Below are 55795 nucleotides of genomic sequence, written 5' to 3'. Positions count from 1 at the left end.
GCGAGGACGAGCAGCGGTCCGCAGCGGTGGTCAACCACGGCACGCTGGGCCGCGTCCAGACGAGGGGGATCCGCAGCGGCGGGAGGGGTACGGACCAGCCGGTAAGCGCCACGGCTCCCCTGCCGCACCTGGGGGTGCGGCAGGCGTCCGGTGGAGGAAGAGGAGCTCACGTGGCTGGCCGGTCCTGGTGGTCGTGCTGATGGGCGGGCGGTCACGCGCGCGAGGCGGCGACCACGGTGTGCGGGGGACGGGTACAGCCGACGCTACGCCGCCACGCCGGACGGAAGCAGGGCTTCCGCTTCATCCCTCGCGGCGCTCGCGCCACGCGCGTCCCACACCTCACGAACGTACGTCATGCCACGGACGTCCCCCCTGTCCCCCGTACGGGCCACAGGCTCTCCCCTGGGGCGTCCGATGGCGGAAGCTGTCAGGTGTGACCCTCAGCGTCCGCCCCGCCGTCCCACCGGGCCCGCCGCATGTCGAGCCGCGGCAGATGCCCCTCGGTGCTTCTGCCCGCCTCTCTCAGCGGCGTGCCCTCCGCGCGGTAGTGGCCGAGGGCACGCAGCTCGTGTCCCGGCAGCAGCACGCCGTCGGCACGGACGACGCGCCACCACGGCACCGCGCCTCCGTAGAGGGACATCACCCGGCCGACCTGGCGCGGTCCTCCCTCCTCGAGCCACTCGGCGACATCGCCGTACGTCATCACGCGGCCCGGCGGGATCCGCTCGGCGACCTCAAGGACCCGCTCGGCGTACTCCGGCAGTGCGTCCGCGTACCCCTCGCGGGTGTCCTCGGCAGGGCTCTGCTCGCTCATTCGCCCCATCCTGCCGCACTGCACCGACAGCGCGGCGCGGACGGCGGGAACGGCCCTCTCGCCCCTGGACGGCGCTTCGGGCAGACTGTGCGCCCGCGCATCCGCACCCTGATGCCCCCGCGGGTCGGTGGGGCATGCCACCATCGTGCGGGCGGTGACCGGTGATACGAGACCAAGAAGAGACCATGAAACAGCAGGGCGTGCACCCCGAAGGCGGGGCGGGCACCCCTGACGCCGCCGCGCGCCCAGGCGCCGCCGGCGCGGGCAAGAGCGACGGCACACACCAGGAAGACACCGGTCCACGCACGGACGACGCCACGCGTGCGCGTGGGAAGGACGCCGCGGCCCGAAAGGGCGACGGCACGCAGGCGCGCGGAGACGACCATCACGACAGCGAGGGGGCGCACGTCCTGGAGAACACGCCCCCCGACCACGGTCCGGGCGCCGACGGCGAACAGCACGCCGACGAGGTGGAGGGTGACGAACCGCTGCTCCCCGCGCGCGTGCACCGCCCGTCCGACCTCATGCGGCTGCTGGTCGGCGTGCTGGCCATCGCGGTGCTGCTCGCGATCGCCGCGTTCGCGCACGGCACCACCTCGGGCCTCGAACAGGACATCAACAAGGGCACCGGGCAGGCTCCCGACCTGCTGATCAGGTTCGCGGGGCTGGCGTCCAGCATCGCGATCCTGCTGGTCCCGGTCGCCTTCGCGATCGAGCGGCTGATCAAACGCGACGGACTGCGCATCGCCGACGGCGTCCTCGCCGCCGTCCTCGCCCACGGAGTGACCCTCGCGACCGACCTGTGGGTCGCGAGAGGCGCCCCGAACTCGATCCAGGAGGCGCTCACCCAGCCCTCGCCGGGCGATCTGCACGTCCTGACCGACCCCGTGCACGGCTATCTGGCACCCGTCATCGCCTACATGACGGCCGTCGGCATGTCCCGCAGACCCCGATGGCGCTCGGTGCTGTGGATCGTCCTGCTGCTCGACGCGTTCTCGATGCTGGTCACCGGCTACACGACACCGTTCTCGATCATCCTGACGGTGCTGATCGGCTGGACCGTCGCCTACGGCACGCTCTACGCGGTCGGCTCCCCCAACGTCCGCCCCACCGGCCAGACCCTGATGGCGGGCCTGAGGCACGTCGGCTTCCACCCCGTCGCCGCGGCCCGCGAGGAGGCCGTGGAGAGCGAGAACGGCGACCGCGGCCGGCGCTACTTCGTCACCCTGGAGGACGGCCCGCCGCTGGACGTCACGGTCGTCGACCGGGAACAGCAGGCCCAGGGCTTCTTCTACCGGGTGTGGCGCAATCTGACCCTGCGCGGTTTCGCCACCCGTTCCAGCCTCCAGTCACTGCGGCAGGCGCTGGAGCAGGAGGCCCTGCTGGCGTACGCGGCGATCGCGGCCGGCGCCAACGCGCCCAAGCTGATCGCCACCTCCGAACTCGGCCCCGACGCCGTCATGCTCGTCTACGAGCACACCGGCGGGCGCACACTCGACTCGCTGACCGACGCGGAGATCACCGACGACCTGCTGCGCCACACCTGGCACCAGGTGCAGGCGCTGCAGTCCCGGCGCATCGCGCACCGCAGGCTCGCAGGTGACGCGGTTCTGGTGGATCGTTCCGGCACGGTGATCCTCACCGAACTGCGCGGCGGCGAGATCGCGGCCGGCGAACTGCTCCTGCGCATGGACGTGGCCCAGCTGGTCACCACCCTCGCTCTGCGGGCCGGCGCCGAGCGGGCGGTGGCCTCGGCGGTCGGGGTGCTCGGCCCGGACGCGGTCGCCGACTGCCTGCCCCTGCTCCAGCCGATCGCCCTGACGCGCTCCACGCGCGCGACGCTGCGCAAACTGGCCCGGGAGCGCGCCCAGCGCGAGCGCGACGCCGTGCTGGAGGCATCCCGGCAGACCAGGCAGGCCCGGCCGGAGGAAGCCGGGGAAGACGGCACCAAGGCCCTCGAAAAGGCCGACAAGAAGGCCGCACGCGCGCAGGCGCGGGCCGAGAAGCGGGCCATCGACGAGGCGCTCGAAGAAGCGCGTGAAGAGGATCTGCTCACGCAGATCCGTCACGAGGTGCTGCGGATCAGGCCGCAGGCACCGGTGGAGCCGGCCCGGCTGGAGCGGGTGCGGCCGCGCACCCTGATCAGTTTCATCGCGGGCGCCATCGGCGCGTACTTCCTGCTGACGCAGCTCACACACATCGAGTTCGGGCCGCTCGTCGCGGGCGCCCAGTGGGGCTGGGTCGCGGCGGCCGTGCTGTTCGCGGCGCTCAGTTACGTCGCGGCGGCGATGCAGTTGCTCGGGTTCGTGCCGGAGCGTGTGCCCTTCCTGCGAGCCGTGGCGGCCCAGGTGGCCGGCTCCTTCGTGAAGATCGTGGCACCGGCGGCGGTCGGCGGTGTGGCCCTCAACACGCGCTATCTCCAGCGCGCGGGGATCCGGCCGGGGCTCGCGGTGGCGAGCGTGGGCGCGTCGCAGCTGGCCGGGCTCGGCGCCCACATCCTGATGCTGCTGTCCTTCGGCTATCTCACCGGCACCGAGAAGACGCCGTCCCTGTCGCCGTCCCGCACGGTCATCGCGGGGCTGCTGACGGTGGCGGTGCTGGTACTGGTGGTGACGTCGGTGCCGTTCCTGCGGAAATTCGTCGTCACGCGCGTGAGGTCGCTGTTCGCGGGCGTCGTGCCCCGCATGCTCGACGTGCTCCAGCGGCCGCAGAAGCTGATCACCGGCATCGGCGGCATCCTGCTGCTGACGTTCTGCTTCGTGATGTGCCTGGACGCCTCCATCCGGGCGTTCGGCGGCAGTACGGCCTCGCTCAGCATCGCCAGCGTCGCCGTGGTCTTCCTCGCCGGCAACGCGCTCGGTTCCGCCGCGCCCACCCCGGGCGGCGTGGGCGCCGTGGAGGCGACCCTCACGGTCGGTCTGATCGCCGTCGGACTGCCCAAGGAGGTCGCCGCCCCGGCGGTCCTGCTGTACCGCCTGCTGACGCTGTGGCTGCCGGTGCTGCCGGGCTGGCTGGCGTTCAACCACCTGAGCCGCAAGGGATCCTTGTAAGAGAGCGGGGTGCGGGTACCTCGTACGGCCCGCGTCCCGCGCGCATGGGCGTACCCGCCCCCAGGATGGGTACATGGCGAACCCCTCCCGGCTGCGCTGCGCCGCCCTGACCACCACCGCCGTGTTGCTGGCCGCATCGCTGGCAGGATGCGGCGACGGCGCCGAGGACGGGGATCTCACGGCGCAGAAGCTGCACTGGAAGGACTGCCCGGCTCCGTCCGAGGCCGAGGGCGGCGGCAGCGCCCCGTCCCCACTGCCGAGCGGCGCCACATGGCAGTGCGCCACCATGCGGGCGCCCCTGGACTGGGGCAAGCCGAAGGGCGACACGATCAGCATCGCCCTGATCCGCGCCAGGGCGAGCGGCCCGGAGAGCAAGCGGATCGGCTCGCTCGTGTTCAACTTCGGCGGCCCCGGCGGCAGCGGGGTCAGCACGCTGCCCGCGTTCGGCTCGGACTACGACGTCCTGCGCACCCGCTACGACCTGGTGAGCTTCGACCCGCGCGGGGTCGGCCGCAGCGCGCCGGTGAAGTGCGAGAGCAACGCCCAGCTGGACGTGTTCTTCCAGCAGGACTCGACGCCCGACAACAGCGCCGAGCGCGCCCAGTTGGTGAACCGCACCAAGCAGTTCAACGCGGAATGCGAGAAGAACTCCAGGAAGGTCCTGCCGCACGTGGCGACCACCGACGCGGCCCGCGACATGGACCTGATGCGCCAGGTCCTCGGCGACGACAAGCTGCACTACTTCGGCATCTCCTACGGCACCGAACTCGGCGGCGTGTACGCCCACTTGTTCCCCAGGAACGTCGGCCGGGCCGTCTTCGACGGCGTCGTCGACCCCACGCAGAACCCCGAACAGAGCGCGCTAGGACAGGCCGAGGGCTTCCAGCTCGCGCTCGACAACTTCGCCGAGGACTGCACGTCGAAGTCCACGCAGTGCCCGATCGGCGACACCCCGGAGGACGTGAAGAACCGCATCGCGAAGCTCCTCAACGACCTGGAGAAGAACCCGATCTCCGGCGACCCGCCGCGCCGGCTCACCCAGACCGCCGCGACGAACGGCATCGCACAGTCCCTGTACTCCAAGGACTTCTGGGAGTACCTGACCGAGGGCCTGGAGGCGGCCTACGAGGGGGACGGCAGGATCCTCATGCTGCTGTCCGACTCGATGAACGGCCGCAGTGAGAACGGCGAGTACAGCAACATCACCGCGGCCAACACCGCGATCAACTGCGCCGACGAGAAGCCGCGGTACAGCGCGGACTTCGTCCAGCAGAGGCTGCCCGAATTCCGCGCCGCCTCCCCGCTGTTCGGGGACTTCCTGGCCTGGGGCATGATCAGCTGCACCGACTGGGCCGTGCCCGGCGCCGCCGACCATCCCGACGTCAGCGCGCACGGGTCGGCGCCCATCCTCGTCGTCGGCAACACCGGCGACCCGGCCACCCCGTACGAGGGCGCCAGGAAGATGGCCGAGGCGCTCGGCAGTGGCGTCGCCGTCGAGCTGACGTACAAGGGCCAGGGGCACGGTGCGTACGACAGCAAGGACAAGTGTGTGCAGAGCAAGGTGAACGACTACCTGCTGAACGGGACGGTGCCGAAGGCCGGGGCGGTCTGCTCCTGACGTTTCCGGCTGCTCCGTCACTTCTCGGCCCGCTGGGTGATGGCCGCCTCGGTGCGGTCTCCCAGGAACTCGTACCAACGGCGTTCGAGGCAGACGTAGCGCACGTCCGCTTCGACGAGGCTGAGGAAACCCGACACCGTCTCGGTGAGGCGTTGTTGCAGCCCCGGGTCGGCCAGCGTTCCGTCTTCGGCGAAGGCCTGGTAGCTGTTGGCCAGGCTGAACATGTCCGGGTAGACGCGGGTGCCCAGGTGCTCCAGCGGAACCCTCAGGGCCCACAGCCCGCGGTTGCCGCCGACCAGCGACGGCGAGGCGGAGACGAGCAGCGCGTGCTTGGTCTTGAACGGCTGCGGCCGGACACGCGAGACCCAGTCGATCGCGTTCTTCAGCACTCCCGGCACGGACGCGTTGTACTCCGGCGAGGAGATGACGAAGGCGTCGCTCTGTTCGAGCCGGTCGCGCAGGGCGAGGGCGCCGTGCGGCAGCCCCTCACCGGCCTCCGTGTCGCCGTCGTACAGGGGCATGTCGAAGTCGTGCATGGCGGCGAGGTCGACGGCGGCACCGGTGTCGGAGAGGAGCCGGGCCACGAGGGAGGCGAGGCGGGCGTTGGTCGAATCGCCCCGCAGAGCCGCGCCGAAGACCAGGATGCGCAGCGGGCCGGGAAGCGTGTCCGTGGGCATGGGTCCGTCCTTCCGTCGCGGGCAAGCGCCTCCAGGCGAGCGCCCCACCGACCAGTGTGGTTCCCCGGCCGACGTCACGCGACAGGGCCGGGAACCGACGGGCCCGAGCCGGCCGGGACGATGGCCGACGCCGACCGGCAACGACGGAAGCCCACGGCATCCGAGCTGGTCAGAGCCGTGGGCTTCGTCCGTCCCACCGGTCAGCGGGGCTGTCGGTCAGTAGACCGGCTTGTTCGGTTCGATCTGGTTGACCCAGCCGATGACGCCGCCGCCCACGTGGACGGCGTCGGCGAAGCCCGCGGACTTCAGCACGGCGAGGACTTCCGCACTGCGGACACCCGTCTTGCAGTGCAGGACGATCTTCTTGTCCTGCGGGAGATCCTGCAGGGCGGCGCCCATGAGGAACTCGTTCTTGGGGATCAGCTTGGCGCCCGGGATGGAGACGATCTCGTACTCGTTCGGCTCGCGGACGTCGATGATCTCGATGTTCTCGCCGTCGTCGATCCACTCCTTGAGCTGCTTCGGAGTGATCGTCGAGCCGGCGGCCGCCTCCTGGGCCTCCTCGGACACGACACCGCAGAAGGCCTCGTAGTCGATGAGCTCGGTGACGGTCGGGTTCTCGCCGCAGACCGCGCAGTTCGGGTCCTTGCGGACCTTGACCTGACGGTACGTCATCTCCAGGGCGTCGTAGATCATCAGGCGGCCGACCAGGGGCTCGCCGATGCCCGCGAGGAGCTTGATGGCCTCGTTGACCTGGATGGAGCCGATGGACGCGCACAGCACGCCCAGGACGCCGCCCTCGGCGCAGGAGGGGACCATGCCGGGGGGCGGGGGCTCCGGGTAGAGGCAGCGGTAGCAGGGGCCGTGCTCGGACCAGAAGACGGAGGCCTGACCGTCGAAGCGGTAGATCGAGCCCCACACGTACGGCTTGTTCAGCAGTACGCACGCGTCGTTGACGAGGTAGCGGGTCGCGAAGTTGTCCGTGCCGTCGACGATCAGGTCGTACTGGCTGAAGATGTCCATCACGTTCTCGGCTTCGAGCCGCTCTTCGTGAAGGATCACGTTCACGTACGGGTTGATGCCCTTGACGCTGTCACGGGCGGACTCGGCCTTGGAGCGGCCGATGTCGGACTGGCTGTGGATGATCTGGCGCTGCAGGTTCGACTCGTCGACCTCGTCGAACTCCACGATGCCCAAGGTGCCCACACCCGCGGCGGCCAGGTACATCAGCGCGGGCGAGCCCAGGCCGCCGGCGCCGACACACAGCACCTTGGCGTTCTTCAGCCGCTTCTGCCCGTCCATGCCCACGTCGGGGATGATCAGGTGGCGGGAGTACCGGCGGACCTCGTCTACGGTGAGCTCAGCGGCTGGCTCAACCAGGGGTGGCAACGACACGGGGACTCCGTTGGTCGGTCAAACAGTACGGTTGTTCTCCCCGTAACACTGCCACGGCCTTTTTCATTCCGAGACACCTGTTCCGATACGCGAGACGATGTCGTCCCAGTAGCCGGGCATCGCCTCCCACGGATCGGTGCGGCCGCCGCGGTCCGTGCGGTCGGTGAAGTAGATCGTCGCGGCCCCCTGCCAGCGGGCGATGCGCAGCGCCTCGTCCAGGTGGCCCAGGGGGACGCTGTGCACGAAGTGGCAGAAGCGGTCCGGCGGATAGTCGGCGGTCCACTCGGCGGCCTGCGACCAGCGGTAGTCGGACCAGGGGCCGGAGAAGGTCACCAACTGGTCGGCGTTCTCCGCGTAGCCGGGGTACGGGTGGCGGCGGTGACCGAGGACGATGTGGGCGGTGTCACTGATCGCCCGCAGCGTGGTGACCGCCCGTCGGACCTCGGGGAGCGCCGCGCGCTCGCTGGGGCAGCGGTCGAGCAGGAAGCCGTCGACGCGGTACCAGTCGAGGTGGCGGTGCGCGTCGCCGAGCAGGTCGGCGAACGAACGGGTGCCGTAGGTGAGGTCCAGATGGCCGAGGACGCGGACCCCGGCGCCCCGGAGCCGGCCCGCGGCTTCCAGGCAGTGCGGGTCGGGGCGGGTACCCGGCCCCGCGGAGACGTTGAGGACCACCCAGTCCAGCGGGATGCCCGGCCGGGCGAGCTCGGCCCACTGGGCGGGAGCGACCAGCGGATGGGCGTACCCCGGCACGCCGAGGGCGGTGCGCACGCCGGTGCTCGCGGCGCCCGCCGCGGTCGTGGTCAGATGCGGCATGCCGCCTCCATCCAGATGTCGGCCAGGGATTCTTCGAGATTGATGCGGGGGCGCCAGCCGAGCCGGTCCCGCGCGGTGCGCACGTCGGCCTGCTGCCAGCTGCCGCAGCCGTCCGGGTACGGGTAGGCGACCGGAGCCGCGTGGTCGGAGTCGGCACGGGGATGGCCGATGGGACCGCGCAACGGGCCGGGCGGGGCGTCGAGTTCGTGCAGCGCACCGCCGTACCCCGCGACCCGGGCGAGGACCCCGGCGGCGTCGCGGAGGCGGATGGCGCGCCCGGAGCCGATGTTGATGACGCCCTGCGCGGCGGAGAGCGAGGCGGCGTGCACGGCGCGCGCGACGTCGCGGACGTCGACGAAGTCGCGCTGGACGCCGAGCCCGCCGAGTTTGAGCTCGCCGTCTCCGGACTGCATGGCGCGGCGCATGGCCTCGGCGAGCCGGCCCAGCGGGGAGCCGGCCGGGGTGCCGGGGCCGGCCGGGGAGAAGACGCGCAGTACGACGGCGTCCAGGCCCGAGCCGAGGACCAGTTCGGTCGCGGCGAGCTTGCTGACGCCGTACGGGCCGCCGGGGCGGGGTACGGCGTCCTCGGCCGTGGAGGAGCCGGGCTGGCTGGGGCCGTACTCCGAGCCGCAGCCGATCTGCACCAGCCGGGCGCCGCACCCGCTGCGCCGCAGGGCCTCGCAGACGGTGGCGACGGCGACGGTGTTGTGCCGGGTGAGTTCGCGGGCGCCGCCGCGGGTGGCGCCGGCGCAGTTGACGACGACACCGGGGTGGACCGCGTCGAGGAAGCGGGTGAGCGCGCCCGGGCTGCCGGTGGCGAGGTCGAAGCGGACGTCGGCGTCGTCGCCGCGGCCGAGCGCGGTGAGCTGGACGGCCGGGTCGGCGAGCAGGCGGTCGGCGACGAAGCGGCCGATGTAGCCGTTGGCTCCGATCAGCAGGACCCTCATCGGGCGCCTCCCGGGGTGTGCGCGCCGGTGGTACCGGCCGTGGCGATGGCACCGGTCGCCGCGGGCGCTCCGGCGGTTCCGGGGGCCCCGGACGCTCCGGACGCTCCGGGTCGGGAGGTGGTCATCTGGTCTTCTCCTTCGAAGGGGTGGCGCGGGTGCCCGCGGCGGTGGGCCGTGGCGGAAGGTGCAGTCGGGGGCTCACTCGGGAGCCCCCGTGGGCGCGTGGGCCGAGGCCCGTGTGAGGGTGCGGCCGGCGTGGAACAGCAGGGCCAGGGCCGCGGCGCCGCAGGCGAGGGCCGGGACGGCGGCCGGGCCGCAGGCGTTCACGAGGGCCCGGACCGGGGCCGCCAGGACGGCGCAGCCGGGCAGCCGGCCGGCCAGCGGCAGGGCGAGGGCCGCTGCCTCGGCCGCGGCGGCGACGCCCAGCGCGAGGGCCGGGGCGCGTCGGTGACGGTGTACGGCGAGCAGGCGGGCGAGCAGCAGCAGGGCGCCCAGGGTGAGGGCCTGCGCGTAGGCCGCGGGCTGGCGCAGGACCGTGCCGCACAGCAGGAGCAGCGCGGTGAGCACGCCGAGGAAGAGCGTGAACGTGCCGAACAGCAGGGGCCGGGCGGTGGCCGTGAAGTCCTCCAGGCCCCGGCTGCCGGCCAGCCTGCGGCGGGCGCCCGCGCCGAGCAGGTGGGCGCACCAGGCCGCCGGGGCGCACGCCAGCGTGAGGGCCAGGGCGGGTGCCACGGCCGTGGGCCAGGGGGCGTCCGGGGCGCCGGCCGGGAGGGTGTCGGGGCCGCCGGTCAGGACGGCGCCCAGCAGCCCGTCGCCGAAGAGGACGTACCCGAGCAGCCAGACGGTCCACGCGCGCGTGGCGCTCGTCGTGTGCCACGCGCGTGTGCCGGGCGGCCCCGCGAGCGGGCCGCGGCGCAGTACGGCGCGCGCGGCGAGGCAGAGGGCGAGGAGCCCGGCGACGGCGACGAGGAGACGCGGGTGCCCGTGGGTGAGGCGCAGTCCGGCCGTGGTGGCCGCGCCCAGGGCGCCCGGAAGCAGGGTGAGCAGCACCCAGTCGGCGCGGACGCGGGGTACGGGCAGGGGTGCGGCTCCGGGTGCCGCCTCGCCGCTGCTGCGCGGCACGCGTGCGTACAGTTCCTCGGCCAGCGAGAAGACGTCTCGGTGCCGGAAGCGGGCGGCGGTCCGGTCGGTGATGCCGTGTGCCTCCAGCCCGGCGGCGATCTCCAGCGGGTCCACGGCCCGCTCGCACAGCTCACGGTGCCGGTGCAGCAGGGCCTTCACCGGGTCGGCGGCGCCGCGCCGGGGCGCCGGGCGCACCGTCGAGGCGGCGGATGCGCTCGCGGAGGACGCGGGCACGGGCACGGGGGGCACGGGCGCACGCGTGGGCTCCGACGTCGTGGGCACGCGCGTGGAGGCCGGCGGCTCCTCCGGTGACGTCCTCGCGCTCCCGGGCCACTCCCCCGCCCCCGAGTCCCATGGTTCCGCGCCGCTCGGCATGCCGGGCAGGTCCGTGCCGCTCGGCCCCTCGCCACTCGGCCCGCCCCCGCCGCCGTAGCCGTAGCCGTCGTCCTGTAGGTCGATCACGCCCATCCCGCCCCCTCCGCAGCCGCCAGTGGTGTCGCGCGTACCGGCGCGGTCGTGGCCCAGCCGGGGGTGGTCCGGGGCAGGACGCGGGCGGTGGGGCCGGTCCAGCGGCCGGGGACGTGGGACTCGGCGGGGGCGGCGAACGGCAGTGGCTCGCCGGACGCGTCGAGGACGACCCGGCGCACCGGGCAGTGCGAAACGATCTGCAGGTAAATGCCGCGAAATGCCGCGATGTTCTGCTCGACGGTGAACAGTTCGAGCGCGCGGGCGCGCGCGGCGGCGCCGAGGCGCACACGGCGTTCGGGGTCGTGCAGCAGTGCCACGCACGCTTCGGCGAGCGCCCGCGGATTGCGCGGGGGCACGACGAGCCCCGTGCCGCCGATGACCTCGACCACCGCGCCGACGTCCGTGGACACCGTGGCCCGGGCGCAGAGCATGGCCTCCACGAGGCTGATGGGGAAGCCCTCGACCACGCTGGACAGCACGACGACCGCGCCGGCGGCGTACGCGTCGGGCAGGGTCGGGGCCTCGGGACCGCCGATCTCCTCGAAGGAGACCGGGTTGTCGCCGACGGCGTGCGCGCCCTCGGCCTCGTCCGGGAAGAGCTGGGCGGCGAGCGCCCGGCAGTGCCCGAGGTAGGCCGCGCCCTCGGGCCCGCAGGGCGCCCCGACGATCCTGAGCCGCGCCTTGGGCTCCTCCTTGCGGACCTCGGCGAAGGCGTGCAGCAGCGAGATCAGGTCCTTGGCCGGTTCGACGCGCCCGACCCAGACCAGGGTGTCCGGATCGGCGCGGTCGGCGGCCTCGCCGACCTCCGCGAAGCGGGTGGCGTCCATGCCGGGGTGGACCGTGCGGATCCTGGCCCGGTCGGCGCCGCACCGTTCCTGCCAGCGGCGGGCGTGGGCGTTGCCGGGGGTGAGGATCTCGGCGCGCCGGTAGACCTCGGCGGCGAGCCGGCCGTGGAAGGCGCCGAGGAGCGCGCGTACGGCGGGGGCGGCGGCGTCGGGGCCGAGGCCGAGGTAGTGCGAGCGGAGCTGCACGCCGTACTCCGTGACGAGCAGCGGTACGCCGCAGAAGTGCCGGGCGAGCAGGCCGGGCAGGGCGGCGGGGCCGCCGGCGGTGGCGTGGCAGAGGTCGGCCGCGCCGAGACCGTCGTCGCCGTACCAGTCGAGGGTGAGGGGGCGCAGGGCGCGTTCGAGGTGCGCGGTGACGGTGAGCAGATCGGGAACGCGCGCCTCGCGCGCCGTGCGCAGGGCGCCGGGGGCGCGGCAGGCGCGTTCCAGGGCGCGTACGGCGGTGTCGGAGCGCAGGGCCCCGACCAGGCCGCCCTCCTCGCGGGCGAGTTCGGCGAGCCCGTACAGCGCGCTGCCGAAACGGTCCGCCAGATCGGCGGACGTGTCCGCGGATTCACCGGACCCGGCCCCGGACGGGCCGTCGGGTCCCGGGGCGGCTCCGGCGCACACGGCGCCGACCAGTTCCCCGTAGCACTCGGCGAAGCGCCGACGCGCGCGCCGCCCGTGGGTGGCCCCGTCGTCGGCCGTCCACAGCGGCGCCGTACGCACCCGGCTCACCTGCGGCGGGAGCGGGACCCAGCCCTCGTCCTCCTGCTGCCGGCTGCGGCTGAGCGCGTAGAGGTCGAACTCGTGCTGTTCGAGCCCGCGTACGAGCCGGTCGCACCAGAGTCCGGCGTCACCGCTCACATACGGATAGCCACCCTCCGTAACCAGTCCGATGCGCACGTGTGCACCCCCGATCTCCCGTCTCGGGAGCCGCCGTTGTCCCGGCGGCTCGCAGCGGGACGAACGTAAGCGGACAAGGCGGTGGCGCGACGGACGGTTGTCCATCGCGCCACCAAAAGGGGTGAACGGTCGTAACTTTCGCGTGCGGGTAGCGTTCTGTCGCGCTAAGGACTCAGTGCGTCATCACCCGTGCACAAAACGTTACGCCACGGCCGGTTCGCGGCGGGCCGCGCGCCGCTGGGCCGCCAGTTCCGGGTCGAGCGCGGGTACGGCCGCCAGGAGCTGCCGGGTGTACGGCTCGCGCGGGTTGTCGTACACCTCGTCGGCGGGCCCGTACTCGACGACCCTGCCGCGGCGCATGACCGCGACCCGGTCGCTGACCTGCCGTACGACGGCGAGGTCGTGCGCGATGAAGACCAGCGCGAGGCCGAGTTCCCGCTGCAACGCGCCGAGCAGCTCGACCACCTGGGCCTGCGTGGTCACGTCGAGCGCGGAGACGGGCTCGTCGCAGACGATGACGCGCGGGTCGGCGGCGAGCGCCCGGGCGATGCCGATGCGCTGACGCTGGCCGCCGCTGAACTCGTGCGGGTAGCGGTCGTAGTGCGCCCTTTCGAGCCCCACGCGCTCCAGCAGTTCCGCCACGCGCCCCCGGATGCGCTCCTCATCCCTCCCCCGCTCTCGGCTTCGCTCGAACGGGGGGACCCCCACGCCACGCGCGCGGAGCGGGTCGGCGATGGACTCGCCCACGCTGCGGCGGGGGTTGAGCGAGGAGACCGGATCCTGGAAGACCATCTGGACGGCCGGGTTCACCGTGGTGTGCGGGCGGCCCTCGTAGCGGATCGCGCCGGCGGTCGGCTCCAGCAGCCCGACCAGCATCCGGCCGAGCGTCGTCTTGCCGCTGCCGCTCTCGCCGACCACGCCGAGGGTCTCGCCGCGGCGCACCGTGACCGAGACGTCGTCCACGGCCGCCTGTGCCCGCTTGCCACGCCCGAACTCGCGCCGCAGCCCGGTGGCCTCCAGCACGACCTCGTCGGTGGCCTCGGAGCCGGTGCGGCGCGCGCCCACGCGCGGGACGGCGTCGAGCAGTTCGCGCGTGTACGCCTGGGCGGGCGCCGCGAGGACGGTGCCGACGGGACCGTGCTCGACGGCCCGGCCGCGGCGCATGACGAGGATGTCGTCCACGCTCTCGGCGGCGACGCCCACGTCGTGCGTGACGAGCAGCAGGCCCATGCCGGTCTCCTCGCGCAGCGTGTGCAGCAGGTCGAGGATCTGGGCCTGGACGGTGACGTCGAGGGCCGTGGTCGGCTCGTCGGCGATCAGCAGGTCCGGCTCGCAGGCGAGGGCCATGGCGATCAGGGCGCGCTGGCGCATGCCGCCGCTGAACTCGTGCGGACGGGACCGGGACCGGCGTGCCGCGTCCGGAATTCCCACCCGCTCCAGCACCTCGACGGCACGCGCGCGTGCGGCGCGTCGCGACACGCGCGTGTGCACGCGGTAAACCTCGGCGATCTGGTCGCCGATGGCGTAGTACGGGTCGAGCGAGGACAGCGGGTCCTGGAAGACCATGGCGGCCTTCGCCCCGCGCAGCCGCCGCAACTCCTCGTCCGTGGCCTCCTGTACGTCCGTGCCGGCCACGCGGACCGACCCCGCGACCCGCGCCCCGGTGCCCCGGTGCAGGCCCAGCAGGGCGCCCGCGACCGTGGACTTGCCGGAGCCGGACTCGCCGACGAGGGCCAGCGCGGCGCCCTTCGCCAGGCTGAAGGAGAGCCCGTCCACGGCCCGCAGCGAGCCGAACTCGACGGTCAGGTCCGTCACTTCCACCAGGCTCATGCGAGCACCACCCGTCGGTCGGCCACCGCGTACAGGACGTCCGCGACGGCATTGGCGAGCACCACGAAGAAACCGACGACCAGGACCATGCCGACGACCACCGGCAGGTCCACGACCTTCACCGCGTGCACCAGTTCCTGGCCGATGCCGGGCAGGCCGAACAGGGTCTCGGTGAGGACGGCGCCGCCGACGGCCGAGCCGAACGTCACCGCGTTGAGCGCGATGACGGACGCGGTCGCGCCGCGCAGCGCGTGCCGGGCGATCACCGACCGCTCGCCGACGCCGTACGCACGAAACGTGCGGATGTGGTCCTCGGCCAGCGTCTCCAGCATCGCCGCCCGGGTCAGCCGGGCGAATCCCGCCGCCTCGATGAGGGCGAGGGAGAGCCAGGGCAGCACCAGGTTCCACGCCCACTGCTCCGGGTCGTCGGTGAAGTTCACGTACTCCGGGAAGGGCAGCAGCTGGAGCTGGCCGCAGACGACGACCATCAGCACCAGGCCGATGACGAACACGGGCGTGGCCGTGCCCGCCAGCGTGAGCGCGGTCAGGACGCGCTCGCTGAGCCGGCCGCGCCGCCAGGCGGAGAGCACGCCGGTGCCGACGCCGAGCAGCAGCCAGATCACCATCGCGCCGAGCACCAGCGAGAAGCTGACCGGCAGCCTGGTCAGGATGATGTCGGTGACCTGCTGGTCGTTCTGGTACGACTCCCCGAGGCAGGGCGCCGCGCAGTGCTCCACGCCCGTGCCGGTCGAGAAGTCCTGGCCCGCGAGGATGCCCTGGAGGAAGTGCCAGTAGCGCACGTACAGCGGGTCGTCGAGGCGCAGTTGCTGGGCCACCTGGTGGACCTGCTCCGGGGAGCAGCGCGGGCCGCAGGTGATCTGGGCGACGTTGCCGGGGGTGACGTAGAAGACGACGTAGATGATCACCGAGAGCGCGAACAGGGTGACCACGGCGCCGATGACGCGGCGCAGGACGAATCCGGTGAGGCCGTTCATGCCCGGTCCTCCTTCTGCGCGGCGGCCGCGTTCGCCGTGTCCGGCGCCGGTACGGCCTTGTCCGCGCGGGCCTCCCGCTTGCGGCCGGTGCCGATGCTCAGGCGCGAGGCCGCACGCGGGTCGAGGGCGACGCGCACGCCGTCGCCGAGGGCGGTCAGCGCGACCACGGTCACGAACAGGGCGGCGGCGGGCAGCAGCAGGTACTGCGGCGCGGCCTGGTACCAGACGTCGGCGGAGGTGAGCATCTGTCCCCAGGACGGCGTCGGCGGCTTCACGCCGACACCGAGGAAGGACAGGGCCGCCTCGGCGCCGATGTTCAGCGGGATCAGCAGCGCGGCGTACGTGATGACGGGCGCGGCGAGCCCCGGGAGGAGTTCGCGCACGGCCGTGCGCCGGGTGCTCCAGCCGCTGAGCCGGGACGCGGCGACGTAGTCGAGGTTCTTCAGGGTGAGGGTCTGGGCACGCACCATCTTCGCCGTGGTGCTCCAGCCGGAGACCAGGGAGATGACCAGCGCGACGAGGACGGGCCGCGGGAAGCCGTTCGGGACGATGGCGAGCAGCGCGAGCGCCATGATCATCAGCGGCATCGATACGAAGATGTCGGTGATCCGGCTCAGGACCAGGTCGACCCAGCGGTTGCCGAGGCCGGAGGCCACCCCCATGGCGACGCCGAGGACGACCTGGAGCACCGTGGCGGCCAGCGCGACGCCGAGGGACACCTGCGCCCCGTAGACGAGCCGGGCGAACATGTCGCGTCCGGTCTGCGGTTCGACGCCCAGCCAGTGGTCGGCGCTGATGCCGCCGAAGGAGCCGATGGGCACGCCTCCGCGCGCGGAGTCGATCAGGGACGGGTGGTACGTGGTGGGGTCCTGGCCCTCCAGGGCGGTGAGCAGCGGCGCGGCGAGCGCGACCAGGACGAGCAGCGCGACGACGGCCGCCGCGACCAGGGCGGCGCGCTGCGCTCGCAGCCGCCGCCAGAACTGACGGGCCCCCGAGGCCGTCGGGACGGACATGTCCGTCCCGACGGCCTCGGCGGCGACAAGTGCCTCGCTCACGGCGCTACTTCACCGCGACCTGGGAGATGTCGAGGACGCCGGTCCAGTCGCTGATGACGATGTTCTTGACGTCCTTGCCGTACAGGCGCTTGTAGACCGGGTGGAACAGCGGCACGACGAGGGCCTGCTCGCCGATCTTCTGGTCCAGTGCACCCCATCGCTTGGCGGCCGCGTCAAGGTCGGTCAACTTGTTGATCGCGTCAATCTCGTCATTGACCGACGTGTCATTGAGCAGGCCCGTGTTGAAGTTCGCGCCGTCCTTGACGATCTGCCGGCCGTCGAAGATCGGGGCGAGGAAGGGACCTCCGGAGGGCCAGTCGGCACCCCAGTGGGCGAGGAAGAAGCCGGGCTCGGTCTTCACGCTGTGGATCGTGTCCCGGTAGTCGTTGTCCTCCCGGCCCTGCAGCTTGACCGTGATGCCGGCCTTCTTGAGCGCGTCCTGGATCGCGGTCGCGATCTCCGGGCTGGTCTCGAAGTCCTTCGCGTTGGAGTGGGTCAGCGTGATGGTGAGGCCGCTCTTGTAACCGGCCTGCGCGAGCAGTTCCCTGGCCTTGGCCGGGTTGCCGGACGCGCCCGCCGGGAACGGGTCGTACGGCGTGTAGCCGAAGGACTTCTGGTCGGGCAGGAAGGTGGTCGCGGACTCGGCCAGGGCGCTGCCGCCGGCCGCGTTGACGACCGAGGAGCGGTCGACGGCGTACGCGATCGCCTGGCGCACCTTGGGGTTGTCGAACGGCTTCACGGTCGGGTTGAACGCGATGTAGTTCGTGTAGCCGAAGTGGCCGGTGCCCACGCGCGCGGCGAGGTCCTTGTCGCCGCTGACCCGGGCCAGTTCGGCCGGGCCGAGGTTGGTGTCCGTGGTGACCGCGGCCGTGTCCGCCCCTTGGGACGCGGACAGCCGCTGGTTGATCACCGAGGAGTCGAGGCCGGAGCGGACGTCGATGGTGTCCGGGTAGGCCTTGCGCTGGTCGTCGACGGCCGTCGACCAGTACGTGTTGCGTTCGAGGAGGACGTGCTCGCCGTCGTTCTCGTTCTTGACGACCTTGTACGGGCCGGACGAGACCGGGTGCTCCTCGTACTTGGTGCCGGTGTCCTTGCCCTTCGGCACCGGCGCGAACTGCGTCTGCGTGGCGAGGAACGGGAACTCGCCCTCGGGCTTGGCCAGATGGAAGACGATGGTCCGCGCGTCGGGCGTCTCGATCGCGGAGAGCCCCTTCTTGTCCTTGTACGGCCCCTGGTAGTCGGCCGCGCCGACCAGCCAGTCCCGCAGGTAGGGGGCGCCGCCGGACAGCTCGGGGGCGAAGGAGCGCTCGATGCCGTACTTGATGTCGGCCGAGGTGATCGGCGTGCCGTCCTCGTACTTCAGGCCCGTCTTCAGCGTGTACGTCCACACCGTCGCGTCCTTGCTGGGGCGCCCGGTGTCGGTGGCGAGGTCGGGGACGACCTTGGCACCGGCCTGGCCGTTCGCGCGGTTGCGGGTGGTGAGCGTGCGGAAGACCAGGGAGGGGACGTTGCCGCCGCCGGAGGTGTAGAGGCGGGCGGGGTCGAAGTCGGTCTGCGGCTGGGAGTTCAGGACCGTGAGCGTGCCGCCCTTGTGGGGCGTGGAGTCGCCACCGGAGCCCTTGGCATCGCTGTCCTTCGGGCCGCAGGCGGCGGCGCCCGCTGCCACGACCAGGCTGACGGATGCCGCTGCCACGCGGCGCGCTATGACGGACGGTTGACGCATCGGAATGACGACCTCTCGGGGAACTGATCGGGCTCTGATCGAGGGTTTCTCGAAGAGTGAGACATGTGGACGAGGAGTGAGACGGCTGCGCGCAGACGTCGGCCCCGGCGTCGGGTCGTCGAAAAGCCCGCGACAGGGTCACGGACGGAAGAGGGAGAAGCAGTCGCGACGCGTACGCCGGGGAGGCGGCGTCAGCGACAGTGGATGTCGGCCACGCAGAGTGCGGTCACACCGAAGAGCGCCAGCTCGATGGCGGCGCTCTCATGAACGGTGTGACGGGACCACATGCGCAGAAATATGAACGAACTTGCGACTCATGTCAATGTGACATGAGAAGCGCCCGTCAACTCCCGGGATAGGGCCAGGGATTGGGCAGACAGTGGATTCCGTCATGATCCAGGAACTTGGTCTGCTGCTGCATGACGGGAGCGAGTTCGCCGTTCTTCTGGCACGTCACATGGCCATAGCCGAGCCGGTGACCGACTTCGTGATTGATCAACATCTGTCGATAGGGGTGAATTTTATCCCCGTATGTCGTGCTGCCCTGCGCCCACCTGTATGCATTGATCATCACTCGTTCGGTGGATGCCGAGTCGCAGGAGACGTTGTCCTCCGTGGTGTCCAGCCCGGACTTGGCGCACCAGGCGGCGGTCGTGCCGGGGCTGGCCAGCGTGATCACGAAGTCGGGCTTGCCGGAGGAGATCCGCTCGAAGGTGCGGGCGCCGCCGTGGGCCCAACTGCGGCTGTCGTTCAGGGTCTTCTGCACGGCTTCGGCGAACAGGTTGCCGTCCAGCCCGAGCCCCTGCTCGACGTCGACGCGGTAGGTGTACTTGTGCCCGGTGCCCGGCGCCTTGTCGAACCCGGGTACGGCGTCGAACGTCCCCGAGGCCTTCAGCGTGGCACTGAGCGGGTACGTCCGGCCCATCGCCTCCTCGTACGTCAGCGCCACCGCGCTCGCCGAGGGGGAGGGCGCCGCCCCGCCCGGGGCGTGGGCGTCCTGATCCTGGTCGGCGGCCGACCGCGACTGCGTGGCGCCGTCGTCCGGCCGCCCCTCGGCCACCTGCCCGGCGACGATCACCGCGAGCACCGTGGTGACGGCGGCCGCCGCGACCCCGGTGAAGGCCCGCCCCTTGCCCCCGGAGCGCTGCGCGGGCAGCGCGACGGGGTGTGCGCCGCCGTCATGGGCCTCGGCCTCCACGGCGGTCGCCGCGTCCGCCGGCGGCTCGTCGGTGGCGCGCGGCCCACGCGCGCGGGGCGCGAAGACGTCGACCTCCTCCAGGTCCGCACCGCCGGCTCCGGCGTCACGGAAGGCGTCCAGGTACTCCTGCCGGGGCCCGCCCTCCTGCCCCGCCCGCCGCTGCCGCGGAAGTACGCTGCCGGGACCGGGACCGACGCCGGCACCGGCCCGCCCCGCGAACTCGCCCCAACCGCCGCCCCGTTCCCGCTGTTCGGGATGTCCCCCGCGCGCGGGAGCCCCCTCCCGGAAACCGGGCACGCCGTGGGCAGGGGTGCCCTCGGGCAGCCGGGGAACGCCCCGCGCGGGCGTCCCGTCGGGAAGACGCGGCCCACCGCGCGCCGGCGCACCCCCGCCGAATCCCGGCACGCCGCGGGCGGGCGTACCGTCGGGCAGCCGGGGCACCCCTTGAGCCGGCGTGCCGCCGGGAAACCGCGGCACTCCCTGCGCCGGCGTGCCGTCCGGCAGTCGCGGCGCCCCGCGCCCGGGCGTGAGCCGCTGCTCGGCCCGCTCCGCCGTCCCGGCGTTCTCCGAGTTCTCCGTGCGCCTCGCGGTCACGTCCGCGGCACCGGCCTTGGGGGCCGGTCCGCGGCGGCTGTGGCGTCCCACGCCGGCCTCAGCTCCCCGCGCCGTGGACGGTGACGTCGTCCCCGGCGGACGCGCGCGTGGCGGCCGTCCCCGAGGCGCCGCCGGCATCCCCGCCGTCGCCGTCGGTGTCGGCCAGGAGTTCCCGGAACGCCGTGGCCACCACCCCCGGGTACTCCATCATCGCCACGTGCCCGGCGTCCGGCAGGGACAGCAGGCGGGAGTCGCGGAAGGAGCGGGCGGCCTTGGCGGCCATGCGGAAGCCGACCAGCTGGTCACGGCCGCCGTAGACCAGCAGGGTCGGCGCGAGCACACGCTCGGCCTGGCGCCACAGCCCGTGCTGCCCGCCGAGGGTGTAGGCGTCGACGATCCCGCGCGCGGAACGGGCCATCGCGTCCCAGAAGTACGGCAGTTGCAGCCGCCGCTCCAGCTCCTCGACGGCGTCCCGGAACGCCTCGGGCGACACCTGCGAGGGATCGCCGTAACAGAGCGCCATGACCCCGCGCACCCGCTGTTCGGCCGACCACTCCTTGGTCATCCGGGTGAACATCGCGGCGATGCCGGGCACGCCGAGCAGCGCGGTCGGCACCGCCGTGCGCTGGACGCGCAGCTCGGGCAGGGCGGGCGAGACGAGCGTGAGCGTACGGACGAGGTCGGGGCGTACGGCGGCCACGCGCGTGGTGACGGCACCGCCCAGCGAGTTGCCGACGAGGTGGACCGGGCCGCGGCCGGCCGCGTCGAGATAGCGGATCACCGCGCGCGCGTGCCCCGTGACGGAGTAGTCGCCGTCGTCCGGGGGCGGGGAGTCGCCGAAGCCGGGGAGGTCGAGCGCCTCGCTGTCGACGGCACCGTCCAGCTCGGCCATCAGCTGCGACCAGTTCTGCGAGGAACCGCCGAGCCCGTGGACGTACAGCGCGGGCGGCAGGTCCGCGCGCGCGGGAGGACGGGAACGGATCGACAGGGTGACACCGGGCAGCCCCACGGACCGCAGCCGCTCGCCCTCACCGACCCGTACGGGAGCCACCTTCGGAAGCACGCTTGCGGCCGTCACGGACGGCGACTCGGTCGAAGACATGCGGCAATGTTACGAGGTGATCACGCCGAGGCTCGTGTGTTCGCCGTCACAGCGTGCGCCGTACGCGCGCGATGCGGCGTATGGCGTCCGGTTCCGCTCTCTCCTAGGCTCGTACCCAGGGCACCCGTGTGTGCTGCTTCCAGGGACGTTCGTAGGAAGGGAGCCCACCATGGCCTATGACCCCACCGAGCCCGACACGACCGACGACCCGGAGAGCGAGACGGCGGAGCTCGACGTCGAGGCCCCCGAGGTGGACGCCGCCGAACAGCACGCCGACCTCACGCCGGACCGCGACGACCCCCTGACGGAAGTGGACCCGGACCGGGCCGCGAACGTGGCCGATCAACTCGAACAGGCGCACGTGGTCCGAACCGACGAGGACGACTACCGCTGACCTCTGGCGGGCTTCTGGCCCGTTCCAGAGGATGATCACGGCTTTCGCCACCGTCCGGTACATGAAATTCTGCGCTCGCACCGCGCACACCACGGTTACCGAAAAGTACGATGGCCGCGCGGCCGACACCGCATGTGGACGACTTTGGGAGGCGGCGTGACAGCCATCGAGCAAACTGAGGCGGCACGCCCGCGTGGCACCCGTCTGCCGCGCCGAGCCCGACGGAACCAGCTCCTGGGCGCCGCCCAGGAGGTTTTCGTCGCACAGGGCTACCACGCGGCCGCGATGGACGACATCGCCGAGCGGGCCGGAGTGAGCAAGCCGGTGCTCTACCAGCACTTCCCGGGCAAGCTCGACCTGTACCTCGCCCTGCTGGACCAGCACTGCGAAGCACTGATCCAGTCCGTGCGCACCGCGCTCGCGTCCACGACGGACAACAAGCAGCGCGTGCGCGCCACCATGGACGCCTATTTCGCGTACGTCGAGGACGACGGCGGCGCCTTCCGGCTGGTCTTCGAGTCGGACCTGACGAACGAGCCCGCCGTGCGCGAGCGCGTCGACAAGGTCACCAACGACTGCGCCGAGGCGATCTGCGAGGTCATCGCCGAGGACACGGGCCTGTCGCGCGCGGAGTCGATGCTGCTCGCCTCCGGCCTCGGCGGTCTGGCCCAGGTCGTGGCCCGCTCCTGGCTGCACAGCGACCGCAGCGTCCCGCGCGACCAGGCCGTACAGCTGCTGGCCTCGCTGGCCTGGCGGGGCATCGCCGGCTTCCCGCTGCACGGCACCGAACACCACTGACCGCCGATTGTTCCCGCCGGCTGTTCGCTGATGGCGTGCCGCCCCGCAGCGTGTACGTCCCCTCACCGGGCTAATGTGTGCTGCGTACGGCGCGGAAGATCGCGCACATCACTGACCGTCGGAGGGACATAGCCGTGGAGGTCAAGATCGGCGTGCAGTACGCGCCCCGCGAGATCGTTCTGGAGAGCGGTCAGAGCGTCGAGGAGGTCGAGCGCCTGGTGAACGACGCGCTGGCCGGAAAGACGCCCCTGCTGAGCCTTCAGGACGAGAAGGGCCGCAAGATCCTGGTGCCGGCGGACCGCCTGGCGTACGTGGAGATCGGCCAGCCCACCGTGCGCAAGGTGGGCTTCGGCGCCTAGTAGGCCGATGCAGTGAGAAGGGCCCGGCGGCAATTCGGCCGCCGGGCCCTTGCTTTGGGGGATTCGCACACAGGTCGGCCACAACTCCCGCACAGCGGAGGGTTGCAGTCCGCAGGTCACGGGTATGACGGGCTACGAACGTCAAGGCGGAGACCGGCCACGGGAGGGACCCCGACATGATCTTGGAAGCACTCGCGTCCGCAGTGCTCGGTCTCGCCCTGGCCTGGGCGGCGGCACACCGCCTCTCCCACCGGCTCCCGGCCCGTCCGCTGGTGTTCTCGACGGGCGTCGCCGGAGCCCTCTTCGGCGACTTCGTCACCCAGACCGCCCTCGGCCCCGGCACCGCGTGGCTGAGCCTGGTGGGCGCCGCCGTCATCTCGGCCGCCTCCCTGTCCCTGCTCCTGCGCCCGGCGGGCAGAATCCGCCGATCAGCGACGGCGTAGGGGCGCGGGGAACTGCGCGACCGGCCCCGACGGACCCGCAGCCGCGCAACCCGCCGCACCCACCCCCACAGGGCGTTACGCCGCCAGGCCCAGCGCAGCCATCCGCTTCGTGTGCGCCTCCGTGATCCGCGAGAACATCCTGCCGACCTCCGCGAGATCGAACCCGTCGGCGACCCCGCCCACGAGCATCGTCGACAGCGCGTCCCGGTCGGCGACCACCCGCTGGGACTGCGACAGCGCCTCGCCCATCAGCCGCCGCGCCCACAGCGCCAGCCGGCCGCCCACGCGCGGGTCGGCGTCGATGGCGGCCCGCACCTTCTCCACCGCGAACCCGGCGTGCCCGGTGTCGTCGAGGACGGCGAGGACCAGCTCGCGGGTGTCGGAGTCGAGCCTTGCTGCGACCTCCCGGTAGAAGTCGCTCGCGATCGAGTCACCGACGTACGCCTTGACCAGGCCCTCCAGCCAGTCCGACGGCGCGGTCTGCCGGTGGAAGCCGTCCAGGGCCGCGACGAACGGGTCCATGGCGGCCGTCGGCTCCTCGCCGATCTCGGTCAGCCGGTCCCGCAGCCGCTCGAAGTGGTGGAACTCGGCCGAGGCCATCTTCGCCAGCTCCGCCTTGTCCGAGAGGGTCGGCGCCAGCTTGGCGTCCTCCGCGAGCCGCTCGAACGCCGCCAGCTCCCCGTACGCGAGCGCGCCGAGCAGATCCACGACGGCCGCGCGGTACTGCGGGTCGGCGGAGGCCTGCGCCCAGTCCTGGGCGGCGATGCCCGTGGGTGCGACGGAGTCCTTCTCAGGCTTGTCAGAGCTAGTCATGAGCCGCACAATAGCCCGCTCGCGCCACCCCGGAAGTGCCCGGCCGATCAGTGTGACCACGACTACGTGACCAAATCGGCCATCGCGTGTGCGCCAATCCGGGGTATGGTGGTAATGCGCCTGCTGAGTGCGTTGACAGTATTCGACGTGCTCCGACAGGTCGCACGCATGAGGATGCCCGGTCGGTGGCCCGATCGGCTCCGACCCGACAGCCCTCCCTGGCCGTACGGCTCAGTACGTACGACGACCGGAGGGACACCCTCAGCGGTACGAGCGCTAGAGCGTCGGCAGAGGTCCCGTGTCTTACGGCTTGCCCGAGTGGTTCGCCCGTACGGCTAGCCGACGTCCCGGCACGGTCAGACATGACCCCCGCGCTCGCCTCGCACCGCACCACACAGAAGAGGCAGCACCCTGACTACGACGTTTCGTGAACTCGGAATCCTTCCCGAGACCGCCGAGGCCCTGGAAGCCGTCGGCATCATCAACCCCTTCCCCATCCAGGAGATGACGCTCCCCGTCGCCCTTTCCGGCACGGACGTCATCGGCCAGGCCAAGACCGGCACCGGCAAGACGCTGGGCTTCGGTCTCCCGCTCCTGGAGCGCGTCACCGTCCCCGCCGACGTCGAGGCCGGGCGCGCCGCCCCCGAGGCCCTCACCGAGGCCCCGCAGGCCCTCGTCGTCGTCCCCACGCGCGAGCTGTGCACCCAGGTCACCAACGACCTGCTGACGGCCGGCAAGGTCCGTAACGTGCGCGTGACGGCGATCTACGGCGGCCGGGCCTACGAGCCGCAGGTCGAGGCACTGAAGAAGGGCGTCGACGTGGTCGTCGGCACCCCGGGCCGGCTGCTCGACCTCGCGGGCCAGAAGAAGCTCGACCTGAAGCACATCAAGTCCCTGGTCCTCGACGAGGCCGACGAGATGCTCGACCTGGGCTTCCTGCCCGACGTCGAGAAGATCATCGACATGCTGCCGGCCAAGCGCCAGACCATGCTGTTCTCGGCCACCATGCCGGGTGCGGTCATCGGCCTCGCCCGCCGCTACATGTCCCGGCCCACGCACATCCGCGCCACCGCGCCGGACGACGAGGGCGCGACGGTCGCGAACATCAAGCAGTTCGTGTACCGCGGTCACTCCATGGACAAGCCGGAGATGGTCGCCCGCATCCTTCAGGCCGAGGGCCGCGGACTGGCGATGATCTTCTGCCGTACGAAGCGCACGGCCGCCGACATCGCCGAGCAGTTGCAGCGCCGCGGGTTCGCCTCCGGCGCGGTCCACGGCGACCTCGGCCAGGGCGCCCGTGAGCAGGCGCTGCGCGCCTTCCGCAACGGCAAGGTCGACGTCCTCGTCTGCACCGACGTCGCCGCGCGCGGTATCGACGTCGAGGGCGTGACCCACGTCATCAACTACCAGTCCCCCGAGGACGAGAAGACGTACCTGCACCGCATCGGCCGTACGGGCCGCGCGGGCGCGAAGGGTACGGCGATCACGTTCGTCGACTGGGACGACATCCCGCGCTGGCAGCTGATCAACAAGGCGCTGGAGCTGGACTTCAACGACCCGGTGGAGACGTACTCGACGTCCCCGCACCTGTTCTCCGACCTCGACATCCCGGCGGGCACGAAGGGCATCCTTCCGCGCTCGGAGCGTACGCGTGCCGGTCTGGACGCGGAGGAGCTGGAGGACCTGGGCGAGACCGGTGGCCGCGGTGCGCGCGGTCGCGGCGGCCGGGGTGACCGGGGTGACCGGGGTGAGCGCAACGGCCGTGGCGGCCGCGGCGGTTCGGACGCCGCTGCCGCCCCGGCGGCCGAGCGCGAGCGTCCGTCCCGTACGCCGCGTCGTCGCCGCCGGACGCGCGGTGGCGCCCCGCTGGACGCCACGGGCAGCACCCCCGCCGCCACGACGGCTCCGGCGCCGGCCGCCGAGTCCGGCCCGGCGGAGGAGGCCCAGACGGCGCCCCGCGCCCTGCGTCGCCGCCGCCGTACGCGCGGCGGAGCGGCGGGCCAGCCGGTGGCGGCCGCCGAGAGCGTGGCCGAGTCCGCCGTCGTGGCCGACGCGGTGACGGCTCCGGCCGCGCCGCAGGCCCCGGAAGCGGATGAGAAGCAGCGCCGCCGCCGGACCCGCAAGTCGGCGGAGCCGACGGTGCCGGCGCCTGCCGCCGAGCCCGTGGCCGAGACGCTCGTGGCGGTGACCGAGACCGTGTCCGCGTCCGAGCCGGTGACCGTGGAGACCCCGGAGGCCGAGGCCAAGCCGCGCCGCCGGACCCGCAAGACGGCAGCCGCCGAGGCCGCCGCGGAGCAGGCCGTCACCACGGCCGAGCCCGCCGAGACGGCAGCCGAGCCCGCCCCGGCGGCCAAGCCGCGCCGCACGCGCAAGACGGCCGCAGCCGCCGAGGCCGCGGTGGACACCGCCGAGGCCACGGAGACCAAGCCGCGCCGCACGCGCAAGACGGCCGCAGCCGCCGAGGCCGCGGTGGACACCGCCGAGGCCACGGAGACCAAGCCGCGCCGGACCCGCAAGACGGCAGCCGCGGCCACGGAGACGACCGACACCCCCGAGGCCGAGGTCAAGCCCCGCCGCACCCGCAAGGCCGCCGCCACAGCCGAGGCCCCGGAGGCCGAGGCCAAGCCCCGCCGCACACGGAAGACGGCAGTCGCCGCGCCGGACGCGACCGACACCCCCGAGGCCGAGGTCAAGCCCCGCCGCACGCGGAAGACGGCCGCCACAACCGCCGTCGAAGCCGCCGAGGCCACGGAGACCAAGCCGCGTCGCACCCGCAAGACGGCAGCCGCCGCCCCGGAGACGACCGACACCCCCGAGGCCGAGGCCAAGCCCCGCCGCACCCGCAAGGCCGCCGCCACAGCCGAGGCCCCGGAGGCCGAGGCCAAGCCCCGCCGCACACGGAAGACGGCGGCCGCCGCGCCCGAGGCCGCGGAGGCGGAGGCCAAGCCGCGTCGCACCCGCAAGGCCGCCGCCACGGTCGCCGACGCGGACGGTGCCGTCGAGGCAGCCGCTCCCAAGGCACGCCGGACCCGCAAGGCCGTCGCCGAGGTGGCCACCGCCGAGATCCCGGCGCAGGCCACCGAGGAGCCGGAGGCCAAGCCGCGGCGTCGGACCCGTAAGGCCACGGCGGTCGTCGAGGCAGCCGAAGGCTGATCCGGAACGCCCGTCACCGACGGCCCGGCCCACTCCCCGTGGGCCGGGCCGTCGCATGTCCGGCGTAGCCACTCCCGCTCCGTTCCGTGTGTCGCCCGACCGATAGCCTCTCCCCATGAGCAGGCCCGCCACCTTCGTCCCGCCCCCCGGTGCGCGTGCGTACGCGCTGCGTACCGCGCGTGGGGAGTTCGCCGTCGTCGACGCGCCCGTGGCCGACGGGGTGGAGCCCCGAGGGGTCGCGCTGTTGCTGCCGGGGTTCACCGGAAGCAAGGAGGACTTCAATCCGCTGCACGTGCCGCTCGCGCGGCGCGGGTACCGGACGGTGGCCGTCGACGGGCGCGGGCAGTTCGAGTCCGCCGGACCCGAGACCGATGAACGCGCCTACGCCCAGGCCGAGTTGGCGCAGGACGTGCTCGCGCAGGCGGAGGCCGTCGGAGCCGGGAGCCCGGTGCATCTGCTGGGGCACTCGCTCGGCGGGCAGATCTCGCGCGCGGCCGTGCTCCTGGACCACGCGCCCTTCCGGTCGCTGACCCTGATGGCGTCGGGCCCGGCGCAGATCTCGCCGTCCCAGCAGCAGCGCGTGAAGCTGTTGCGGGACGCGCTCGCGGTGATGGACATGGCCGACGTCTGGGACGCGATCCAGGCGATGGAGACGCCCGAGGAGACCGAGACGGCCGCGCTCGACGGCGGACTCGACGACCGGGACGATCTGCGGCGCCGCTGGCTGGGCACCAGGCCCGCCCAACTCCTCGCCACCGGACGCCAGTTGTGCACGGAGCCGGACCGGGTCGCCGAGCTGACCGCCGTACCGCTGCCGTTCCATGTGCTGTCGGGCGACAAGGACGACACCTGGCCGCTGCCGCTGCTCGACGCGATGGCGGTACGGCTGCGGGCCCGGCGCACGGTCGTCGCGGACGCGGAGCACTCGCCCAACACCGACCGGCCGCTCGCCACGGCCGAGGCAGTCGCCGACTTCTGGGACGCGGCGGACGGGGCGGACGCGACGGGTGCGGCGGACGTGCCGCCCGTGGCCACCGTGTGAGCCGCTGGCGCATGACGACTGCCCTGCCCCGACGGGGGATGCAGAGCAGGACAGCCGTCTTCAGTGTGCCACTTCTGACCGCCCTGTCCTAGTCGGTCCACGTGGCGTGCAGGGCGCAGACGCTGAAACCGGGGCCGTAGGCGACGATCAGGGCCTGCTCGCCGTCGGCCGGAGGGCGGCCGTGGGTGCGTTCGAGGACGCGGAGAACCGATACTCCTCCGAGGTTTCCCTCTTCCGACAGGGTGTCGAGCGAGTGGCGGGCGTCGTCCTCGGTGAGGCCGAGGGCCGTGGCGGTGTCCATGATGATCGGCCGGGAGCCGGGGTGGATGACCGGGACCGCTACCGGGCGGTCGCCCAGCCAGTCGACCAAGGCAGGGATGACGTGCCTGGCCCCGCCCAGCGCGGCCTTGGTGGAGTCGAAGTGCAGACCGCTGCTGTCGATACGACCCGCGTAGAAGTCGAGCGAACCCGGCAGGACGTACTCGAACAGCCCCTCCGGGCCGTCGAGGGTGAGTCCGGGCCCGAGGGGTTCGTCGCTGACGACGGTGGCGGCCGCGCTGTCACCGAACAGCGCCTTGTAGATCATGTGTTCGATCTTGGCGTCCGTGTGGTTGTAGGCCGCGGACAGCACCTCGGCGGCGACGACGAGGACGCGGGAGCCGGGGTGCAGCAGCGCCTGCTCCACCGCGCGAACGAGGGCGGTGGCGCCGCCCGCGCAGGCCCCGGTCGTCAGGGCGGTGCGACGGACGGTGGGGCGCAGGCCGAGGCGGTCCACGAGGTGGATGTCGAGGTTGGGTACGGCCCAGCTCGTGGCGTGAGTGGTGATCAGGCCGGTGATGTCGCCCGGTTCGAGGCCGTGGCTCCGCAATGCGGAACGGGCCGCGCGTTCCGCCATGTCGAGAGAGTCGGCGAAGGCCCGGGGCGCGCGCTCCGCTATGGAGGCGGTACCGCTGACGGTGGGCGAGTTCAGCGGTTGGGTGAAGTACCGGGTCTCGACACCGCAGTTGCCGAGGACACGGAGGATCGCGCCGAGGCGCGGATGGTCGGGGTGGTGGGTGCGGATGTCGTCGGCTATCTCGCCCGTGGTGACCTTGTGCGCGGCGAGGGCCGTGCTCGGGCGGGCGATATTGACGGGCATGGGTCCCCCCTAGGACGCGTAACCTGGTGGAGGTCAAAGTACGGCAAAGTTGGCTGGTTCGTTTCCCTGCCGTCCAGGTCATGCTCTCGCGCCACCCGTCAAACGCGGGCAAAGGAAGGGGATTTCAGTGCGCTCAGCGAGCTTGAAGCATCGGAGGACGCTGACTTGATCGCCGCGGACCTGGCCGAAAAATGAGAATCATGAACCTCGCCCCGGGGGCCGACATCGGCTGCGCCACGCACATCGTCACCCAGCCCGGACCGTCGGCCGCGTGACAGATCGGCCGTTCGTCGCCGTCGGGGTGGACCGAAGCGCCACCCACTTCGTACAGCGGGCGGGCGAGGGGATCGCTGAGGAGTTCCCGCTCGATCTCACGCAGCACCTTGTCCTCGGGGCGCTGTGCGAGCGCGGCCTGGAGCTGGGGCATGACGAGCGGCGCCCACGCGTTCGGCCAGTCGGTGAGCTGCTCGCGACCGTCGATCAGCATCCAGCGCATGGTGTTCTCGGGGGCCCGCCCGGACGCGAAGAGGCGGTGGAACTGCTCGTTGCAGGTGAGCAGGTTCCAGGAGGCGTCGGTGACGTAGGCCGGGTGCGTCACGGCGGCGACGGCGTCCTCCCAGACGGAGGGGACGGCGTTGCCGCTGGTGTCGTAGAGCGGGCTGGGCGGGTCCTCGCCGCGCGCGTACCGGCACAGCGAGATCCACTCCTGCTCGTTGAGCACGAACAGGCGGGCTATGTCGCGCAGCAGGTCGACCGGCGCGTGGGGATACGTGCCGGATTCCAGGCGGTGGTACGTGCCGAAGGCCCGGTTGACGAGCTGGTCGACCTGGTGCTGGGACAGGCCGGGGGCACGCCGGCCGGGTCCGGTGGGGCGTGTGAGGCCGTGGGCTTCGGGGGCGATGAGTGCGCGTCGGTCCTTGAGCAGGCGTTTCAGTGCTCGTTTGTTCACTGGTGCGGATCCCCCGGCGTTGTTGACAGTCAGTCAGTGTAATTAATGGTGTTGGCTTTACTCCGAAAGATCTCCCGTAGAAAGCGTGTAGGTAAGTCCTGCATGCTCGGTGGTGCGCGGCGCTGGCCTGCCAGTGTGCTCACCAGTGACCACGTGGATACACCCCCTCGCGGGCACTGGCTGGAAATATTCGAATTACCGGCCGGTTTTCGCGGATGGGCCACAGGAACAAAGCCGGGTGAGCTAGCGGTTCACGCCTCCGCTTCCCGAAAGGGGCCACAGGGCGGGCTCCGCGTCACCGCCGGTGCACCACTGGCGCAGCCCCGGCGGCCAGACTGCGGCCGGTGCCCTCCCGCCCCACACCAGGGGACTCGGCACCGGCCGCCGACGTGCCACCGCCCGCCACGCATCACCGTCCGCCGACGCGTCCACCCGCCAGCGCCGCCTCAGTACTGCGTCTGCACGTGCTCCCAGAATCCGTCGCGCAGGGCGCGGCGCAGATCGGCCTGGCCGCGCAGGGAGTACTGGAGCAGGCCCTCGGCCTCGACCAGCAGGTCCTGGTCGACGGAGCCGGGCAGATAGGGGTGGCCGGGCAGCAGCTCGACCAGCGCGTCGCGACCCCGGGAGGCCAGCCACTTCGCCGCGATCTGGGCGCCGACGAAGCGGACGTCCTCGCGGCTGGGCCGGGCCCCGGCGGAGGCGTCGTACGCGGCGGCGGTACGGCGCGAGACGTACGGCTTGAAGAACTCCAGCTCGAAGGTGCGCTGGCTGTCGACCTCCCAGAGCAGGGGCTCGGCCTGGTTGCGGCCGTCGGGCGCCTCGATGCCCCACAGGTGGACCCGGGCGCCGTAGCCCTGGGCGGCCTCGACCGCCGAGACCAGGTCCTCGTCCCCGCCGAGGAGGGCGGCGTCGCTGATGGCGCGGTGGCGGGCGAGCGACTCCAGGTCCGTGCGGATCAGCGAGTCGACGCCCTTCTGCTGGTTGTTGGCGTTGAGGTTGCCGAGACGGACCTTGACGTCGGGCAGTTCGGCGATGGTCTGCTGCTCGGCGGTGTGGATGCGGCGGCGGGCGCCGTCGTACCAGTAGACGCGCAGCAGCCGGCTGTCCGCGAAGATCGTGCGGGCCTTGTCGATCAGCGCGTCGATCAGCCCCTCGGCGTCGAGGTCGAAGGCCCGGCGGTCCTCGGTGCCGGCGACCAGCCGGCCCGCGGCCGCGTACAGATAGCCCGCGTCGACGAAGATCGCGTGTGTGGAGGGCGTCTTCGCCACCTCGGCGAGCATGCGCTCCAGCAGCTCGTTCGTGCGGTCGATGCGGGCGGCCAGGGCCGCCGGGTCGTCACTCATCGCCCCCATTGTCCCGGTGGTCACACTGCGAACACAACCGGTCCCGATCAGTCCCTTACCTGCCAGTAATTAGCCGTTCGAAAAATTTCATTAGCGTAGGGAATGTTTGTAACATGAAGCGCGTTGACTAGGACGTACGACAGCAACGTCACCAGTAGTTCTCCGCAGGAGGATGACCAGACGAAGGGAGAAGCCCGTGCGCTTCGAGATCAGGCGACTCGACGAGGTCGACGGCACCACCGTGGACTGCACCGTCGTGGACGCCGCCTCCGTCAACCGGATCGTTCAGCAGGCCGCCGCCATCGGACAGCGCCTGTGGATCCGCCCGGCCGAGACCCCGGCCTCGTAACGGGACGACCGCACTCACACTTTCCGGGGGAGCCGGGCCGAGGATGGCTCAGCTCCCCCGGATCACCTGAGTGATCCCGTTGATGATCTGCTGCACGGCGATCGCGGAGAGCATCATGCCCGCGAGTCGCGTCACGAGGACGACACCGCCGTCCTTGATGACCCGGATGATCAGCAGCGAGTAACGCATCACCAGCCACAGGACGACGTGGATCGCGAGGATCGCGGACCACACGGAGATCTGCGTGGCCACACTGCCGGCCTTCTGCACGGCCAGGATCACGGACACGATCGCCCCGGGCCCGGCGAGCAGCGGCATGCCGAGCGGTACGAGGGCGACGTTCACGTCCTTCGTCTGCTTCGGCTCGTCGGTCTTGCCGGTGAGCAGGTCCAGCGCGATCAGCAGGAGCAGCAGACCGCCCGCGATCATCAGCGCGGGCACGGACACGTGCAGGTAGTTCAGGATCTGGTGCCCGAGCACGCCGAAGACGGCGATGACGCCGAACGCCACGCAGACGGCCTGGAAGGCCATCCGCTTCTGCACCTTGCCCGGCCGTCCGGCGGTCAGGGCGAGGAAGATCGGGGTGATCCCCGGGGGATCCATGATGACGAAAAGGGTCAGGAACAGGGAGCCGAAGACGGCGATGTCGAACATGCGGAAGCAGGCCTTGCGGAAAGAAGTGATACGGGCGTGAGTCGGTGGGGCCGGTGCCGGCCTCGGCGTCAGGCTCCGCCGGTGCCCGGCACCGGGAACGCGCCGGTGGCGCGTCGCGTGATCTCCCCGTACACCTCGGGGTCGGTCATGTACGCGCCGAGCGCGACGGTCTTGCGGCTGCCGTGGTAGTCCGAGGAGCCCGTGACCAGCAGGTCCAGGTCCTTCGCGAGCCCCCGCAGCCGGTCGCGCGCGTCGGCGTCGTGGTCCATGTGATCGACCTCGACGCCGTCCAGACCGGCCGCCGCCATCTCGGCGATGCGCGCCTCGGGAACGGTCCGGCCCCGCTTGGCGGCGGCCGGATGCGCGAAGACACAGACCCCGCCCGCGTTCTTGACCAGCCGGATCGCCTCGAACGGGTCGGTCTCGTGCTTCTGGACGAAGGCCCGCCCGCCGTCGGCCAGCCACTCCTCGGTGAACGCGTCGCTCACGGTCGGGACGACGCCCAGCTCGACGAGCGCGGTGGCGACGTGCGGCCGCCCCACGGAACCGCCGGCGGCGATCCGCTCGACCTGCTCCCAGGTGACCGGCACCCCGAGGTCGTTGAGCCTCGCGACCATCCCCCGGGCGCGCGGCACCCGGTCGTCGCGCACCAGCTCCCGCTCGGCGAGGAGCGCGGGCTCCTCGGGGTCGAAGAGGTAGGCCAGCAGGTGCATGGACACGCCGTCGACACGGCAGGACAGCTCGGCCCCGGTGACCAGGGTCAGCCCCGCGGGCAGCGCGGCGATCGCCTCGCCGTACCCGCGCGTGGTGTCGTGATCGGTCAGCGCGACGACGTCCAGCCCGGCGGCGGCAGCGTTCCGCACCAGCTCGGCCGGGGTGTCCGTACCGTCGGAAGCCGTGGAGTGACAGTGCAGGTCTATACGCACAAGAACTCCAGACACCGACGATTCAAAGGGGGGACAGTCGATGGTACCGGTACTTCGAGCCCCTAAGAGGCCTACGGCCGAAGCAAGCGCGGCGACAACGCTCCGCAGGGCACCAGATCCAGCTCCGCCCCCGCGTCCCGCAGATCCGTCAGCACCAGTTCGTCGTACATGAGCAGCCCGGTCTGCTCGGGCCACATCACCGCCCACAGCCACATGCCGAGCGCCTCGCCCGCGAAGACCGCGCGGTCCTCGGGGGTGCGGAAGACGTGCCAGAGCGGGGTCGGGCGGCCGACGGCCAGCACCTTGGCGTCGGGCGGCTTCTCGATGTTCATGTACGGCCCCGGGTCCGGGCCGTCGATGCCCGCGTAGCGCGCGCCGAGGCCGACGCCGAGCTCCTCGGCGACCAGGACGAGTTCGGCCGGGCCGCCGAGCGGGCCGGGGCCGGTGCAGGCCACGGCGGTGGCGCGGCCCCCGCTGCGGTCGTCGCCCGCGTAGGCCACCCCCGTGAAGAGCCAGCCGACCGGCAGCGGCCAGGGCATCCACACCGGGACGTGGGTGCGCGGCACAACGGCGGCGAGGGCTTCGACGCTGGGCGGGATCACGGGCTGCAGCGGATACACCGTGCCGTGCACGTCGCACTGCCACGAATCGGCGAAGAGACCGGGCGCCCTGACCCGGCCACCACACCTCGGGCAACTGGGTTCGCCCCTCATAGGGCCCCACGGTCCTACCCCTGCCCGCCCACGTCAAGGACGATCACCCGTCCGGACGGAACCCTTGACGCGAGCAACTGTATGCATATTACATTTATTAGGCGAACTAACTTAGTGGAGAGAGGCAAAGGGAGACACAGATGGACCTGCTGCGACAACCGAAGGCCGTATGGGCCACGGCCGGCGCCTCCGTCGTCGCCTTCATGGGCATCGGACTCGTCGACCCGATCCTGCCGTCCATCGCACGGGGCCTGCACGCCACGGCCGGCCAGGTGTCCCTGCTCTTCACCTCGTACTTCCTGATCACCGCGGTGGCGATGCTGCTGACCGGCTTCGTCTCCAGCCGGATCGGCGGCCGCGGGACCCTGCTGCTCGGCCTCGCCCTCGTCGTCGTCTTCGCGGGCCTGGCCGGCACGTCGGACACCGTCGGCCGGCTGGTCGGCTTCCGGGCGGGCTGGGGCCTCGGCAACGCCCTGTTCGTGTCGACCGCCCTCGCGGTCATCGTCGGTGCCGCGGCCGGCGGGAGCGCGGCGGCGATCCTGCTGTACGAGTCCGCGCTCGGCCTCGGCATGGCCTGCGGCCCGCTGCTCGGCGCGATCCTCGGCAACGTCAGCTGGCGCTACCCGTTCTTCGGGACGGCCACGCTGATGGCGATCGGCTTCCTGTGCATCACGATGTTCCTGAAGGAACAGCCGAAGCCGGCCCGGAAGACCTCGGTGCTCGACCCGATCAGGGCGCTCGGCCACGGCGGCCTCGCCTCGGCGGCGGTCTCCGCCTTCTTCTACAACTACACGTTCTTCACGGTGCTGGCCTTCACGCCGTTCGTGCTGAACATGACGCCGTACCGCTCGGGCGCGGTGTTCTTCGCCTGGGGCGTGCTGCTCGCCGTCTTCTCGGTGATCGTGGCCCCGCGCATGCAGGCCCGCCTCGGCTCGCTGAAGGTGCTCGGCGGCTCGCTGGTGCTGCTCGCCGCGGACGTCCTCGTCCTCGGCTACGGCGACCACACCACGGCCGTCGTCTGCACGGTCCTGTCCGGCGCCCTCATCGGCGTGAACAACACCGTGTACACCGAGCTGGCCCTCGGCGTCTCGGACGCCCCACGCCCGGTGGCGAGCGCGGGCTACAACTTCGTCCGCTGGTTCGCGGCCGCCGCGGCCCCCTACTTCGCGCCGAAGATCGAGGAGTGGACGGACATCCACGTCCCGTTCGTGGTCGCGGGGATCACCGCGCTGCTGGGCGCGGCCGTGGTCGTCGTACGGCGCCGCGCCCTCACCCACGAGGTGGCGGAGCGGAACGTGGCGCACGCCACGGAGGACGGTGTCAGCGCGTTCGCCAACTGACCGGAATCAGCCGCGCGTTGGTGAGTTCGGTCACGCCGGGTTCAGTCCAGCGGGACGGACGCGCGGGCCGGGTCCCTCAGGTCCGTCCCCTGGGCGAGCCAGCGTTCCTGGAGGGCCTGGGCGCCGTGCACCCGCTTCCAGGCGGCCTCGTTCGGGGTCATCGGCAGCAGCGGCAGGAACCGTACGGGATCCATCGGGTCGTCCAGCTCCAGATCCTCGACCAGCCCGCCGGGCTCGCCCACCAGCACCGAGGTGAAGGGGGCGCCGGGCCACAGCGGCTCGCCGGTGTCCAGGGAGGCGCCGGGCGTCACGATCAGACCCTCCACCTGCGGGGACGCGGCCAGCACGGCGAGCGGGCGCAGCACCTTGTCGGTGTCCGCCCGGCCCGCGCGGACCGAGAGGACCAGCTCGGCGCGGGGCCCCTTGACCGGGTCCGCGACCGCCGCCGTGGGGTCGGTCATGGGGTGCTGGGACATGCCGAGGGTGGCGTACCGCAGGAGGTCCCCCTCCCGGAACCGGAGCACCTCGACGCGGTCCGTGCCGAGGAAGGTGACGGCGGCGCGCGCGTCCGGTTCGCCCAGCGCGGTGCTCAACCGTGCCTCGACCAGAGGAAGAACATCGACCATGCGGCGAGCATAGAACTCGTCAGTGACGGGCAAAGCGGCGCCTTGACAGTTCGGGCGGCTGCTAATCTGAGCCCACGAAGAGACTCCCTCACGAGGGACCGGCCGGAGGAGGTGGGGCTGTCATGGATCGAAGTCGACCTGGTAGTACCACTCGCTCTTCCGCCCGCTGATCTGGTCTCTGGCTGGCCGCTGCCGCCTTCCCGCGCGCGTTGCCCTTCGGAAGAGCACTTCGTTTCGCCTCGCCTGATCCGTCTGATCAACGTCAGTTCCGCATCAGCAGCGAAGTCGCCACCGCGACGGTGCGGTGCTCCCCGCTTTGTGGACGTGCCAAACATCCCGTGGCCAGGACCGTCCTCATTCCGGGTAGTTCCACCCGTCGTCACGCGCTCTCGCTGCCTGCCCGCGAAGGAGCCCGCCCATGTCGATGATCCGCGACCTGCGCGCCGTGGTCCGCTCGTCGTCCCGTTCCTCGCTGCGGGGGGACACCGCCCCGTACGACACCACCCGCGACCCCGGCACCTCCTCGGCCGTCGTGGACTGCGCCGTCTACCGCGACGGCCGCCGGGTCGAGAGCGGCAAGCCGCTGAGCCCGCACGAGGCGATGCGCCAGGTGCGCCGCGACGGCGGCTTCGTCTGGATCGGGCTGCACGAGCCGACCGAGGCCGAATTCGCCGGCATCGCGGGCGAGTTCGGGCTGCACCCGCTGGCCGTCGAGGACGCGGTGCAGGCCCATCAGCGCCCGAAGCTGGAGCGCTACGACGACTCGCTCTTCACCGTCTTCAAGACCATCCACTACGTCGAGCACGACCGGCTCACCGACAGCAGCGAGGTCGTGGAGACCGGCGAGGTGATGTGCTTCACCGGCCGGAGCTTCTTCATCACCGTCCGGCACGGCGGCAAGGGCTCGCTGCGGGCGCTGCGCCACCGCCTCCAGGACGACCCGGAGCTGCTGGCCAAGGGCCCCTCGGCGGTGCTGCACGCCATCGCCGACCACGTCGTCGACGGCTACATCGCGGTCGCCGACGCCGTGCAGGACGACATCGACGAGGTGGAGACCGAGGTCTTCTCGCCGGGTCCGGGCGGCAAGGTCTCGCGCGGTGTGGACTCGGCGCGGATCTACCAACTCAAGCGCGAGGTACTGGAGTTCAAGCGGGCGGTCGCGCCGCTGCTGCGGCCCATGCAGCTGCTGAGCGAGCGGCCGATGCGGCTGGTCGACCCGGACATCCAGAAGTACTTCCGGGACGTCGCGGACCACCTCGCCCGGGTCCAGGAGCAGGTCATCGGCTTCGACGAGCTGCTCAACTCCATCCTCCAGGCCAACCTGGCGCAGGCCTCAGTCGCGCAGAACGAGGACATGCGCAAGATCACCGCCTGGGCCGCGATCATCGCCGTACCGACGATGGTGACGGGCGTGTACGGCATGAACTTCGACAACATGCCGGAGCTGCACTGGAAGTACGGCTACCCGCTGGTCCTGAGCCTCACCATCGGCATGTGCGTGGGCATCCACCGGGTGCTGAAGCGCAACGGCTGGCTGTGAGCGCCGCTCGATAGGCTGGGCGCATGACGAGCGATCTGCCCGGCCCGGCCCCCCTCGACCAGGCCCTTCTCGACCAGGCCCTCATCGAGGAGGCCGCGAAGAAGTCCGGCCTGATCTGGGTCAGGGGCGCCGGCGCCCCGGCCGCGCGTGCGCTGTGGCACGTGTGGCACCAGGGGGCGGTGTACCTGGTCGGCGACGGGCCGGGGGAGCAGCCGCTGCCGGCGCTGGTCGACGGCGGCTTCGCCGAGGTGACCGTGCGCGGCAAGGACAAGGGCGGCCGGCTCGTCACGTTCCCGGTGACCGTGACCGAAGCGGCGGCCGGCTCCGAGGAGTGGGAGGCGGCCGTCGCCGAGCTGAAGGGCAAGCGCCTGAACGCGCCGGACGGCGAGGCGATGCCGGGGCGCTGGGCCCGCGAGTGCCGGGTGCTGCGCCTGACTCCGGCCGGGTCCGTGGTGCCGTTGCCCGACGACAGCCAGGCGGAGCGTCCGGTGCCCACTCCGGCGACCACCAGGGAGCCGATTCCGGCAGGACTGCCGAAGCTGCTCGGCAGGCGACGGCGGAAGTAGGCCGGGGCCGGATCCGGCGCCGGGCAGCCGCTACGACGTCGGCAGCTGTCTGCCGTAGTCCACCGTGTCCCCCTGGTCCGGTTCCGTGACCGTGAAGTCCTTGCCCCAGTCCGAGAAGCTGAGCGTGCCCGCACCGCCGGCGCGGACCAGGCGGAGGGGGTAGGGGGTGCCCTGGAGGGAGACGTCGAGGGTGCCGCCGGAGCCCTGGTCGCCGGTGATGCGGATGGTGGGGGTGCCCGACTGGTCGTGGTGGCCGTCGGTCGCCAGGCTGCCGTGCAGCGTCAGCAGCCCGTCGAGCAGGACGGACTTGTCCGTGAACCCGCTGAACTTCTTGTACGCGGGGTCCCCCTGCGGCACCTTCACGTACTTGCCGTTCAGCTTGCCGGCCGTGCTGTCACCGCCGCCGTCGCCACCGCTGCCGCCGTTGCCGCTCCCGCCCGCGTGGCTCCAGAAGTCCGAGTCGGCCTTCAGATAGAGCTGCTGACCGACCCGCAGCAGCTGGAAGGTGGCCCCCTGCGCGGTCACCGACCCGGTGCCGCCGTCCTCTTTCAGGCGCATGTCCAGCTGGTACGTACGGCCGCTGGTGACCACCGTGCCGGTCAGCCGTACCGCAGCCGCCCCGTCCGCCGCCGCGCGGGTCCTCGTCTGGATCTGCCCGGCGGGCAGCTTGCCCACGCCGTTGGTGCCCGCGTCCGGATCGTCGCCGCCGCAGCCGCCCAGCACCGCCACCCCTGTCACCGCCAGTGCGCAGATCGCGGTCGCCCGCGCGGTCCGGCGGGTTCGGCCCTGGGGAATCGCAGTCACCGGTGGAGCTGCCTTTCTGTCGGGTCCTGAGCGGCGTACCGCAGCGTACCGGTGCCCCGGCCGCCCGGCGGAGTCAGTCCGTCCGGACCCCCCACCAGGGCGTGTCCGACCGCCACGGGCTAGCCTGAAGCGCACCCGAGCGGGCAAATCCGAGCAATTCACCGATCACTTCGTAAAGAAAGCGGAACACCCCCTTAAGGGAGATTCCCAGGCCACGTCAGCAGAGGAAGCACAGCCATGGCAGCCGGCGCCCCCCGGATCTTCGTCTCGCACCTCGCCGGGGTCCCCGCCTTCGACCCCAACGGCGATGTGGTGGGCCGCGTCCGCGACCTCGTCGTCATGATGCGCGTCGGCAGACGCCCCCCGCGCGTGCTGGGGCTGGTGGTCGAGCTGTCCACCCGGCGCCGGATCTTCCTGCCCATGACCCGGGTGACCGGCATCGAGTCCGGCCAGGTCATCACCACCGGCGTGATGAACGTCCGGCGCTTCGAGCAGCGGCCCACCGAACGGCTGGTCTTCGGTGAGCTGCTCGACCGGCGCGTGACGCTCACCGAGACCGGCGAGGAGGCCACGGTCCTCGACGTGTCCGTGCAGCAGCTGCCCGCCCGCCGCGACTGGGAGGTCGACCGGGTCTTCGTCCGCAAGGGCAGGAAGGGCGGCGCCTTCCGGCGGGCCAAGGGCGAGACGCTGACCGTCGAGTGGTCGGCCGTCACCGGCTTCTCGCTGGAGGAGCACGGGCAGGGCGCCGAGAGCCTGCTCGCCACCTTCGAGCAGTTGCGCCCCGCCGACCTCGCCAACGTCCTGCACCACCTGTCCGCCAAGCGCCGCGCCGAGGTCGCCGCCGCGCTCGACGACGACCGGCTGGCCGACGTCCTCGAAGAGCTCCCGGAGGACGACCAGATCGAGATCCTCGGCAAGCTGAAGGAGGAGCGGGCGGCGGACGTGCTGGAGGCCATGGACCCCGACGACGCGGCCGACCTGCTCTCCGAACTGCCCGAGGCGGACAAGGAACGGCTGCTGAACCTGATGCAGCCCGCCGACGCGGCCGAGATGCGGCGCCTGATGTCGTACGAGGAGCACACGGCCGGCGGTCTGATGACCACCGAACCGATCGTGCTGCGCCCGGACGCCACCGTCGCCGACGCCCTCGCCCGGGTCCGCAACCCCGACCTCTCCCCCGCCCTGGCCGCCCAGGTCTACGTCTGCCGCCCGCCCGACGAGACCCCGACCGGCAAGTACCTGGGCACGGTCCACTTCCAGCGGCTGCTGCGCGACCCGCCGTACACGCTGGTCAGCTCGATCGTCGACACCGATCTGCAACCGCTCGACCCGGACGCGGCGCTGCCCGCCGTCGCCGGGTTCTTCGCCACCTACGACATGGTCGCCGCGCCCGTGGTGGACGAGGCCGGGCGGCTGCTCGGCGCGGTGACCGTGGACGACGTGCTGGACCACATGCTGCCCGAGGACTGGCGGGAGCACGAGTTCCACCTGGACGACGGATACGAGGGAGAGGGGGCGGCCACGCATGACTCCTGAGCGCGAGAGCGGCACCCGCGAGCGCACCCCGGTGGGCGCGACGGCGGCCACCCGGCACCGCACGCCCCGCCTGGACCAGCCGCGCCCGCCGCGGCGCCGGTACCTGCCCGAGTGGGACGCCGAGGCCTTCGGCGTGATGTCGGAGAAGATCGCCCGGTTCCTGGGCACGGGCCGCTTCATCGTCTGGATGACGGTCGTCATCATCCTGTGGGTGCTGTGGAACGTCACCGTGCCCATGGCCCTGCGCTTCGACCAGTACCCGTTCATCTTCCTGACCCTGGCCCTGTCCCTCCAGGCCTCCTACGCGGCCCCGCTGATCCTGCTCGCGCAGAACCGGCAGGACGACCGCGACCGGGTCAACCTGGAGCAGGACCGCAAGCAGAACGAGCGGTCGATCGCCGACACCGAGTACCTGACCCGGGAGATCGCCACCCTGCGCCTGGGCCTCGGCGAGGTGGCGACCCGCGACTGGATGCGCTCGGAACTCCAGGACCTGCTGAAGGAGCTGGAGGACCGCCAGGGCCGCAGCGACCGTGTCGTATTCCCGGCGGAACGGTCAGAACGGTCGCCGGGACGTGACACAGACGACCGCTGAGGGGCATCCCGAAGGCCCCGCGCCGCGCCGTACCATCGTCCTTATGGCTACGGAAGACGCGGTGCGCGAGGCACTGGCGACGGTGAACGACCCCGAGATCAACCGCCCCATCACCGAACTGGGGATGGTCAAATCGGTGGAGATCGGTGCGGACGGAGCGGTCGCGGTCACCGTGTACCTGACGGTCTCCGGCTGCCCCATGCGGGACACCATCACCCAGCGCGTCACCGAGGCGGTCTCCCGGGTCGAGGGCGTCACCCGCGTGGACGTCACGCTGGACGTGATGAGCGACGAGCAGCGCAAGGAGCTGGCGAGCGCCCTGCGCGGCGGCCAGGCCGAGCGCGAGGTCCCCTTCGCCAAGCCGGGCAACCTCACCCGCGTCTACGCGGTCGCCTCCGGCAAGGGCGGCGTCGGCAAGTCCTCCGTGACGGTCAACCTGGCGGCGGCCATGGCGGCCGACGGCCTCAAGGTGGGCGTGGTCGACGCCGACATCTACGGCCACAGCGTGCCGCGCATGCTGGGCGCGGACGGCCGTCCCACCCAGGTCGAGAACATGATCATGCCGCCGTCGGCGAACGGCGTGAAGGTCATCTCCATCGGCATGTTCACGCCGGGCAACGCCCCGGTCGTCTGGCGCGGCCCGATGCTGCACCGCGCCCTCCAGCAGTTCCTGGCGGACGTGTACTGGGGCGACCTCGACGTCCTGCTCCTGGACCTCCCGCCGGGCACCGGCGACATCGCGATCTCGGTCGCCCAGCTGGTCCCGAACGCCGAGATCCTGGTCGTCACGACCCCGCAGCAGGCGGCGGCCGAGGTCGCCGAGCGCGCCGGTTCCATCGCCGTACAGACCCACCAGAAGATCGTCGGCGTGGTCGAGAACATGTCCGGCCTGCCCTGCCCGCACTGCGGCGAGATGGTCGACGTCTTCGGCACGGGCGGCGGCCAGCTCGTCGCCGACGGCCTGACCCGCACCACGGGTGCGACGGTCCCGGTCCTCGGCTCTATCCCGATCGACGTCCGCCTGCGCGAGGGCGGCGACGAGGGCAAGCCGGTGGTCCTCACCGACCCGGACTCCCCGGCGGGCACCGCCCTGCGGGCGATCGCCGGAAAGCTGGGCGGCCGGCAGCGTGGCCTGTCGGGCCTGTCGCTGGGGCTCACCCCGAAGAACAAGTTCTAGCCGTACGGGCACGACGCCCAGCAGTACGGGAAAAGGGCGCCGAAGACGATCGGCGCCCTTTTGTCATGCGGTCCCCGCCCGTGGTCACGCGTAGGCGGCGACGTCCTTCACCACGGCGAACCCGAGTCCGTACGCGCTCATGCCCCGGCCGTACGCGCCCAGGTGCACCCCCGCCTCGGTCGTACCGGCGAGCACCCAGCCGAACTCGGACTCCCGGTAGTAGAAAGAGGCCGCGACCCCGTCCACCGGGAGGGACAGCGTGGACCACTCCGGTCCGTCGAGATCGTCGGCCAGCGCCCAAGCGGTCTCGGTCTGCTGCTCCAGCCAGTCGTCCCGCAGGCTGTGGTCCATCTGTCCGGGCCAGGTGAACGACAGCAGCCCCACCCCGGCCAGCCACGCCGCCGAGGACACCGAGGTGGCCTCCAGCAGCCCCGTACCGTCCGCGCTGCGCCGCGACGGCTGCGCGGCGACCGTGACCACCACCGCGAACTTCTCCCGCGGCTCACCGGCGGAGCCTGTCTCGCCGCGCACGGAGGGCTCGTCGCCGTGCCCTGTCGATCCGTGCTCGACGGAGCCGTCCGCCGCCGTGGCGACCTGCATCAGCCAGCGCGGCCCGGTGAACGCCTCGTCAAGGCCGTACCACGGGAAAGACGCCTGAAGATAACCGTCGACCGTACGCCGGGCGGAGGGGGACTGCTGTCCGCCCTCCGCGGCCGGCGCCTGTACGCCCACCCGACTCGTCGTCTCCATCTGCCCGGACGCCTCCTCGCTCTCGTCGGACCGGGGCGGCCCGCCCCCCTTCGGGCGTACTCCTCCGGTCCGCACAACAACTCGGCAGCATATCCACACGAACGAGTGCGGCAGGGCAGGCAGTCGGTGCGTGGGTCGCACGAACGGCCTGTTCAGGACGCGTGCGCCGGGGGTGTGTTATGAAACGCGTCACGTGCGCGGCGCACGCCCGCGCGCGTGTCGGCGACGGTCAGGTGGCGTCCGCGTCGAAGGGCGGCCGGTCGTCGTTGCCGGGCTCCTCGGGCTTCTTGGTCATGTCGACTCGCCCGCCGGACCCGGAGTCCGGGGACGGCGAGGACGATGTCGAAGACGACGAGGCGGACGACGAGGTCTCGGTGTCCCGGCTGTTGACGGCGTCCGTGACCTCGGCCATCTCCTTCTTCAGGTCGAAGCCGTTGCGGATCTCCTTCAGCCCCAGTTCGTCGTTGTCCAGCTGCTTGCGGATGAACGTCTTGGGGTTGAGGTCCTCGAACTCGAAGTCCTTGAACTCGGGGCCCAGTTCGTTACGGATGTCCTGCTTCGCGCTCTCCGAGAACTCGCGGATCTTCCGGATCGTGCGCATCACGTCCTGGATGACCTTCGGGAGCTTGTCCGGACCGAAGACGAGCACGGCGATCACGACGATCGTGAGCAGCTCGAGTGGTCCTATGTCATTGAACACCTGACGCTCCTATTGATGTCCTCGGTCGCTCAACGGTACCCGGCGTTCCCGTCCGACCGGTACCGTCCCGAGGTGAGACTTGTGTCAGTTCTGCTCCGCCGCGCCCAGGACCAGCGGGACCTCCCGGTCGGTGCCGCCGCGCCGGACCGTCAGCCGTAGCCGGTCACCGGGCCGGTGGGCGCGGATCCTGACGATGAGCTCCCGGGCCGAGTGCACGGGCTGACCGTCGACCTCGCCGACGACGTCGCCCGCCTTCAGACCTGCCCGGTCGCCGGGGCCTCCCGGGATGACGGCGGGACCGCCGCTCGCGCTCTTGCTGTCGATGCGGGCGCCGTCGCCGGTGTACGCCATGTCGAGCGTGACCCCCAGCACCGGGTGGGTCGCCCGGCCGTCGTTGATCAGTTCCTCGGCGACGCGCTTGGCCTGGTTCACCGGGATGGCGAAGCCGAGGCCTATGGAGCCGGCCTGGGCGCCGTCCGAGTCCGAGCCGCTGTCGGCGGACCGGATGGCGGAGTTGATGCCGATCACCCGGGCCTGGGAGTCGAGGAGCGGGCCGCCGGAGTTGCCCGGGTTGATGGGCGCGTCGGTCTGCAGCGCGTCGACGTACGACACGTCGCTCCCGTCACCCTTGTCGCCGCCGGCCGTGATGGGCCGCTCCTTGGCGCTGATGATGCCGGAGGTGACGGTGTTGGCCAGGTCGAAGGGGGCGCCGATGGCGACGACGGGGTCGCCGACCCGGACGCCGTCGGAGTCGCCGAGGGGCAGCGGGGTGAGTCCGTGCACGCCGTGCACCTGGACGACGGCGAGGTCGTAGCCGCTGTCCCGGCCGACCACCTTGGCCTGGACGCTTTCACCGCTGCTGAACGTCACGGATATCGCGCCGCTCGATCCGGCGGGGGCGACGACGTGGTTGTTGGTGAGGATGTGCCCCTGGGTGTCGAGCACGAAGCCGGTGCCGGTGTCGGTCTGGTCGGTCCCGCTGACATGCAGGGTGACGACGCTGGGCAGGGCGCGGGCGGCTATCCCGGCCACACTGTCCGGCGCACGCCCGGCGGGCACCCGCCCGGCCTGCGGCAGGCTCACCTCGCCGTCGAGCCCCTGCCGCTCCGCGTACGCGCCGACGATCCCTCCGACACCGGCGGCGACCAGGGCGACGACCACCGTCCACCCCACCATCAGCCGCCTCCCCCGCCCGGCCCCGGCGTACTGAAGCACGCCGCGCCGAACCGCCTGCTCCTGCGGAGACCCGGGCGCCCAGGGGTCATACCGCCCCCAGGGATCGTCATCGACCCCGACCAGCCCACCGGGCGCGGGCGCGGGAGCACCGAGAGCGGGGGCGACGGGGGTGACAGGGGCGGGTGCCTGGGCCGGGGCTTCGGGGGGTGAGGCCGGAACGCCGGGCGCGGGGGCACCCGGCAGGGGCGTGGCTGCGCTCGGCGCGTGTGTCCCCGGCGCCGTCGGTGCGGGCGTCTGCTGGGCCGCCGGGTGCTGGACGGGCGGTGCGGGGGCCCAGGGGCCCGGCTCGCCGTACGGCGGGGTGCCGTAGGGGTCCGGGTCGTGCAGGGGCCTGGGACGCTCGGTGGGGGCCGCCCAGGCGGTTCCTCCGGGGACGGTCTCGGCCGGTGCGCCGGCCGCCGGGGCGGTGCCTTCCCCGGCCCCGCCCTCCTCGACCCCGCCCGGCTGGGCCAGTTCGAAGTCGTCGTCGGCCGACCCGGAATCCGTCGGAACGGAGTCCGTCGCCCTGGAGGTCCGCCCCGAGTCGCCCGGTGCGGTCTCCCGGCGGTGCTCGGCCGGCCGGTCGGCCGACGTCGGCTCCGTCGGCCCCTGCGGCTCCTCCCCCGGCGGGACACGGTTCCCCTCGTTCATGCTCTCCCCACAGCTGGCCGCGGCCGCACGCTTCGGCGGCGGACACGGAACGTCGACTGCGCCCCCGGGTCATCGCCGCGGGAACGGCCCTCACAGGATTCAACCAGGTTCGCGGGGCCGGGGCGCAGTGGCCGGTCAGGGGGTCTGCGGCTGTGAGGAGGGGGAGGCGGATGCCGTGGGGGACGCGGGGGCGGGGACGGGGGCGGACAGCAGGCCGGAGCCGGTCGCTCCGGGGACCGCGGACCACGCGGCGAGCGGATAGGCCACGGTGTCGTCGAGCGGACGTATCAGCGGGGAGAGGGCGGCCACGCCGGCCATCACCGGCGCCGTCAGACCGCGAAGCGCGCTGGTCTGGGCCTGTCCGGTGCCGGGGGTCGGCACTCCGGGCACCAGCGGTGCGGACATCGAGGTCGGCGCCACCGAGGTCTGTCCGAGCAGCGTGCTGCCCTGGACGGCAGGCGGGCCGGTCGCGCGGCGGCGCTGGCCGTCGGGCGTGGCCGCGCCCGAGCCGGCCGAGCGGGCCGGGACGACGCTGCCGCTGCCGCCGCGCGCGTCCGCCGTCGCGTCGGAGGGCAGAGCCGTGGTGACGCTGCCGAGGGCGACCGCGGCCAGGGACACCGCACCGGCGGCGGCGACCGCGAACCGCAGACCGCGCGAGGCACCGCGTCCGTCGTCCGGGCGTCCGACGGGATGGATACGGAAGCCGCGCTCGTGGTCCGCGGGGACGGCGGGCCGCGAGGGGGCGGGCACGGAGGTGCCGGGCCGGAGGGGGACGTAGCCGAGGGCGAAGCGCTCACCGCGCCGCGATCCGAAGATGCCGGAGCCGCCGAGGACATCGCCCGGTACGGCGGTCAGACCACCGGACGGGCCGGATCCGTCGGCTCTTGTGGCGCTCTCCTCCCGGGGGTCGCCTCCGAAGAGACCGCCGCCGGGCGGGGATGTGCTGTCGCCGCCGGGCAGGCCCTGGAGGCGGGCCAGGAAGCTCGCCGAGGGCGGGGGCGGGGCCGCCTCCGCGAACACGTTCTTCAGCCGGCGCTGGGCGTCCGCCTCCGCCTTGCACCGGGCACACGTGGCCAGGTGCGCGAGGACCCGCTCACGCGACTCGTGACCGAGCTCTCCGTCCACCAGGGCGGAGAGTCGGTCTCCCAGATGCTGTTCGGCGAGATGCGCCTTCCGGTGCGCCTTCTCCACAGGTTTCGGCCGGGATCCACTCACGCGGTCGCGCCCCCTCCCCCCAGAGCGGGGACACGGGCCACGAAGGAGCGCCGCTCGGCCGCACGGGCCTCCGGGGAGCGGTGCGCAAGGGCCTTGCGGAGCTGGGAGCGGCCGCGGTGGATACGGGAGCGGACCGTGCCGAGCTTCACGCCGAGGGTCGCGGCGATCTCCTCGTACGACAGTCCCTCGATGTCGCACAGGACGACGGCGGCGCGGAACTCCGGCGCCAGGGTGTCGAGGGCCTGCTGGACGTCGGCGTCGAAGTGCGCGTCGTTGAAGAGCTGTTGCGGGGTGGGCTCGCGGCTGGCCAGGCGCTCGGCCGCGTCCTCGCCGAGGGCGTCGAAGCGGATGCGCTGCTTGCGCCGGACCATGTCCAGGAAGAGGTTGGTGGTGATGCGGTGCAGCCAGCCCTCGAAGGTGCCCGGCGAGTACGTCGACAGGGAGCGGAAGACACGGACGAAGACCTCCTGGGTGAGGTCCTCGGCGTCGTGCTGGTTGCCCGTCAGGCGGTAGGCCAGGCGGTAGACCCGGGCGCTGTGCGTGCTGACGATCTCCTCCCACGTGGGCGGAGTCCACGCCTGCCCGTCCGCGTCGGTGGAGAAGGTCGCGGTCTGGGTCTCGCCTGCGGCGAAACCGGCGTGGTGGTCAGCAGCGGTGTCGGTCACGGATTTCGGCCTGCCCGCCGATCCGAGGAAGCGCCGCAGCACTCCGCCCCGGTCCCCGGGCGCAGCCGCACCTCCCCTGTCGGCTCTGGTGGTGTCCAGTGGAGCCCCTACCATAGCCACCTCGCCCGTTAGCTCCGGATAAGCGGTTTTACGAGAATTTGATACTTGCCGGCACGGCTCGTGCGGCTGCGTCAGCAGTTGCTCGGTGTCCTGATCCACCTCATACCCCCCGTCGCGCATCCGGCCACCGTCTCTTCCCCTTAAACGTCCGGTCCCATCTGCGGGTTCCCGCCGCCAACGGATACAGTCACGCCCAGGCAACCACGGGGACAGGAGAGGGTCATTACCGGCAACCGGCAGACGAGCTGGGCGTTCGCCGACGCCTACGTCGCCGAGGACGAAGCGCTGCTCTGGGCCCGTGACCGGGCCCGCGAGGCAGGGCTGCGCTCGGTGTCGCCGGCCACGGGCGCCGCGCTGCGACTGCTCGCCGCCTCCGTGGACGCCAAGGCCGTCGCGGAGATCGGCACGGGCTGTGGGGTGTCCGGAATCCATCTGCTGCACGGCATGCGTCCGGACGGGGTGCTCACGACGGTCGATCCGGAGCCGGAGCACCAGCAGTTCGCCCGGCAGGCCTTCCGCGCCTGCGGATTCGCCAGCAACCGGGCGCGGTTCATCCCGGGCAGCGCGCTCGACGTCCTGCCCCGGCTCGCGGACGCGGGCTACGACCTCGTGTTCTGCGACGGCGACCGCCAGGAGTACGCGGACTATCTCGCTGAATCGTTGCGCCTGTTGCGGCCCGGCGGTCTCGTGGTCTTCGAGGGGGTATTCGCGGGCGGCCGTACGGTCGACTCCGGGCCGCAGCCGACGGAGGTGCTGCGCCTGCGCGAGCTGCTGCGCTCGGTGCGCGAGAGCCAGGAGCTGATGTCGTCGCTGCTGCCGGTCGGCGACGGACTGCTGTGCGCCGTCAAGAGGTGAGCACGGCGAGCACCCGGCCGCCGGGGCCGGGCGACGGGGCCGCGCATGCGTCTGCCCCGGCACCGCTTACGATGCCGGGGCAGACGCAAGGACAAGATCGCGGGCGCGTCAGACGGTGACCTTCTCCAGGGCCTCACCGAGCGCCTTGGCCTCGTCAGGGGTCAGCTCGACGACGAGCCGACCGCCGCCTTCGAGCGGAACGCGCATGACGATGCCCCGCCCCTCCTTGGTCACCTCGAGCGGGCCATCGCCCGTCCGCGGCTTCATGGCCGCCATGCTCGTTCCCCTTCCTGAAACCAGCTCATCGTCTGCCGAGAGCCCTCGGAGGGCACCCGCGGTTCCGAAGCGGACACGCGACACCGGCATCGAACACATTGCTTCCCGGCCATTATCCCGCATGGCAGGACCCGATGACCAACATCAGTCGGCATCGCTTGGGCAACGCGCGCGAGCAAAACCACTCAATTCGGGGATGTGGCTGCGATACTGCGCCACCGCACCGACGCCGACCGGCGGACTCCGCTCCGTTTTTCTTTGACGCAGGTCACACGTCCGGTCCGGCCCTTGGCCCGTGATCTCCGCCATGCTGTGCTTCGTACACGACGTACTGAGCGGTACGTCACCCGCGACCCGGAGGAAGATGTCCCATGGCAGACACCGTGCTCTACGAGGTGAGCGACGGACTCGCGACGATCACGCTGAACCGCCCCGAGGCGATGAACGCGCTGAACATCGCGACCAAGGTCGCCCTGCGGGAGGCGGCGGAAGCCGCGGCCGGGGACACGGCCGTACGAGCGATCCTGCTGACCGCGGCCGGGGAGCGGGCGTTCTGCGTGGGCCAGGACCTCAAGGAGCACATCGGGCTGCTCGCGTCCGACCGCGAGACGGGGGCCGGGCAGACGATGAGCACGGTCAAGGAGCACTACAACCCGATCGTGGCGGCGCTCGCCGGGGCGCCGAAGCCGGTGGTCGCCGGGGTGAACGGCGTCGCGGCCGGGGCCGGCCTCGGCTTCGCGCTCGCCGCGGACTACCGGGTGGTCGCCGACACGGCCGCCTTCAACACGTCCTTCGCGGGCGTCGCGCTGACCGCCGACTCCGGCGTCTCCTGGACCCTGCCCCGGGTGATCGGCCCGGGCCGCGCCACCGACCTGCTGCTCTTCCCGCGCAGCATCAGCGCGCAGGACGCCCTGGAGCTGGGCATCGCCAACCGGGTCGTACCGGCGGCCGAACTGCGCGCGGAGGCCGAGAAGGTGGCGCGGGCGCTGGCCGAGGGGCCGACGGTGGCGTACGCGGCGCTCAAGGAGGCGGTGGCCTACGGGCTGTCGCACTCGCTGGCGCAGACGCTGGAGAAGGAGGACGAGCTCCAGGCCAGGGCCGGGCAGTCCGAGGACCACGCGATCGCCGTGCAGGCCTTCGTGAAGAAGGAGAAGCCCACGTACCTGGGCCGGTGAGCGGTCAGCGGGGGTGCGGACCGGTGCGGCTCACGCAGGCCTCCAAGTGGTCGTCGACCAGCCCGCACGCCTGCATGAGCGCGTACGCCGTCGTCGGGCCGACGAACTTCAGTCCGCGCTTCTTCAGGGCCTTGGACAGGGCCGTGGACTGCGGGGTGACGGCCGGAACGTCGGCGAGGGTCTTCGGGGCGGGGCGGCCGGCCGGGTCCGGGGCGTGGGACCAGATCAGCTCGTCCAGCTCCCCCTGCGCCCAGTCGGCGAGCACGCGCGCGTTGGCGAGTGTGGCGTCGATCTTGGCGCGGTTGCGGATGATGCCCTCGTCCGCCAGCAGCCGCTCGCGGTCGTCGTCCGTGAAGGCGGCGACCTTCTCGATACGGAAGCCCGCGAAGGCCGTCCGGAAGCCCGGGCGGCGGCGCAGGATCGTGATCCAGGACAGGCCCGACTGGAAGGCCTCCAGGCTGAGCCGCTCGAAGAGGGCGTCGTCGCCGTGGACCGGGCGGCCCCACTCCTCGTCGTGGTACGACACGTAGTCCTCGGTGGACAGGGCCCAGGGGCAGCGCAGGGCGCCGTCGGGTCCGGCGAGGGCGGTTCCGTCGCTCATCGCCCCTCCTGCGGGTGGTCGGGCTTCTCCAGGTGGACGTGTGCCGCGGCGGCTCTGGCGCCGGCGAGCGCCGACTCCAGGTCGGCGATGCGGGCGTCGCGCTCGGCCAGCTCGGCGCCGAGGCGGCCGAGGGCGTCGTCGACGTCCGCCATGCGGTAGCCGCGCGGGGCGAGCGGGAAGCGCAGGCTCTCCACGTCGGCACGGTCCACGGGGCGGTCCGGGGGCAGCGGGTCCTGGACCCGCTCCGGCGCCACCTCGGGCAGCGGGGCGCTCTCGCCGCCGCCCACCACGGCGAGTGTCACCGCGGCGACCACGACGGCCAGCGCGACGACCAGGAAAAAGAACATCACCATCGCCAGGGCCCCACGCTCTCTGCCGGACACAGAAACTGTCAGGGTCCGATCGTGCCATGCGAGTCTGACAGTTAGGGTCGCAGGCGGCCGTACTGCGGGACGTTCTGGGAGAGGTCACAGCGAATGCTCAGGCTGGGCAAGCGGGAATTCGGGGCGCACGAGCCGGTGATCATGGCGATCGTGAACCGGACCCCCGACTCCTTCTACGACCAGGGGGCCACGTTCCGTGACGAGCCCGCCCTCGCGCGCGTGGCGCAGGCGGTGGCCGAGGGTGCCGCGATCGTCGACGTCGGCGGGGTGAAGGCCGGGCCGGGCGAGGAGGTCACGGCCGAGGAGGAGGCACGGCGCACGGTCGGTTTCGTGGCGGAGGTCCGGCGGCGCTTCCCCGACGTGATCATCAGCGTGGACACCTGGCGGGCCTCGGTCGGCGAGGCGGTGTGCGAGGCGGGTGCGGATCTGCTGAACGACGCGTGGGGCGGGGTCGACCCCGCCCTGGCGGAGGTCGCGGCGCGGTACGGGGCGGGCCTGGTGTGCACGCACGCGGGTGGCGTCGAGCCCCGTACGCGCCCGCACCGGGTGACGTACGACGACGTCATGGCCGACATCCTGGACGTGACGGTCGCGCTGGCGGAGCGGGCGGTGTCGCTGGGCGTGCCGCGGGAGTCGGTGCTGATCGACCCGGGGCACGACTTCGGCAAGAACACCCGGCACAGCCTGGAGGCGACGCGGCGGCTGCCCGAGATGGTCGCGACGGGCTGGCCGGTCCTGGTCTCGCTGTCCAACAAGGACTTCGTGGGCGAGTCCCTGGACCGCCCGGTGAAGGAACGGCTGATCGGCACGCTGGCGACGACGGCGGTGTCGGCGTGGCTCGGGGCGCAGGTGTACCGGGTCCACGAGGTCGCCGAGACCCGTCAGGTGCTGGACATGGTCGCCTCCATCGCGGGCCACCGCCCTCCCGCGGTGGCCCGCCGCGGCCTGGCCTGACCGGCCCGCCCGACGAGAGGTCCTAGCGGGCCGCCTCCTTGGAGACCAGGGCCACCGCCTCCGACACCTCGTCCGTGACGTGGAAGAGAAGGAGGTCCTTCTCCGCGGCCTTGCCCTGGGCGACCAGGGTGTTCCGGAGCCAGGAGACGAGGCCGCCCCAGTACTCGCTGCCGAAGAGGACGATCGGGAAGCGGGTGACCTTCTGGGTCTGGACGAGGGTCAGGGCCTCGAAGAATTCGTCCAGGGTGCCGAGACCGCCGGGCAGGACCACGAAGCCCTGCGCGTACTTCACGAACATCATCTTGCGGACGAAGAAGTAGCGGAAGTTCAGACCGATGTCGACGTAGGGGTTCAGGCCCTGCTCGAAGGGCAGCTCGATGCCGAGGCCGACGGAGGTGCCGCCGGCCTCGCAGGCGCCCTTGTTGGCCGCCTCCATGGAGCCCGGGCCGCCGCCCGTGATCACCGCCCAGCCCGCCTCCACCAGGCCCCGGCCGAGCCGGACGCCCGCGTCGTACTCCGGCGAGTCCACCGGGGTGCGCGCCGAGCCGAACACGCTGATCGCGGGCGGGAGTTCGGCGAGTGTGCCGAAGCCCTCGATGAACTCCGACTGGATCCGCAGGACCCGCCAGGGGTCGGTGTGGACCCAGTCCGTGGGGGCGCGCTCGTCCAGCAGCCGCTGGTCGGTGGTGCTCGGGATCACCTGCCCGCGACGTCGGAGGACCGGGCCCAGGCGCTGCTCGTCCGGCGGGATCTTCTTTCCCTCAGGGTTGCCGGTAGGCATGTGCGCTCCCTCCACTTGCGGGTAGTTCGATCTCAGACTAGATCGCCTCGGGTTACGGAGGGGGGACGTCCGCATGTCCGGTCCGGCACCGGCGGTTCCTACGCCGTCAGCCAGTTCCGCAGGCGCTCCTCGCCCGCGAGGATCTTGGCCGTCTCCACCCGCTCGTCACGCCTGTGCGCCAAGTGCGGGTTGCCCGGGCCGTAGTTCACGGCGGGGACGCCGAGCGCGGAGAAGCGGGACACGTCGGTCCAGCCGTACTTCGGCTGCGGGGTGCCGCCCACCGCCTCGATGAAGGCCGCCGCGGCCGGGTGGGACAGGCCGGGCAGGGCGCCGCCGCTGTGGTCGTCGATCACGAACTCCGTGACCCCGCAGTCGGCGAAGACCTCGCGGACGTGCGCGACGGCCTCCTCCTCGGTGCGGTCGGGGGCGTAGCGGAAGTTGACCGTCACCACGCACGCGTCCGGGATGACGTTGCCCGCGACCCCGCCGCTGATGCCGACCGCGTTGAGGCCCTCGCGGTACTCCAGGCCGTCGATGACCGGCCACCGGGGCTCGTAGGAGGCGAGGCGGGCGAGGATGGGGGCGGCCGCGTGGATGGCGTTGGAGCCCATCCAGGAGCGCGCCGAGTGGGCCCGCTCGCCCTCGGTCTTCAGCAGCACCCGCAGCGTGCCCTGGCAGCCGCCCTCGACCTGGCCGTCGGAGGGCTCCAGCAGAACGGCGAAGTCGCCCTCCAGCCACTCCGGGTGGGCCTCGGCGACGTGCCTGAGGCCGTTGAGGTCGGCGGCGACCTCCTCGTTGTCGTAGAAGACGAAGGTCAGGTCGCGGTTGGGGGCGGGGACCGTGGCCGCGATGCGCAGCTGCACCGCGACGCCGGACTTCATGTCGCAGGTGCCGCAGCCCCACAGCACGCCGTCCTCGTCCAGGCGCGAGGGGACGTTGTCCGCGATCGGGACGGTGTCGATGTGGCCGGCCAGGATGACGCGCTCGGCGCGGCCCAGGTTCGTCCGGGCGATCACGTTGTTGCCGTAGCGGTCGACCGTGAGGTGCGGCAGGGCGCGCAGGGCGGTCTCGATCGCGTCCGCGAGCGGCTTCTCGGTGCCGCTCTCGGAGCGGAGGTCCACGAGTTGCGCGGTGAGCGCGGCGGCGTCGAGCGTGAGGTCAAGCGAGGTGTCGGCCATGTCCGCGACCCTAACGCGTCACCCGCGGCCGCCGGGTTCCCCGCGCTGCTCCGGCCTGGTCGGCGGCACTGCCCGGACCCCCCGTGGGGACCGGACGGGGCTCCAGTACCTTGTACGCGTGTCAGAGCCGTCCCCCACTCGTATCAAGCGCCGCGGCCGTCTTTTCCGTTTCTCCGCGGCCCTGTTGGTCCTCTGCGGCGTCGCCGCCTATCTCGTGGTGCAGTACGTCACCGGAGGCGGTGGCGCGCACGGCTGCAAGGTGGTGTCGGCCGACGCCGACGGGACGTCGTACGAGTTCTCGCCGGAGCAGGCGCAGAACGCGGCGACGATCGCGGCCGTCGGCACCGGCCGCCACATGCCCGAGCGGGCCGTGGCGATCGCGCTGGCCACGGCCATCCAGGAGTCGGGGCTGCGCAACATCCAGCACGGCGACCGGGATTCGCTGGGCCTGTTCCAGCAGCGGCCCTCGCAGGGCTGGGGCACCGAGGAGCAGATCATGGACCCGGCGTACGCGGCGGGCATCTTCTACGCACACCTGGCGAAGGTGCCGGACTACACCGACCTGCCCCTGACGGTGGCGGCGCAGCGGGTGCAGCGCAGCGGCTACCCGGAGGCGTACGCCAAGCACGAGCCGGACGCCACGCTGCTGGCGGCGTCCCTGACCGGGACCGCGTCGGCCACGCTGACCTGCGACGGCCGCCCGCAGTCCGGGGTCTCGGCGACCGGTCCGGACGCCGTACGCAGCGCGCTGGTACGGGACTTCGGGCGCGACGCGCTCCAGGAGACCGGTGCGGAGGTGGGCGGCGTCCCGGTGCCCTCGCCGTCTCCCTCGCCGAGTGTGACCGCGACCGCGCAGGGGCGGACGGTGACCGTTCCGGTGGCCGAGAGCCAACGGACCGACGCGGGCGGGTACGGGGAGCGGCAGCGGGGCTGGCAGCTCGCCCAGTGGGCGGTGGCGAACTCCTCGGCGCTGCACGTCCAGCGGGTGTCGTACGCCGGGCGCGAGTGGGTCGCCGGGAGCAGCGACAGCCAGTGGAAGCCGGTCGCGTCGGACGGGGCCGGCGGGGCGGAGCAGTCCGCGGGGGTCGTCCGGATCGTGACCGGACAGTAGTACGGGGGGTCACTCCTGAGGGTTGCTCGTGCCGCGGTTCACCGCGCCGGGCGGCCCGATTCCCCACCGGACGCGAGAACCCTTGGAAATCAAAGGGTGTAAGGATTCTGCGCCGTTTTCAGGGCGACCTTCTTTGCCCGTTTTTATCCACACCTGATTATGCGATGCGTTATCCATTCGTTACCCGAGGCGTCCGCAACCTTCGCGGGCTTCGAGCGGTAGTCACGGCGTCCGAGCCCGGACCCGAGCCCGGACCAACACCGTTCTCTCCCGTCGAATGGAGCATCATGTCCCTCCCTCTGACCCGCCGGATCGCCCGTACCGCGCTGCTCGTCGCAGCGGGAGCGGCAGCCGGGGTCGGTGCGGCCGGCTCCGCCAGCGCGGCCCCCAGCCAGCCCACGGTGGCCCCCAACCTGAGCGGCATGTCCGCCGTGGACGCGTCGCAGCTCGCCAACACCGCCGACGGTGCCGCACAGAACGCAACCACGCTCGCCGGCAACGCGGGCGGCCGAGTGGTCGGCACGGCGGTTCCGGCCGCGGGCCAGGCCGCCGGCGGCGGTCTGAAGAAGGCGGCCCCGGTGGCCCAGCAGGCCGCGGGCAGCGCGGCCGGGGCGGCCGGGAACGTCCTCGGGGACGCCGCGTCCGGCGCGACGAAGGGCGGCACCCTGCCGGCGTCCAACCTGCCGGTGCAGGGTCTGCCGCTGAGCTGACCCCCGCACGACGAAGGGGTCCGGGGAGCGTGCTCCCCCGCCCCCCACGGCGAGGGGGGGAGGCAC

Annotated in this window: 54 protein-coding genes (1 of these 54 running past the window's edge); 20 read left to right on the top strand and 34 right to left on the bottom strand. The window is 72.2% G+C overall.

Going from position 1 to position 55795, the window contains the following annotated elements:
* A protein-coding gene (locus ACFC8N_RS18915; protein WP_376288842.1) for an ATP-dependent helicase crosses the window boundary here: on the bottom strand, window positions 1–170 show its start. Its footprint begins 3202 nt before the window's first position; the window shows 170 of its 3372 coding nt (coding positions 1–170); the start codon lies at window positions 168–170; its stop codon lies off the left edge, out of view.
* A 257-nt stretch (window positions 171–427) separates the two neighbouring features.
* On the bottom strand, window positions 428–814 hold the full coding sequence (locus ACFC8N_RS18910; protein ID WP_356029025.1) for an MGMT family protein: 387 nt from the start codon (window positions 812–814) through the stop codon (window positions 428–430).
* 185 nt (window positions 815–999) lie between these two features.
* On the opposite strand from ACFC8N_RS18910, the gene ACFC8N_RS18905 reads away from it, so the two are divergent.
* The gene (locus ACFC8N_RS18905; protein WP_376288841.1) at window positions 1000–3864 is read left to right on the top strand and encodes a YbhN family protein; all 2865 of its coding nucleotides are present in this window, start codon (window positions 1000–1002) and stop codon (window positions 3862–3864) included.
* A gap of 73 nt (window positions 3865–3937) precedes the next feature.
* The gene (locus ACFC8N_RS18900; protein WP_376288840.1) at window positions 3938–5482 is read left to right on the top strand and encodes an alpha/beta hydrolase; all 1545 of its coding nucleotides are present in this window, start codon (window positions 3938–3940) and stop codon (window positions 5480–5482) included.
* Window positions 5483–5499: 17 nt separating this feature from the next.
* On the opposite strand, the gene ACFC8N_RS18895 is transcribed toward ACFC8N_RS18900, so the two are convergent.
* From ACFC8N_RS18895 to ACFC8N_RS18835, 13 genes are all read right to left on the bottom strand, one after another.
* Window positions 5500–6159, bottom strand: a complete 660-nt coding sequence (locus ACFC8N_RS18895) for an NADPH-dependent FMN reductase (RefSeq protein WP_376288839.1) — start codon at window positions 6157–6159, stop codon at window positions 5500–5502.
* A 216-nt stretch (window positions 6160–6375) separates the two neighbouring features.
* The gene (moeZ, locus tag ACFC8N_RS18890) at window positions 6376–7554 is read right to left on the bottom strand and encodes an adenylyltransferase/sulfurtransferase MoeZ (RefSeq protein ID WP_071372914.1); all 1179 of its coding nucleotides are present in this window, start codon (window positions 7552–7554) and stop codon (window positions 6376–6378) included.
* Window positions 7555–7617: 63 nt separating this feature from the next.
* A complete protein-coding gene (locus ACFC8N_RS18885; protein WP_376288838.1) occupies window positions 7618–8367 on the bottom strand; it encodes a spherulation-specific family 4 protein in 750 nt (249 codons plus the stop codon).
* Window positions 8355–9314 carry an NAD-dependent epimerase/dehydratase family protein gene (locus ACFC8N_RS18880; protein ID WP_356029036.1) on the bottom strand — a complete coding sequence of 320 codons (960 nt, stop codon included), beginning with the start codon at window positions 9312–9314 and terminating at the stop codon, window positions 8355–8357. The genes ACFC8N_RS18885 and ACFC8N_RS18880 overlap by 13 nt, the downstream gene beginning before the upstream one ends.
* 198 nt (window positions 9315–9512) lie before the next feature.
* Window positions 9513–10904, bottom strand: coding sequence for a hypothetical protein (locus tag ACFC8N_RS18875; protein ID WP_376288837.1), 1392 nt, complete (start codon window positions 10902–10904; stop codon window positions 9513–9515).
* On the bottom strand, window positions 10895–12595 hold the full coding sequence (locus ACFC8N_RS18870; protein ID WP_376288924.1) for a glycosyltransferase: 1701 nt from the start codon (window positions 12593–12595) through the stop codon (window positions 10895–10897). The genes ACFC8N_RS18875 and ACFC8N_RS18870 overlap by 10 nt, the downstream gene beginning before the upstream one ends.
* A gap of 240 nt (window positions 12596–12835) precedes the next feature.
* On the bottom strand, window positions 12836–14464 hold the full coding sequence (locus tag ACFC8N_RS18865) for a dipeptide ABC transporter ATP-binding protein (protein ID WP_376288836.1): 1629 nt from the start codon (window positions 14462–14464) through the stop codon (window positions 12836–12838).
* Window positions 14461–15459, bottom strand: coding sequence for an ABC transporter permease (locus ACFC8N_RS18860; protein ID WP_356029044.1), 999 nt, complete (start codon window positions 15457–15459; stop codon window positions 14461–14463). Before ACFC8N_RS18860 ends, ACFC8N_RS18865 begins: the two co-directional genes overlap by 4 nt.
* A complete protein-coding gene (locus ACFC8N_RS18855; protein ID WP_376288835.1) occupies window positions 15456–16514 on the bottom strand; it encodes an ABC transporter permease in 1059 nt (352 codons plus the stop codon). The genes ACFC8N_RS18860 and ACFC8N_RS18855 overlap by 4 nt, the downstream gene beginning before the upstream one ends.
* A 4-nt stretch (window positions 16515–16518) precedes the next feature.
* Window positions 16519–18237: an ABC transporter substrate-binding protein gene (locus ACFC8N_RS18850; protein ID WP_376288834.1), complete on the bottom strand. Its 1719-nt coding sequence runs from the start codon at window positions 18235–18237 to the stop codon at window positions 16519–16521.
* Between the two features lie 191 nt (window positions 18238–18428).
* A complete protein-coding gene (locus tag ACFC8N_RS18845; RefSeq protein ID WP_356029050.1) occupies window positions 18429–18524 on the bottom strand; it encodes an Ms4533A family Cys-rich leader peptide in 96 nt (31 codons plus the stop codon).
* A gap of 56 nt (window positions 18525–18580) precedes the next feature.
* The gene (locus tag ACFC8N_RS18840) at window positions 18581–20080 is read right to left on the bottom strand and encodes a DUF3152 domain-containing protein (protein ID WP_376288833.1); all 1500 of its coding nucleotides are present in this window, start codon (window positions 20078–20080) and stop codon (window positions 18581–18583) included.
* Window positions 20081–20087: 7 nt separating this feature from the next.
* Window positions 20088–21131 (bottom strand): alpha/beta fold hydrolase, encoded by a 1044-nt coding sequence (locus ACFC8N_RS18835; protein ID WP_376288832.1) that lies wholly within the window; start codon window positions 21129–21131, stop codon window positions 20088–20090.
* Window positions 21132–21300: 169 nt separating this feature from the next.
* On the opposite strand from ACFC8N_RS18835, the gene ACFC8N_RS18830 reads away from it, so the two are divergent.
* The 4 genes from ACFC8N_RS18830 to ACFC8N_RS18815 all read left to right on the top strand — a co-directional run bounded on the left by ACFC8N_RS18830 (window position 21301) and on the right by ACFC8N_RS18815 (window position 23125).
* Window positions 21301–21525 carry a hypothetical protein gene (locus tag ACFC8N_RS18830; RefSeq protein WP_356029056.1) on the top strand — a complete coding sequence of 75 codons (225 nt, stop codon included), beginning with the start codon at window positions 21301–21303 and terminating at the stop codon, window positions 21523–21525.
* A 156-nt stretch (window positions 21526–21681) separates the two neighbouring features.
* A complete protein-coding gene (locus ACFC8N_RS18825) occupies window positions 21682–22323 on the top strand; it encodes a TetR/AcrR family transcriptional regulator (protein ID WP_071372924.1) in 642 nt (213 codons plus the stop codon).
* Window positions 22324–22457: 134 nt separating this feature from the next.
* Window positions 22458–22682, top strand: coding sequence for a DUF3107 domain-containing protein (locus ACFC8N_RS18820; RefSeq protein ID WP_071372925.1), 225 nt, complete (start codon window positions 22458–22460; stop codon window positions 22680–22682).
* 176 nt (window positions 22683–22858) lie between these two features.
* The gene (locus ACFC8N_RS18815; protein WP_356029058.1) at window positions 22859–23125 is read left to right on the top strand and encodes a hypothetical protein; all 267 of its coding nucleotides are present in this window, start codon (window positions 22859–22861) and stop codon (window positions 23123–23125) included.
* Between the two features lie 75 nt (window positions 23126–23200).
* Here ACFC8N_RS18815 and ACFC8N_RS18810 read toward each other — a convergent pair whose 3' ends face one another.
* Window positions 23201–23938, bottom strand: a complete 738-nt coding sequence (locus ACFC8N_RS18810; RefSeq protein ID WP_356029060.1) for a ferritin-like fold-containing protein — start codon at window positions 23936–23938, stop codon at window positions 23201–23203.
* 504 nt (window positions 23939–24442) lie between these two features.
* On the opposite strand from ACFC8N_RS18810, the gene ACFC8N_RS18805 reads away from it, so the two are divergent.
* A complete protein-coding gene (locus ACFC8N_RS18805) occupies window positions 24443–27091 on the top strand; it encodes a DEAD/DEAH box helicase (protein WP_376288831.1) in 2649 nt (882 codons plus the stop codon).
* Window positions 27092–27206: 115 nt separating this feature from the next.
* Complete coding sequence (locus tag ACFC8N_RS18800; protein WP_376288830.1) at window positions 27207–28133, top strand: alpha/beta fold hydrolase; 927 nt, start codon at window positions 27207–27209, stop codon at window positions 28131–28133.
* Window positions 28134–28221: 88 nt separating this feature from the next.
* Here ACFC8N_RS18800 and ACFC8N_RS18795 read toward each other — a convergent pair whose 3' ends face one another.
* The 3 genes from ACFC8N_RS18795 to ACFC8N_RS18785 all read right to left on the bottom strand — a co-directional run bounded on the left by ACFC8N_RS18795 (window position 28222) and on the right by ACFC8N_RS18785 (window position 31572).
* Window positions 28222–29271, bottom strand: a complete 1050-nt coding sequence (locus tag ACFC8N_RS18795; RefSeq protein ID WP_376288829.1) for a PhlD — start codon at window positions 29269–29271, stop codon at window positions 28222–28224.
* A gap of 133 nt (window positions 29272–29404) precedes the next feature.
* Complete coding sequence (locus tag ACFC8N_RS18790) at window positions 29405–30220, bottom strand: XRE family transcriptional regulator (protein ID WP_376288828.1); 816 nt, start codon at window positions 30218–30220, stop codon at window positions 29405–29407.
* A gap of 446 nt (window positions 30221–30666) precedes the next feature.
* Window positions 30667–31572 carry an NYN domain-containing protein gene (locus ACFC8N_RS18785; protein WP_376288923.1) on the bottom strand — a complete coding sequence of 302 codons (906 nt, stop codon included), beginning with the start codon at window positions 31570–31572 and terminating at the stop codon, window positions 30667–30669.
* A gap of 163 nt (window positions 31573–31735) precedes the next feature.
* On the opposite strand from ACFC8N_RS18785, the gene ACFC8N_RS18780 reads away from it, so the two are divergent.
* Window positions 31736–31912, top strand: a complete 177-nt coding sequence (locus tag ACFC8N_RS18780) for a hypothetical protein (protein ID WP_177235293.1) — start codon at window positions 31736–31738, stop codon at window positions 31910–31912.
* Between the two features lie 48 nt (window positions 31913–31960).
* Here ACFC8N_RS18780 and ACFC8N_RS18775 read toward each other — a convergent pair whose 3' ends face one another.
* From ACFC8N_RS18775 to ACFC8N_RS18765, 3 genes are all read right to left on the bottom strand, one after another.
* Window positions 31961–32566, bottom strand: a complete 606-nt coding sequence (locus ACFC8N_RS18775; RefSeq protein ID WP_356029073.1) for a MarC family protein — start codon at window positions 32564–32566, stop codon at window positions 31961–31963.
* Between the two features lie 68 nt (window positions 32567–32634).
* A complete protein-coding gene (locus tag ACFC8N_RS18770) occupies window positions 32635–33492 on the bottom strand; it encodes a PHP domain-containing protein (protein WP_376288827.1) in 858 nt (285 codons plus the stop codon).
* A 71-nt stretch (window positions 33493–33563) separates the two neighbouring features.
* The gene (locus ACFC8N_RS18765; protein WP_356029077.1) at window positions 33564–34205 is read right to left on the bottom strand and encodes a DUF6758 family protein; all 642 of its coding nucleotides are present in this window, start codon (window positions 34203–34205) and stop codon (window positions 33564–33566) included.
* Between the two features lie 140 nt (window positions 34206–34345).
* Here ACFC8N_RS18765 and ACFC8N_RS18760 point away from each other — a divergent pair, with 140 nt between their 5' ends.
* Window positions 34346–35545, top strand: a complete 1200-nt coding sequence (locus tag ACFC8N_RS18760; RefSeq protein WP_376288826.1) for an MFS transporter — start codon at window positions 34346–34348, stop codon at window positions 35543–35545.
* A gap of 41 nt (window positions 35546–35586) precedes the next feature.
* Here the strand turns inward: ACFC8N_RS18760 and ACFC8N_RS18755 are convergent, their stop codons facing one another.
* Window positions 35587–36171, bottom strand: a complete 585-nt coding sequence (locus tag ACFC8N_RS18755; protein ID WP_356029079.1) for a suppressor of fused domain protein — start codon at window positions 36169–36171, stop codon at window positions 35587–35589.
* Between the two features lie 418 nt (window positions 36172–36589).
* Here ACFC8N_RS18755 and ACFC8N_RS18750 point away from each other — a divergent pair, with 418 nt between their 5' ends.
* Entirely contained in the window at window positions 36590–37711 is a 1122-nt protein-coding gene (locus ACFC8N_RS18750) for a magnesium and cobalt transport protein CorA (protein WP_356029081.1), read from the top strand.
* A 23-nt stretch (window positions 37712–37734) separates the two neighbouring features.
* Window positions 37735–38277 (top strand): hypothetical protein, encoded by a 543-nt coding sequence (locus tag ACFC8N_RS18745; RefSeq protein WP_376288825.1) that lies wholly within the window; start codon window positions 37735–37737, stop codon window positions 38275–38277.
* A gap of 30 nt (window positions 38278–38307) precedes the next feature.
* On the opposite strand, the gene ACFC8N_RS18740 is transcribed toward ACFC8N_RS18745, so the two are convergent.
* Window positions 38308–39081: a hypothetical protein gene (locus tag ACFC8N_RS18740; RefSeq protein WP_356029085.1), complete on the bottom strand. Its 774-nt coding sequence runs from the start codon at window positions 39079–39081 to the stop codon at window positions 38308–38310.
* Between the two features lie 237 nt (window positions 39082–39318).
* Here ACFC8N_RS18740 and ACFC8N_RS18735 point away from each other — a divergent pair, with 237 nt between their 5' ends.
* The 3 genes from ACFC8N_RS18735 to ACFC8N_RS18725 are packed head-to-tail and all read left to right on the top strand — an operon-like array spanning window position 39319 to window position 42389.
* Window positions 39319–40617, top strand: coding sequence for a magnesium transporter MgtE N-terminal domain-containing protein (locus ACFC8N_RS18735; protein WP_356029087.1), 1299 nt, complete (start codon window positions 39319–39321; stop codon window positions 40615–40617).
* Window positions 40607–41212, top strand: coding sequence for a DUF1003 domain-containing protein (locus tag ACFC8N_RS18730; protein WP_356029089.1), 606 nt, complete (start codon window positions 40607–40609; stop codon window positions 41210–41212). The genes ACFC8N_RS18735 and ACFC8N_RS18730 overlap by 11 nt, the downstream gene beginning before the upstream one ends.
* 43 nt (window positions 41213–41255) lie before the next feature.
* Window positions 41256–42389 carry an Mrp/NBP35 family ATP-binding protein gene (locus ACFC8N_RS18725; protein ID WP_356029091.1) on the top strand — a complete coding sequence of 378 codons (1134 nt, stop codon included), beginning with the start codon at window positions 41256–41258 and terminating at the stop codon, window positions 42387–42389.
* An 84-nt stretch (window positions 42390–42473) separates the two neighbouring features.
* On the opposite strand, the gene ACFC8N_RS18720 is transcribed toward ACFC8N_RS18725, so the two are convergent.
* The 5 genes from ACFC8N_RS18720 to sigE all read right to left on the bottom strand — a co-directional run bounded on the left by ACFC8N_RS18720 (window position 42474) and on the right by sigE (window position 47627).
* Window positions 42474–43139 (bottom strand): hypothetical protein, encoded by a 666-nt coding sequence (locus ACFC8N_RS18720; protein WP_356029093.1) that lies wholly within the window; start codon window positions 43137–43139, stop codon window positions 42474–42476.
* Between the two features lie 229 nt (window positions 43140–43368).
* Window positions 43369–43839 (bottom strand): sec-independent translocase, encoded by a 471-nt coding sequence (locus ACFC8N_RS18715; RefSeq protein WP_356029095.1) that lies wholly within the window; start codon window positions 43837–43839, stop codon window positions 43369–43371.
* Between the two features lie 84 nt (window positions 43840–43923).
* Window positions 43924–45705 (bottom strand): trypsin-like peptidase domain-containing protein, encoded by a 1782-nt coding sequence (locus tag ACFC8N_RS18710; RefSeq protein ID WP_376288824.1) that lies wholly within the window; start codon window positions 45703–45705, stop codon window positions 43924–43926.
* A 135-nt stretch (window positions 45706–45840) separates the two neighbouring features.
* Window positions 45841–46920, bottom strand: a complete 1080-nt coding sequence (locus ACFC8N_RS18705) for a zf-HC2 domain-containing protein (protein WP_376288823.1) — start codon at window positions 46918–46920, stop codon at window positions 45841–45843.
* The gene (sigE, locus tag ACFC8N_RS18700; protein ID WP_356029101.1) at window positions 46917–47627 is read right to left on the bottom strand and encodes an RNA polymerase sigma factor SigE; all 711 of its coding nucleotides are present in this window, start codon (window positions 47625–47627) and stop codon (window positions 46917–46919) included. The genes ACFC8N_RS18705 and sigE overlap by 4 nt, the downstream gene beginning before the upstream one ends.
* Window positions 47628–47861: 234 nt before the next feature.
* Between sigE and ACFC8N_RS18695 the strand changes: the two genes are divergently transcribed.
* Window positions 47862–48560 carry an O-methyltransferase gene (locus tag ACFC8N_RS18695; RefSeq protein WP_356029127.1) on the top strand — a complete coding sequence of 233 codons (699 nt, stop codon included), beginning with the start codon at window positions 47862–47864 and terminating at the stop codon, window positions 48558–48560.
* Between the two features lie 108 nt (window positions 48561–48668).
* Here ACFC8N_RS18695 and ACFC8N_RS18690 read toward each other — a convergent pair whose 3' ends face one another.
* Complete coding sequence (locus ACFC8N_RS18690; protein WP_003985072.1) at window positions 48669–48836, bottom strand: DUF3117 domain-containing protein; 168 nt, start codon at window positions 48834–48836, stop codon at window positions 48669–48671.
* 371 nt (window positions 48837–49207) lie between these two features.
* On the opposite strand from ACFC8N_RS18690, the gene ACFC8N_RS18685 reads away from it, so the two are divergent.
* On the top strand, window positions 49208–50011 hold the full coding sequence (locus ACFC8N_RS18685; protein ID WP_356029103.1) for an enoyl-CoA hydratase-related protein: 804 nt from the start codon (window positions 49208–49210) through the stop codon (window positions 50009–50011).
* A 4-nt stretch (window positions 50012–50015) separates the two neighbouring features.
* Here ACFC8N_RS18685 and ACFC8N_RS18680 read toward each other — a convergent pair whose 3' ends face one another.
* Both ACFC8N_RS18680 and ACFC8N_RS18675 read right to left on the bottom strand, forming a co-directional pair.
* A complete protein-coding gene (locus ACFC8N_RS18680) occupies window positions 50016–50612 on the bottom strand; it encodes a DNA-3-methyladenine glycosylase I (RefSeq protein WP_356029105.1) in 597 nt (198 codons plus the stop codon).
* Complete coding sequence (locus ACFC8N_RS18675; RefSeq protein ID WP_362818490.1) at window positions 50609–50965, bottom strand: DivIVA domain-containing protein; 357 nt, start codon at window positions 50963–50965, stop codon at window positions 50609–50611. The genes ACFC8N_RS18680 and ACFC8N_RS18675 overlap by 4 nt, the downstream gene beginning before the upstream one ends.
* Before the next feature lie 123 nt (window positions 50966–51088).
* Here ACFC8N_RS18675 and folP point away from each other — a divergent pair, with 123 nt between their 5' ends.
* Window positions 51089–51949: a dihydropteroate synthase gene (gene folP / locus ACFC8N_RS18670; RefSeq protein ID WP_376288822.1), complete on the top strand. Its 861-nt coding sequence runs from the start codon at window positions 51089–51091 to the stop codon at window positions 51947–51949.
* Between the two features lie 22 nt (window positions 51950–51971).
* Here the strand turns inward: folP and ACFC8N_RS18665 are convergent, their stop codons facing one another.
* Both ACFC8N_RS18665 and dapE read right to left on the bottom strand, forming a co-directional pair.
* Window positions 51972–52730, bottom strand: a complete 759-nt coding sequence (locus tag ACFC8N_RS18665; RefSeq protein ID WP_376288821.1) for a TIGR00730 family Rossman fold protein — start codon at window positions 52728–52730, stop codon at window positions 51972–51974.
* A gap of 98 nt (window positions 52731–52828) precedes the next feature.
* Window positions 52829–53908, bottom strand: coding sequence for a succinyl-diaminopimelate desuccinylase (gene dapE, locus ACFC8N_RS18660; protein ID WP_356029113.1), 1080 nt, complete (start codon window positions 53906–53908; stop codon window positions 52829–52831).
* A 118-nt stretch (window positions 53909–54026) separates the two neighbouring features.
* Between dapE and ACFC8N_RS18655 the strand changes: the two genes are divergently transcribed.
* Complete coding sequence (locus tag ACFC8N_RS18655) at window positions 54027–55019, top strand: heavy metal transporter (protein ID WP_376288820.1); 993 nt, start codon at window positions 54027–54029, stop codon at window positions 55017–55019.
* 287 nt (window positions 55020–55306) lie between these two features.
* Window positions 55307–55729 carry an ATP-binding protein gene (locus ACFC8N_RS18650; protein ID WP_356029117.1) on the top strand — a complete coding sequence of 141 codons (423 nt, stop codon included), beginning with the start codon at window positions 55307–55309 and terminating at the stop codon, window positions 55727–55729.
* Window positions 55730–55795: the final 66 nt, after the last annotated feature.

The organism is Streptomyces sp. NPDC055966 (assembly GCF_042269865.1).
GTDB lineage: Bacteria > Actinomycetota > Actinomycetes > Streptomycetales > Streptomycetaceae > Streptomyces.
This window is presented reverse-complemented; position numbering and strand designations above follow the sequence as displayed.

Coding starts and splice junctions, on each gene's coding strand:
- ACFC8N_RS18910 (WP_356029025.1), bottom strand. CDS start 814: ATGAGCGAGCAGAGCCCTGCCGAGGACACCCGCGAGGGGTACGCGGAC.
- ACFC8N_RS18905 (WP_376288841.1), top strand. CDS start 1,000: ATGAAACAGCAGGGCGTGCACCCCGAAGGCGGGGCGGGCACCCCTGAC.
- ACFC8N_RS18900 (WP_376288840.1), top strand. CDS start 3,938: ATGGCGAACCCCTCCCGGCTGCGCTGCGCCGCCCTGACCACCACCGCC.
- ACFC8N_RS18895 (WP_376288839.1), bottom strand. CDS start 6,159: ATGCCCACGGACACGCTTCCCGGCCCGCTGCGCATCCTGGTCTTCGGC.
- ACFC8N_RS18885 (WP_376288838.1), bottom strand. CDS start 8,367: ATGCCGCATCTGACCACGACCGCGGCGGGCGCCGCGAGCACCGGCGTG.
- ACFC8N_RS18880 (WP_356029036.1), bottom strand. CDS start 9,314: ATGAGGGTCCTGCTGATCGGAGCCAACGGCTACATCGGCCGCTTCGTC.
- ACFC8N_RS18875 (WP_376288837.1), bottom strand. CDS start 10,904: ATGGGCGTGATCGACCTACAGGACGACGGCTACGGCTACGGCGGCGGG.
- ACFC8N_RS18865 (WP_376288836.1), bottom strand. CDS start 14,464: ATGAGCCTGGTGGAAGTGACGGACCTGACCGTCGAGTTCGGCTCGCTG.
- ACFC8N_RS18860 (WP_356029044.1), bottom strand. CDS start 15,459: ATGAACGGCCTCACCGGATTCGTCCTGCGCCGCGTCATCGGCGCCGTG.
- ACFC8N_RS18850 (WP_376288834.1), bottom strand. CDS start 18,237: ATGCGTCAACCGTCCGTCATAGCGCGCCGCGTGGCAGCGGCATCCGTC.
- ACFC8N_RS18845 (WP_356029050.1), bottom strand. CDS start 18,524: ATGTGGTCCCGTCACACCGTTCATGAGAGCGCCGCCATCGAGCTGGCG.
- ACFC8N_RS18835 (WP_376288832.1), bottom strand. CDS start 21,131: ATGTCTTCGACCGAGTCGCCGTCCGTGACGGCCGCAAGCGTGCTTCCG.
- ACFC8N_RS18830 (WP_356029056.1), top strand. CDS start 21,301: ATGGCCTATGACCCCACCGAGCCCGACACGACCGACGACCCGGAGAGC.
- ACFC8N_RS18815 (WP_356029058.1), top strand. CDS start 22,859: ATGATCTTGGAAGCACTCGCGTCCGCAGTGCTCGGTCTCGCCCTGGCC.
- ACFC8N_RS18810 (WP_356029060.1), bottom strand. CDS start 23,938: ATGACTAGCTCTGACAAGCCTGAGAAGGACTCCGTCGCACCCACGGGC.
- ACFC8N_RS18805 (WP_376288831.1), top strand. CDS start 24,443: ATGACGCTCCCCGTCGCCCTTTCCGGCACGGACGTCATCGGCCAGGCC.
- ACFC8N_RS18800 (WP_376288830.1), top strand. CDS start 27,207: ATGAGCAGGCCCGCCACCTTCGTCCCGCCCCCCGGTGCGCGTGCGTAC.
- ACFC8N_RS18795 (WP_376288829.1), bottom strand. CDS start 29,271: ATGCCCGTCAATATCGCCCGCCCGAGCACGGCCCTCGCCGCGCACAAG.
- ACFC8N_RS18785 (WP_376288923.1), bottom strand. CDS start 31,572: ATGGGGGCGATGAGTGACGACCCGGCGGCCCTGGCCGCCCGCATCGAC.
- ACFC8N_RS18780 (WP_177235293.1), top strand. CDS start 31,736: ATGACCAGACGAAGGGAGAAGCCCGTGCGCTTCGAGATCAGGCGACTC.
- ACFC8N_RS18775 (WP_356029073.1), bottom strand. CDS start 32,566: ATGTTCGACATCGCCGTCTTCGGCTCCCTGTTCCTGACCCTTTTCGTC.
- ACFC8N_RS18765 (WP_356029077.1), bottom strand. CDS start 34,205: ATGAGGGGCGAACCCAGTTGCCCGAGGTGTGGTGGCCGGGTCAGGGCG.
- ACFC8N_RS18760 (WP_376288826.1), top strand. CDS start 34,346: ATGGACCTGCTGCGACAACCGAAGGCCGTATGGGCCACGGCCGGCGCC.
- ACFC8N_RS18755 (WP_356029079.1), bottom strand. CDS start 36,171: ATGGTCGATGTTCTTCCTCTGGTCGAGGCACGGTTGAGCACCGCGCTG.
- ACFC8N_RS18750 (WP_356029081.1), top strand. CDS start 36,590: ATGTCGATGATCCGCGACCTGCGCGCCGTGGTCCGCTCGTCGTCCCGT.
- ACFC8N_RS18745 (WP_376288825.1), top strand. CDS start 37,735: ATGACGAGCGATCTGCCCGGCCCGGCCCCCCTCGACCAGGCCCTTCTC.
- ACFC8N_RS18735 (WP_356029087.1), top strand. CDS start 39,319: ATGGCAGCCGGCGCCCCCCGGATCTTCGTCTCGCACCTCGCCGGGGTC.
- ACFC8N_RS18730 (WP_356029089.1), top strand. CDS start 40,607: ATGACTCCTGAGCGCGAGAGCGGCACCCGCGAGCGCACCCCGGTGGGC.
- ACFC8N_RS18725 (WP_356029091.1), top strand. CDS start 41,256: ATGGCTACGGAAGACGCGGTGCGCGAGGCACTGGCGACGGTGAACGAC.
- ACFC8N_RS18720 (WP_356029093.1), bottom strand. CDS start 43,139: ATGGAGACGACGAGTCGGGTGGGCGTACAGGCGCCGGCCGCGGAGGGC.
- ACFC8N_RS18710 (WP_376288824.1), bottom strand. CDS start 45,705: ATGAACGAGGGGAACCGTGTCCCGCCGGGGGAGGAGCCGCAGGGGCCG.
- ACFC8N_RS18690 (WP_003985072.1), bottom strand. CDS start 48,836: ATGGCGGCCATGAAGCCGCGGACGGGCGATGGCCCGCTCGAGGTGACC.
- ACFC8N_RS18685 (WP_356029103.1), top strand. CDS start 49,208: ATGGCAGACACCGTGCTCTACGAGGTGAGCGACGGACTCGCGACGATC.
- ACFC8N_RS18680 (WP_356029105.1), bottom strand. CDS start 50,612: ATGAGCGACGGAACCGCCCTCGCCGGACCCGACGGCGCCCTGCGCTGC.
- ACFC8N_RS18675 (WP_362818490.1), bottom strand. CDS start 50,965: ATGGTGATGTTCTTTTTCCTGGTCGTCGCGCTGGCCGTCGTGGTCGCC.
- folP (WP_376288822.1), top strand. CDS start 51,089: ATGCTCAGGCTGGGCAAGCGGGAATTCGGGGCGCACGAGCCGGTGATC.
- ACFC8N_RS18665 (WP_376288821.1), bottom strand. CDS start 52,730: ATGCCTACCGGCAACCCTGAGGGAAAGAAGATCCCGCCGGACGAGCAG.
- dapE (WP_356029113.1), bottom strand. CDS start 53,908: ATGGCCGACACCTCGCTTGACCTCACGCTCGACGCCGCCGCGCTCACC.
- ACFC8N_RS18650 (WP_356029117.1), top strand. CDS start 55,307: ATGTCCCTCCCTCTGACCCGCCGGATCGCCCGTACCGCGCTGCTCGTC.